The following is a 57,671-nucleotide window of genomic DNA, read 5'->3' as shown; positions in this document are numbered from 1 at the left end:
TGAGCCACGGCCATTGGCACAGTCTGATCGACGCTGTTCATGCCCACCAGCAAATCATGGGTAGATAGCGTTTCAAGGTCGTTGAATAGGGAGGCGCTTTCGGTGGAGTTCACGGCGAGGGAGGAATAGGTGGGTGGTGGTATGGGCCGCTTACGCTGGCGTCGTTGTGGGGTTGGCTTTGGAAACGTTGGGGGGCAATTTTAGCCTGCCAATAACTGTAAACTTATCAAAAACATACGCCGTATGCGGGGCATCTTTGTGTAGCTCAGCAGTCAGGTCTTGGCCAGCCCAGTGGCCGTAGTGGTTACCTCGGGTCCAGAGGCGAGAGCGCCCCACGTCGTAAATAAGCCCCTGGTAACTCACCCAGATTTCGTCTCGGTCTTGCCCGTTACGTAGCGCCAACTGCGACAAGGTATATTCAGGCAAGTTGGGCGTCGTTGATTGTTCGTTTTTCGGTTCTGCCGAGAACGGGTTATCCATTTAAAAAAAGAAGGTAAATCAGTTCAACGACAAGCGTAAAAGAGCGGCACCGCAGACTAGCCAAGTAGCGCCTGCGTCAGAATCCAGCGGTTGGGCAAGTCGCCCTGGGCGGCGTATACATAGTCTTCGTAGCTGCAAGGCACTACTCGCTTGATAGCGCTATCCGCCAGGCTTTCTACCTCCAGCCACCATTTCTCGGTGCGTTTGGCTTTGTAAAAAACCAGCTTAGCTGGGGTGCCGGGCAAGCCCACGGCGTAGCGCTTAAAGCGGGTGCTTTGGAAATCCGTTTCGCCGCGTCGATGGTAGAAGCCTTCTACAAAGTACCAAAGCATGGTAGCTAGCGTGGCGGCGGCCATGCCGTGCGGGTCGAAGTCGGGGCGGTAACCGTAGAGGCCAAAGCTGCTGAGCTGGTCGTTGTGGCCGGCGTACCAAGCCAGTTGCGCTGCTTCTTCGCTGGTCAAGCCAAAGGGGTTGGCGGGCGAATAAGCCGGTGCATCCTGCCAGCGCAGCGCCGCTACATCGAAGCTTACAAAGTCGGCCTGCCGCAGCAGCGGCTCCGCCTGGCGGACATCTGTGCGGACGGCCCCTAGGCGGAGCGTTTCGAAATGCAGCTTTTCCAAGGCCGCCAGTACTTCCGGCGTAGCCAAATATTGCTGATGCGCCAGTTGAGCGAAGTTGAACAGAAAGCTAGGCTCGTGCATAAGCATACGCCGCAAGTGCGAATCCTCAGCGGCGGCGGTATCGTGCTCGGCCATATCTACGCGGGCATCTACGGTAGCGAAGCTCACTGGCCGATCGAGGGTTTCATAGGCCAGAAACTGCCCATAATCGAGGTCGTGGCTGCCGCCTAGCAGAATAGGCACCGTGTTGTGCTCCAACAGCGTAGCCACTATCTCGCACAGGCGTCGGTAGGTATCCTCCAATGTGAGGCCCGGCCGTAAGTTGCCTAGGTCAGTCAGTCGGAGCGGGGCGGCGCCCTTTTGCAGCTGGTAGAAACGCCGACGCACGGCATCCGCGCCGTGCTGAGTTGGCGGACCGGCGGCACTTCCTCGCCACTCATTAAGACCGATAATGGCCATATCAGCCTCGCGCCAATCCGGGAATGTATCCAGAAAGCAGCTGAGATGAGCTCCTAGCGTAGTAGGAGCAAGAAGGGGAGGCAAAAGCTCCTCGGGGAGCGGATCAAAAAAGATAGCCAGATTCATCGGGCAAAAGCAGGGCAGACTGGCGAAATTACGCAAATCGTCCCAACGTGCCACTACAATCGCTTGTAGCTGCCTAATCTGCCCTTAAGAGTTGGCTTTCCGCGAAAAAATCCATTTATTTAACCAGTATTTCCCACCCTTCTGCCTTATTTCCATGGAAGTTCGCCGCGCGTTTGATATTCTGCCCCACCAACTTGCAAAGTATCCTAAATCTGATTGCCTGGCTGCCAAAGTAAATGGTGCTTGGCAAAAAATGAGTACCCAGCAAGTAAGCGAAAATGCCAATTTGGTAAGCTTAGGATTGCGCCAGTTAGGCATTCGAAAGGATGATAAAGTTGCCATTATCTCTATGAACCGCCCCGAGTGGATGCTGGCGGATTTTGGCATCTCCCAGCTCGGTGCCGTGAGCGTGCCCATGTACCCCAGCATTACGGTGGAAGACTATAAGTACATCTTCACCGATGCGGGTGTGAAGGCCGTATTCGTGTCTGATAAGGCCCTGTATGCCAAAGTGAAAGAGGCCACTGCCGCCTTACCCGAAGTACAGCACATCTTCACCTTCGACAAAGTAGAGGGCGCCCGCCACTTCGACGAGCTGCTGGCCCTAGGCAAACAAGGCAACCCCGCCGACCTTGAACCGCTGAAAGCTGCCGTGCAGCCCGATGATCTGATGACTATCATCTATACGTCGGGCACTACTGGCAACCCTAAAGGTGTGATGCTCAGCCACGACAACCTGCTCAGCAACTGCCGCAACTCTCAGCCTTCCGTGCCCGTCACGAAGGAGGATACAGCTCTCAGCTTCCTGCCGCTGTGCCACATTTTCGAGCGCATGGTGACGTACTTATACATGATCAACGGCGTGAGTATCTACTACGCCGAGAGCATGGAAGTAATTGCCGACAACCTGCGTGAAGTAAAGCCCCAGATTTTCACGACGGTGCCGCGCCTGCTCGAAAAGGTGTATGATAAGATTGTCGCTAAAGGACATGATTTAGAAGGCGTCAAAAAAAACCTGTTTTTCTGGGCTTTAGATCTGGGGTTAAAGTTTGACACCCAGAAAAACCAAGGCTTTGTCTACAATACTCAACTAGCGCTGGCCAATAAGCTTATCTTCAATAAGTGGCGTGAGGCGCTGGGGGGCAATTTGAAGTGTATTGTATCGGGTGGTGGCGCCTTGCAGCCGCGCCTTGCTCGTGTGTTCTGGGCGGCAGGCATTCCCGTGATGGAAGGTTACGGCCTCACCGAAACTTCGCCCGTAATTGCCGTGAGCGGCTATGAGCGGGAGAACAACTACATCGGCGCCGTGGGCCCTGTGATTGAAAACACGGAAGTGAAGATTGCCGCAGACGGAGAAATTCTGACCAAGTCGGCTTCCGTCATGAAAGGCTACTACAACAAACCCGAATTGACCAAAGAAGTCATCGACGAAGACGGCTGGTTCCACACCGGCGACATTGGCGAATTTGTCAACGGCCGCTTCCTCAAGATTACCGACCGCAAGAAGGAGATGTTTAAGACCTCTGGCGGCAAGTACATTGCCCCCCAAGTAATCGAAAACAAGCTCAAAGAGTCACCGCTGATTGAGCAGGCCATGGTGGTTGGAGCCGATCAAAAGTTTCCGTCGGCACTGGTTGTCCCGTCCTTCGATGAGCTCAAGAACTGGTGCAAGCGCCACGAGGTAGAATTCACTACCAATGAGCAGATAATCAAAGATCCCAAAATCGTGGATATGTACGATGACTTAGTAAAGGGCTACAACAAAGGCTTCGCCCAATGGGAACAGGTGAAGAAAGTATGTCTCATGCCTCAGCTCTGGACTGTAGAAACCGGTGAAATGACGCCCACCATGAAGGTGAAGCGCAAAGCCATTACCGAGAACAATCGGGACTTGATTGAGAGCTTGTATCATCAAAATGCGCTTCGCTAACTGAAACGGCCCCGCTAGTCAACTGGCGGGGCCGTTTTGCTTAAAAGCATGGATGAAAGCTGTAGTAGCGCAACTTTTTTATCGCAAAGTAGTATGCAAGCCTAACATATTCTTTGTATGTTTACCGGACATCCCTGCCCCGATGAAACCCGAAGAAACCGTCGATTACAATATAAAAGTCTGCTGGCATGCCATATCGCGCATGTATAATACGCAGGCTGCCAAGCACGATATCACCACTAGTATTGGCTTCGTGCTCCTGAACATTGATCAGGAAAATGGCACCCCGGCAACCAAAATTGCCCCCCTGCTCGGTTTGGAGACGCGCAGTCTCACGCGCATTCTGCGCAGCATGGAGGAGCGCGGGCTTATCTACAAGCAAGCCGACACCCAAGACAAGCGCTCGGTGCGCATTTTCCTGACGGAAGAGGGCTTGCGGGGGAAAGAAATATCGCGCCAGACGGTGCGGCACTTCAATCAGAAAGTGCGGGAGAAAATCCCCCAGGCGCAGCTCGAAACCCTATTTAAGGTGGTAGGCCAGATCAACGCCATGATTGAGAGCAAATCCTTGTTCGACGATTTTACTCCTAAGCCGCTTCGCCCCGAAACTACCTCCGCCTAGGGGGCTTTTTTGGGGCATTCTGCTTTCTACTCCTTTCTATTTTCGCTAACCAGATTACCGCTTCAGCTTATTATGAATCGAACTATCAAGAAAGTAGCCGTGCTCGGCTCCGGCGTAATGGGCTCGCGCATTGCCTGCCATTTCGCTAACATCGGTGCTCAAGTGCTGCTGCTCGACATTGTGCCCCGCGAGCTAACACCCGAGGAAGAAGCAAAAGGCCTGACCCTGGAAAGCCCCGCCGTGCGCAACCGCATCGTGAATGCGTCTTTGCAGGCCGCCGTGGCTTCCAATCCTTCGCCTTTGTATCGCAAGCAGGACGCCTCGCGCATCAAAACCGGCAACTTCGACGATAACCTCAAAGACATTGCTACTTGCGACTGGACTATTGAGGTAGTTGTCGAGCGGCTCGATATCAAGCAAAGCCTCTACGAAAAGGTAGAAAAGGTGCGCAAGCCCGGTACGCTCATCACCTCGAACACGTCTGGTATTCCGATTCATATGCTGGCCGAGGGTCGCTCCGAAGATTTTAAGAAGCACTTCTGCGGCACTCACTTCTTTAATCCGCCCCGCTACCTCAAGCTGCTCGAAATCATCCCGACGCCATCCACCGATCAGGCCGTGGTTAATTTCTTGATGCACTACGGCGACCTGTACTTGGGCAAAACCACGGTACTGGCCAAAGACACGCCCGCTTTTATTGCTAACCGCGTGGGTGTATTCGCCATCATGGACGTGCTGCAAATCATGCAGCAGCTGGGCCTAACAGTAGAAGAAGTAGATAAACTCACAGGCCCGGTTATCGGCCACGCCAAGTCGGCCACCTTCCGTACCTCCGATGTGGTAGGTTTGGATACGCTTATCAATGTGGCAAACGGCTTAGCTAAAGGCTTACCGAACGATGAGGCCAAAGCCGTATTCGAGCTGCCCGACTTCCTGAAGCAAATGGGCGAGAAGAAGTGGCTAGGCGACAAGACTGGCCAGGGCTTCTACAAGAAAGTAAAGGGCGCGGGGGGCAAATCTGAGATTCAGGCCCTCGACCTGAACACCATGGAATACCAGCCCAGCCAGAAGGTGAAATTCGCCACGCTGGAACTGACCAAAACCATCGAGCAGTTGGCTCCGCGCTTCAAAGTGCTGGCCAGCGGCAAAGACAAAGCCGGCGAGTTCTACCGCAAGATGTTCGCGGGTCTGTTTGCCTACGTCACCAACCGCATTCCCGAAATCACCGATTCGCTTTATAAGATAGACGATGCGCTGCGGGCCGGTTTCGGCTGGGACATGGGACCATTCGAAACCTGGGACGCACTGGGCGTGCAGCAAGGCCTGGAACTGATGCAGGCCGAAGGCAAGCAGCCCGCCACTTGGGTACAGGAGATGCTGGCCGCTGGCCACACTTCCTTCTACAAAGTATCCGAAACGGGCGCCAAACAGTTCTACGACCTCGAAAGCAAGAGCTATCAGCCAATTCCCGGCGTCGAGAACTTCGTGATTCTGGATAACCTACGGGCTACGGGCAAAGTGCTCTGGAAAAATGCCGGCGCCAGCGTCCACGACCTCGGCGATGGTGTGTTGGGTGTTGAGTTTCACTCGAAAATGAATACCCTCGGCTCCGATGTTATTCAGGGCCTGATGAAGGGCGTAGACATGGCCGAAGCCGGCTACCGCGCGCTAGTGGTAGGCAACGACGCGCCAAACTTCTCTGCCGGAGCTAATCTGGCATTGCTCTACATGTATGCCCTCGACCAAGAGTTCGACGAGGTGAATCTGATGATTAAGCAGTTCCAAAACGCCATGATGCGGATGCGCTATTCCAGCATTCCGGTCGTGACGGCACCGCACGGCTTGTCGTTGGGCGGCGGCTGCGAAGTCTGCCTGCACGCCGATAAGGTAGTAGCATCAGCTGAGACCTATATGGGGCTAGTGGAATTTGGTGTAGGCTTGATTCCGGCCGGTGGCGGTACCAAGGAAATGACTCTGCGTACGGCGGCCAAATACGAAGAAGGAGAGCCGGAATTTAATTTGCTGCGCAACACGTTTGTAACGGTAAGCACAGCCAAAGTTTCTACTTCCGCTGCCGAGGCCTTCGACTTAGGCTTCCTGCGCCGCGGCGACGAAATCGTGGTAAACAGCCAGCGTGTTATTGCTCAGGCGAAAGCCGAAGCACTTGATTTAGCTGATGCCGGTTATACCATGCCTGTTCAGAAGACCAATATCAAGGTGCACGGCAAGGGCGCGCTGGGCATGTTTATGAGTGGTGTATATGCCATGAAAGAAGGCAAATACATCTCCGAGCATGATCAGAAGATTGCTGAAAAGCTGGCTTACGTAATGTGCGGCGGCGACCTATCGCAGCCCACGGAAGTAAGCGAGCAATACCTGCTGGATCTGGAGTGTGAAGCATTCCTGTCGCTCACGGGCGAGCGGAAAACGCTGGAGCGTATTCAGAGCATTCTGACTACGGGCAAGCCGTTGCGAAACTAGGGCCACTGCCAGCCCGGCTTTTAAACTCATTACTTTCTTTAAGACTAAAATAATGAATGCATATATCGTAGCTGGTTATCGTACGGCCGTAGGAAAAGCCCCCCGGGGCGGCTTCCGTTTCACCCGTACCGATGACCTCGCCGCTGAGGTTATTAAGCACTTAATGGCCTCCGTACCCCAACTCGATCCTACCCGTGTAGACGACGTGATTGTGGGCAATGCAGTACCCGAGGCGGAGCAAGGTCTTCAAATCGGTCGCATGATTTCGCTGCTGGCTTTGCCTATGAACGTACCCGGCTTGGTAGTAAATCGCTATTGCGGCTCAGGTATAGAAACTATTGCCATGGCGGCCAGCAAAATCACCGCTGGCATGGCTGACTGTATCATCGCTGGTGGCGCTGAGAACATGTCGCAAGTGCCGACAGTAGGCTGGAAAACAGTACCGAACTACAATCTGGTTAAGAAAAACCCCGACTACTATCTGGGCATGGGCCTAACTGCCGAAGCGGTAGCCAAGGACTATGGCATCAGCCGCGAAGACCAGGATGTATTTGCCTTCAACTCTCACCAGAAGGCCATTAAAGCCATCAAGGAAGGCAAGTTTAAGAAGCAGATCGTGCCTATCACGGTCGAGGAAACTTACCTCGACCAAGCTTCCGGCAAGAAGAAAACCCGCTCTTACGTAGTAGACACCGACGAAGGCCCGCGCGCCGATACTTCGGTAGAAGCGCTGGCTCGTCTGCGTCCGGTATTCGCGGCCGGAGGCAGCGTGACGGCCGGTAATTCTTCCCAGACTTCCGACGGCGCAGCTTTCGTCATCGTAATGTCGGAGCGAATGGTGAAGGAGCTAAACCTGGAGCCAATTGCTCGCATGGTGACTTACGCCGCCGAAGGCGTAGATCCGCGCATCATGGGTATGGGCCCCATCAAAGCAGTGCCAAAAGCGCTAAAGCAAGCCGGTATGAAGCTCGACGATATTGATTTGATTGAGCTAAACGAGGCCTTCGCTTCGCAGTCTATTGCCGTAGTGCGCGAACTGGGCATTGATCAGGAGAAGCTAAACGTGAATGGCGGCGCTATTGCTCTGGGACACCCACTGGGCTGCTCGGGAGCCAAGCTTAGCATTCAGCTCTTTGATGAGCTGCGCGAGCGGGGCAAAAAGTATGGTATGGTCACCGCCTGCGTGGGTGGGGGGCAAGGTGTAGCTGGTATCTACGAGTTACTAAAGTAGCATTTGGTTGTAGCCAGTGCGAAGAGCTGAGGCCCAACTTATAACCTGACAGGACAAACGCCTGTTTGAATTAGCAGGAAGAAAGCCCCGAACTAAACGGGGTTTTCTTTTCGTTAAGTACTCGGCAAGCCTAACATATTTTTGTATATTTCGGTAGGTAAACCTAAGGCTTCGTTTGCGGTAATTACTCGGCAAGCCTAATAGTTTTCTGTCTGTTTAGCCACATCAAATCAATCATAACTCTCAACCTCACATAGTCATGGAAGTATCAAACAAACTCAGGAAGGGCGGCGAATTCATCATTAAGGAAACGGATGCCCAAGACGTATTCACGCCCGCGGAATTCACCGAGGAGCAAAATATGATGCACCAGACTTGTCTGGACTTCGTGACGAGTGAAGTATACCCGCTGCTGGATCGCCTCGACAACCACGAGGAAGGTTTGATGGCTGGCTTGATGAAGAAAGCGGGCGAATTAGGCCTTTTCGGTGTGTCGATGCCAGCGGAGTATGGCGGCTACGACATGGATTTCAACACGGCCCTGCGCGTGACGGAAGGCGTAGGTGGTGGCCATTCGTTCCCCGTAGCTTTTGCGGCCCACACGGGTATTGCTATGCTGCCCATTCTGTACTTCGGCAACGAAGAGCAGAAGACCAAGTATTTGCCTAGGCTGACCAGCGGTGAGTGGGCCGGTGCCTATTGCCTCACCGAGCCCGGCTCGGGCTCGGATGCGCTGGGGGCCAAAACCAAGGCCGTATCAACCGATGGTGGCGCAACCTACGTGCTGAATGGACAGAAAATGTGGATTACCAACGCTGGCTTTGCGGAGGTGTTCATAGTGTTTGCCCAAGTCGATGGCGACAAGTTCACCGGCTTCATTATAGAGCGCAACACTCCCGGCCTCACGTTTGGTCCCGAGGAGCACAAGATGGGTATCCGCGGCTCTTCGACTCGCCAAGTATTCTTGTCGGACGTAACGGTGCCGAAGGAGAACGTATTGGGTGAGATTGGCAAAGGCCACCTTATTGCTTTCAACATCCTAAACATCGGCCGTATCAAGCTGGCTGCTGCTTGCTTAGGTGCTAGCAAAATGGCGCTTAACCTAAGCATTAAGTACGCCAACGAGCGGGTACAGTTTAAGCTGCCCATCTCTAAGTTCGGGGCTATACGGCACAAGCTGGCCCAGCAGGCTATCCGCGTGTACGCGGCCGAGTCAGCTATTTACCGCGCTGGTATGGACATCTATCGCATGGAGCAGGAGTTGTTGAGCCAAGGCAAATCAACGAATGAAGCGCTGTTGGGTGCCGCTCGTGAGTTTGCCGTGGAATGCGCCATGCTCAAAGTAGAAGGCTCGGAAGTGCTTGACTTCGTGACGGACGAAGGCGTGCAGATCTTTGGTGGCTACGGCTTCTCGGCCGATTATCCCATGGACCGCGCCTACCGCGACTCCCGCATCAACCGCATCTTCGAGGGCACAAACGAAATCAATCGTATGCTGGCCGTGGATATGATCCTGAAAAAGGGTCTGAAAGGTGAGCTTGACTTAATGGGCCCAGCCCAAGCAGTACAGCAGGAGTTGCTGGCTATTCCAGACTTCGCTGAGGCTGATGATTCACTGTTCGGTGCTGAGAAAAAAGTCATTGCCAACCTCAAGAAAGCTATCCTGATGGTAGCTGGCACGGCCGTTCAGAAATACATGAACTCCTTAGCGAAAGAGCAGGAGGTACTGATGAATATCGCCGATATGTCTATTAAGGTGTACACCGCCGAGAGCACCTTGCTACGTGTCGAGAAGGAAATCAGCCTAAGCAACGAAGCTGCTCTGGCCAACCAGATCGATATTGCCCGCGTGTACTTGGCCGATACCATTGACTCTGTAACCAAAGCGGCTAAAGATGCCATTGCTGCCATGACCGAAGGCGACGAGCAGCGTCTGCTAGCTACTGGCCTCAAGCGCTTCACCAAAGCAGAACTCTTCAACACGAAAGAGGCTCGCCGTCGCATCGCTGCTGCGATGATTGAAGCCAACGAGTACGTGTATTAATTAACACAGTACCATTCATCACAAAAAAGCCCCCCGGAAATGTTCTGGGGGGCTTTTTTGTAGCTAAAGAGTTCGTTATCTATTTAACGGCAATCTTATTCAACTGTAGCGCGGCCGACTTCTTGCTTGGCCGGCTCACACCTATAATGGTTTTGGGGTCGAGCCAGGCAGTAAAGTCTTTTACATAAGCCAGTTGCTGATCATTGGCTACATTCAGCCCCAGTCCTTTAGCGGGCTGCACAACCCCAGTCTGGGCATTCACGCGGCGTAGATATAAGTCCGACTTACCGTTCAGCTTTTCCTGCGTCAGGATATGAATCTCGGGCCCTACTACAGTGGCCCGATAGCCAATTCCAGCGAAGGCCTCAGCGGGCGATGCTACCTGCTTTTTATCAATAATGGAATGCCAGGCTGGTAGCTGAAACTCATCGTAGCCAAACAGGTGTAGCTCGCGCGCATGAACCGGCGACTCGTCACCGCCTTCCTCGTATTTCTTTTCGGCGATAATGACTAGCTGCTTGTCCTCCGTGAAGAGCAGATCATTCAGATAGATGTCCTCTAGGCGTTGGGCCTTGCCTTGCGTTGCCTTATTCACTTCTGCTAGGTATTCGGGCTTGAAGCGAAATTCTGGAGCGAATTTCATAGTGCCATCACCGGCGAAGTCGAATTTGACCACTTTCAAACTGAAGTAAAGACCCGTTTGCCGCTCGGTGCAGATTGCGGCTGCATAAAGCGTATTGTCGGGCTGGAGGGCAAATTTGGCATCAAATACCATTACGGCTTTGCCCTCAAAGGAGCCCCCTAATGCCACCGACATTACTTTGATGTCAGGAGTATCATTGCGGTAGCGGCGCACAGTGAGCTTCTTCATATCATCGCTGAGGAGGGATACATATTGCGTGCCCTCATTGTCGATGTGAATAGTAGTGGAGAAAAAGCCTCCCAGATCATGAAAATCGTAAGTGCGATCTTTCAGCTTGGTTAATTTCTCATCGTACACATTGGCGGTAATAGCCCGGATTTGCTCGTCGCGGGTAGCATACTGCCAGGCTACTAGCTTCGTGCCATCGGTGGAGAAAGCGGCGCCCGGACGGCGGTTGCGGGCGGCAGTTTCAATGAGCTTTTTCTGGGGGGCAATTTTGCCGCTGCTCAGTTCAAAAGCTTGCGCGGCTAGGCTCTGGGATGCCCCATCTTTGCGGTAGATAAGCACCGTAATTTGCTGACTGCTCTGCCCGAAGCCATCAATGCTCTCCTCAGAAGTAAGTGGCAGCGGAGTTGACCATAAGGGCTTTAATTCTTTGTCGTAGCGCTCTACGGCATATTCTGTGGTAGTGCGGTGCGCCAGAATAATAAACCCTCCATCGCTCAACGGTAAGGTTTTGCGCGCTACTCGCTGGTTATATCGATCATCCGATTTTTCGGGCAGGTAGGTGAACGCTACCGATTTAACTCGCTGGCTCAGCGCCGGAAAAGTCAGGCAGAGTGCCAAGAGCACTACTAAGCTGTGTTTTTGAAGAAATGTAACCTGCACAAATAGGTCAATTAGGTTGAAAAAATGCTAATTTTTAGAAAAAAGTATAAACAAAGGTATCCATCTTCCAGTGTACTCCGTACATAGCGCCGCCTACCCTTTGGTAAGCGCCACAACAGTCACTGATTGTTGATGATCATTTAACATTCCGGTCGCATATTTTAAATATAGGAGCATTTACTTTGTGATGGATTTCAAAGGGAATATGATAATTCCGATGAAAGACATGTTTCATGTATTATAAATTAGCTGTATTCTATACATAAAAAACCCTTCATCTGCTGTAGAACTACACTTCTTGCTCAAGACAATGAATTAAGTTGTCTCTTCTCAAACTTTGGCTTTAACTTTGCGCGCCTTTTAGGCTGTCGTTGATCACATTACAATTGATATGAAATCATTACTCAAGTTTTTATTACTGTTTAGCTTAATCATTGTAGGCAAGTTGGTAAAAGATCCCGCTCCAACGAGCATTGCTGCCAAGAACACTTCTGGTAATGAGTTGCCAGTACACATGGCTTCATTCTTTGCCCGTCAATCGAACTTGCAGGCGACTACCCCAAGTGAAAACAACCGTTGGTGGGTACGAACAGAAACAGTATCAGCTAATAATTAATACAGATTCTGATAAGCAGCTATTTAGCTGCTTTTTTTGTGTTCGTTAATAAGCTGCTTTGCTACTGCTAGCTGATCCGGCTCCAATTCACAGCTGTAGCAGGCAGCGATTCAATGTGGCGGCGAATGTTAATGTTTTCGGGCTTGCTTAATCCCGCATCATCGCTAAGTAGTTGCTGAGCCGCCGCCCGCGACTCGCTCAAAATGCGGCCGTCTTTGGACAAGTCTGCAATCAGTAAGTCAAGGACGCCACTTTGTTGGGTGCCCATCAAGTCGCCGGGGCCGCGCAGCTTCAGGTCGATATCGGCAATCTCGAAGCCATTGTTAGTGCGCACCATCGTTTCGAGGCGGGTGCGGGAGTCTTTGCTCAGCTTGTAGCCCGACATTAGAATGCAGTAGCTCTGGTCGGCGCCCCGGCCTACGCGGCCCCGCAGCTGGTGCAGCTGCGACAACCCAAATCGCTCCGAACTCTCAATCACCATTACGGAGGCATTAGGCACGTTTACGCCTACCTCAATAACAGTGGTCGCTACCATAATTTGCGTTTCCTTTTTAATGAAACGCTGCATCTCGAAGTCTTTTTCCTCAGCCCGCATCCGTCCGTGCACGATGCTGATCTGAAACTCCGGGAAGGCCCGTGCTACGCTTTCGTAGCCGTCGGTAAGGTCTTTGTAATCCAGCGTCTCTGATTCCTCGATCAGCGGATATACGATGTATACTTGCCGACCCAAATTGATCTGGTCGCGCAGAAACTGAAATACCTTCAGCCTATTAGCGTCATAGCGGTGCACGGTCACAATGGGCTTGCGGCCGGCGGGTAGCTCATCAATCACCGATACATCGAGGTCGCCGTACAGGGTCATGGCCAGGGTGCGCGGAATGGGCGTAGCGGTCATCACCAGCACGTGCGGGATGACATGCGGATTCTTCTGCCAGAGCTTGGAGCGCTGGGCCACGCCAAAGCGGTGCTGCTCGTCCATTATGGTCAGACCCAGATTGCGGAACTGCACTACATCTTCGAGCAGCGCGTGCGTACCCACGAGCATGTGCATTTGGCCAGCCCGCAGCGCTTCATGCAGCACCCGGCGCTCGGCGGTGCGTGTGCTGCCCGTAAGCTTGCCAATCTGGATACCGAGCTGGTCGGCGTACGCTTTCAGGCCCACGTAGTGCTGATCGGCCAGAATTTCAGTGGGTGCCATCAGGCAGCTTTGGGCACCGTTGTCGGCGGCCATAAGCATGGCAATAAAGGCCACAATGGTTTTGCCCGAGCCCACGTCGCCCTGAAGCAGGCGGTTCATTTGTTTGCCGGCGCAAAAATCCTTGTAGATATCGTGAATAACCCGCTTCTGGGCCCCAGTGAGGTCAAAAGGCAAATGGTTTTTATAGAAATCGACTAAGGAAGGCACTTCCCGGAAAATCTGTCCGGCCAACTCTACTTTGCGTTGGTCGCGCTGGCGCAACAGCTTGAGTTGTACGTAGAAAAGCTCTTCAAACTTGAGTCGGAACCGCGCCGCTTGTAGTAGCTCGGGGCTCTGGGGGAAGTGAATCTGCTGAAGCGCGTCGGCCTTGCTCATTAGCCCATAATGCTGGATGAGAGCTGGCGACAAAGACTCGGGAATGTGCTGGGGGGCAATTTTAAGCAAGTCGGCCACGATGCGGGCCAGCGCCTTGCTGTCGATGCGGTGGTAGTTCTTGAGCTTTTCGGTTGTGTTGTACACGGGCTGCAAAAAGCTCTGGCCAGGCTTGGCTTCGGTTACTTCTTCCAGCTCCGGGTGAGCCATTTGCGGCTTGCCATTGAACATGGTCGGCTTACCGAAAACAATATACTCCTGGTGATTCTTGACGATGTTTTGCAGGTACTTCACGCCCTTGAACCACACCAACTCGAGCTCGCCACTCTCGTCGGCTACTTTAGCCACTAGGCGTTGCTTGGGGCCTTCGCCGAGCACTTCCCGATTGCGCAGCACGCCCTTCACCTGTACAAAAGGCAAGTCGTCGTGCAGGTCGACGATATTATAAAATTGGGTGCGGTCGAGGTAGCGGAATGGGTAACGCTGAATCAGGTCGCCGTAGGTGAACAGGTTCAGCTCCTTTTGCAGCAGCTGAGCCCGCTGAGTTCCCACCCCGCGTAAGTACTCGATCTTGGTATTGAAGAAGCTCATTTCATTTATCATTCAACAATTATCATTTAACAAGCCGACAGCCTGGCCGAGCAACTGCTAATTGATAAATGGTAAATGTTAATTGTATTTCAACGTGTTCAGCATCTGGACAATATCCTTCTTGACGTAGTCAATAATAGGAGCCAGAGAATCATTAGCCGTTGCGATGGGAAAGTATAGGGCGCCGCGGAAAAAGTGCTTAGTGCTGTCGGTCGTATAGAATTGAAACTGGCTGGGCACGTCGCCGGCTAGCTCAAACACGGCCACCTTCATGCCGCTGGGCGTTTGCAGAATGCTCTCATCAATGGCCGAAGCTTTGATCTGGTGCTTGCTGGTGAGCTTGCGGGCGTCTTCCAGCATCTTATTGTAGAGTTTGGCGTTCTGCTGCACGTTGGTATACGTAATCTGCACATTGGCCCCCAGTTTCGGATAATACACATTAATCCAGTTAGGCTGAGCCAAGTACGACGAATCGCGCAGGATGCGTGCGTGGCGGGAATACTCAAATGTGTAGGGCCGGCCGGGCGCTAGCTGCTGGTAGCTATGGGGAGGCAAATCGATGCGATTGTAGCCCTTAGGCTTGGGCGTGTAATCGGGCGCCGAGGTGCAGCCGGTAACAAGTGAGCCCACAAAAAGCAGCACCGCGCCCAAACCACGGTAAAGTTGGAAAACAGGCATTTGAAACAATGCGAAGATGATAACCAAAGGTAGGCGGAAATGCAGAGGTTGTGCTAATGCGCCTTATTCTTCGTGCAAACCCTTCCAACGCAAAAAGCCCCGGCTTCGTGCCAGGGCTTTTAAGGAAGCGTTGCCCGCTGGGGGGGCATTTTTAGAAAGGGAGCTGGTCTAGCTCGGGCTCCTGCCGAAACGTTTGGGCCTCAGGCACGGGTGCTGCCTGCGCAGCCGCTCCATCGCCCTGAGGTTTCCCGCCCAACATGGTCATCTCATCGGCCACAATCTCAGTAATGTAGCGCGTCTGATTGTCCTTGTCTTGGTACTGACGCGTCCGGATGCGGCCTTCGATATATACCTGATGCCCTTTGCGTAAATATTTCTCGGCTACCTCGGCCAAGCCACGCCAAGCGGCGATGTTATGCCATTCGGTGCGCTCGATGCGGGCGCCAGATTTGTCCTTGTAATAGTCGTTTGTGGCGAGTGTGAAATTGGCCACACTCACGCCGCCTTCTAGGTGGCGAACCTCTGGGTCTTTGCCCAGATTTCCAACTAAGATTACTTTGTTTACTCCTGCTGCCATCACTTGATTAATAAAGGGTTACGAAGCAAAAAACGCTGCTTCCTATTCCTTTAAAGATACAAAAATACCCCCTGTCATCCAAACAAAAAACCGCTTAAAACCCGATTCTTTCCAAGTAATTACTGATCAAAACGGCCTTTGGTAACTGCTCAATTTCGGCTCTCGTGAATGGCGCCAAACCGCTAGCCGCCAGCGCCGCCGCTGGCAGCGGAGCCTGCAACCGAACGGCGTGAAAACGAGCTTCTACCTTCTGATGACTCAGCACGTGGCGCGCTGCATACGCGGGCTCTTCGGCCGTATTTGTATCCAATTTGCCCCCCAGGTCTTCTACTTTATCGACTAGGTCGGTGGGGGGCAAATCGGGGCTGTCCGACTCGGTGAGGGCAAAGTCGTAGAGGCCCTGCCAAATGTCTTTATCGGTACGCTTACGCAGGTAAACGGTATCCTCGTAGCGCAGCACCATGTAGTGGAAGTAGCGCGTACGTGAGGCTTTGGCTTTGCTTTTCACTGGTAGCTCCTGCACCATACCATGTTGAAAGGCAAAGCATTCACCTTGTAGGGGGCAAAACAAGCAGTCCGGTTTTACGGGTGTGCACTGAATGGCCCCGAATTCCATGATGGCCTGGTTGAACTCGGCCGGCGAGGCTGCTGGAATAAGCGTATCGGCCAACTGCTGAAACACTTTGCGGCTGGCGGGCGCGGCAATATCGGCGCTGATGCCAAACACGCGGGCCAGCACGCGGTACACGTTGCCGTCAAGCACGGCTACTTGCTCGTCGTAGGCAAAGGAGGCAATGGCAGCGGCCGTGTATTGGCCCACGCCCTTTAGCTGCAATAAGCCAGCGTAGGAAGATGGAAATTGCCCCCCAAACTCACTAGTGACCTGCTTGGCGGTGTGGTGCATGTTGCGGGCCCGCGAGTAGTAGCCCAAGCCTTGCCAGTGGCGCATTACCTCATCTTCGGGCGCGGCGGCCAGGTCCTGGACGGTGGGGTAAGATGTAACAAAGTCAAGGTAATAGGGGAGGCCTTGCTTGACGCGGGTTTGCTGTAGAATGACCTCGGAGAGCCAGATAGCGTACGGGTCGCGGGTGTGGCGCCAAGGCAGGTCGCGGCGGTGGCGGGGGTACCAATCGAGGAGGGCCGAAGCGAAGAAAGGGTGGGCGAGAGTAGAATTAGAAGAAGGCAATATATTGAGAGCAAATAATTTAGGAAAGAAAGAGAGTGGAGCGCGGAATCAGGGAATAATGTTGCAAAACCAAAAAAGGAAACTACCTTTGTGGCCCGAATTCATAAGCGAACAGCCTACCGGGCAAAGGCTTACGTCTTGAATCGGGAACCTTTTGCCCTGTCTATTTTTTTCTCTCCATAGTACATTTCATTTACCAGCGTGACTAAAGCAGAAGTAATCGCCGAGATTGCCGATAAGACCGGCATCGAAAAAGGAGACGTGTCAGCTACCGTTGAAGCCTTCTTCAAAGTAGTAAAGGATTCGATGGCCGACGGCAACAACATCTACGTACGCGGCTTTGGCAGCTTCGTGAACAAGAAGCGGGCAAAGAAAGTGGCTCGTAACATTTCGAAAAATACGTCGATCATCATTGACGAGCATTTCATTCCTAGCTTCAAGCCGTCGAAAACATTCATCGGTAAAATCAAAAACAGCAAGAAAATCAAGGAAACTGCTCAGGCTTAATCCTTCTTTCTCTTCTACTTATTTCTTTGCAGGCTAGCCGTCGGGCGCTTCATAACCGGAAGCCCGGCGGCCTGCTTTTTCTTCATGGCTTCACGTCCTTTATCGCATCAATTACTGGTACTAGCTGTCGCCTTAGCGCTGATAGCTGGCTTGTTTGTGCTGCCTAAGGTGATGGTAAAGCCTAAAGAAGGCAAAGGTGAGCTTAACCAGGACGCGGCGCGCACCGCTAACCGCGACGGCGGCGGACCGGCTACCAGTGGCTCCAAGGCCCTGGCCTCCTCCGGCGAGCAGGAACAAACCGCCGACCCTATGGCTGGCACGCCCGAGCAGCCTCATCAGCAGGCTACGCCCGAGCAAAGCCGTGAGATCAAGCAATTGGCCGCACGCTACAGCAAGGAGCGCGACCCGCAGGCTCGTCTGCGCGTAGCCTCCGATCTGGCCGCCAAGTACAAAGCCATCGCTAAGTTTGACAGCGCTGGCTATTACTACGAGCAGGTAGCAGTAGCCCGCCCCGGTGAGCAAGCTTGGAAGCGGGCCGCTGACGAGTACTTCGAGGCCTTTGGCTTCGCGGCTACGGAAGAGCGGGCCAAAACGCTCAGCGCGAAAACCCGGGAATTGTACGAGAAGGTGTTGAAAAACAACCCTGATAACCTCGACGCCAAAACCAACTTGGGCATGGCTTATATGGCCAGCGACAACCCTGTGCAGGGCGTTACGTTACTGCGCGAGGTATTGGCCACCAACCCCCGCAACGAGAAGGCGCTCTACAATCTGGGCATCCTCTCTATTCAAAGTAACCAGTACGATAAAGCCGTAGAGCGTTTTCGGGAGCTTGTAAAAGTGAATCCGAACAACATCAACGGTCAGTTTTATTTGGGTGTGTCTTTGGCCCAAACGGGCGCCAAAGAGGAAGCCCGAGCGGCTTTTATTAAAGCCAAAAGTTTAAGCAGCGACCCAAGTCTGGCGGCCTCCGTCGATGAGGAGCTGAGCAAGTTGGAATAAAGTAGCAGATTTGTGCTTCTAATGCTTACTGCTTACAAAGCAGAAGCGGCGGATGAAAAATCAGCTAGCTAAGAATAAAGTCATTCAACCATTTAACCTACAACCACATGCCCTGCGGTAAAAAGAGAAAGCGTCATAAGATTGCCACCCACAAGCGCAAGAAGCGTCTGCGCAAGAACCGTCACAAGAAGAAGTAAGCCCCGCGGGGTTAGCTGGCGGACGGTTGAGGCTTCAACCAAGGTCCGTTTATCTCTCATTTAGTATCCTTGAGAGTGGCTGGTTTGATGCTTTCCCCGTGGCTCGAAAGGGAAGCTGGTGCCTTGGCGCACTGGCTTCCCTTTGTGGGTTTCGGGGGGCAAACTCAGGCGCTTTTGGGGAGATTAGTTAAGCTACCGAGACATTGAGTAACGAATTAATCATTAATTCTGCTCAGGATGGCGAACGAATTGCCCTGCTCCAGGACAAGCGGCTCATCGAATACCATTTCGACCGCAACGACACCAACTACTCCGTTGGTGACATCTTCCTGGGTACGGTCAAGAAAGTGATGCCCGGTCTGAACGCTGCGTTCATAGACATTGGGTATCAAAAAGACGCTTTTCTGCACTACGGCGATTTGGGTGAGAATTTCCTGTCGCTGAATAAGTGGGTGAAAGGCGTACAATCGCAGAAAATTACCGTCGGGCCACTGAAAACTTTTCAGTTTGAGGAGCCGCTCGACAAAGTCGGTAAGATCGATAATGTGCTCAAAAAGGGTCAGCAACTGCTGGTTCAGATTGTAAAAGAGCCCATTTCGACCAAAGGTCCGCGCCTGTCCACTGACATTTCGATGGCTGGTCGTTACTTGGTATTGGTACCGTTCTCTAATACCATCAGCGTTTCCAAGAAGATCGTCAGCCGTACGGAGCGCGATAGACTTAAGCGCCTGATTGCTTCCATCAAGCCCGACAACTTTGGCGTCATTATCCGCACGGTAGCGGAGGGCCGCGAGGTGGCCGAGCTGGATAAGGACATGCAGAGCATGACGGCTAACTGGGAACAGCTCTTCCAGACTCTGCGCACCGCTAAGGAGCGCGATAAGATTCTGGGTGAGCTGGGCCGCACTAGTTCCATGCTCCGCGACATGCTCAACGAGTCTTTCGACGCCATCACCGTCGACTCGGCGCCGATGTACGAGGAGATGCGGGCTTATTTAGAGAAGATTGCTCCTGATAAGCTGGGCTTGCTCAAGCACTACACCGGTAAGGTGAAGATGTTTGAGCAGTTCAACATCGAGAAGCAGCTCAAAACCCTGTTTGGCAAAACCGTAACGGTGCCTGGCGGCGGCTACCTCGTTATCGAGCACACCGAGGCGTTGCATGTTATCGACGTCAACTCCGGTAATAAGAGCAACCAGGAAAGCGACCAGGAGGCTAATGCCTTGCACGTAAACTTGTCGGCGGCCCGCGAAGTGGCCCGCCAGCTGCGTTTGCGCGATATGGGGGGCATTATTGTTGTCGATTTCATTGATATGAAGTCGGCCGAAAGCCGCAAGAAGGTAGAGGATGCGGTGAAGGACATTATGAAGCACGATAAAGCGCGCTTCACGATTCTGCCCATCACCAAGTTTGGCTTGTTGCAAATCACGCGGCAGCGCGTGCGGCCCGCCGAGAATATCATCACCGGCGAGCTATGCCCCACTTGCGGCGGTACGGGTAAGATTTCGGCTTCTATCCTCGTCACCGACGAGATTGAAAATAGCATCGAAGACTTGCTCGTGACCCAAAACCAGTCGGGTATTACCCTGCACGTGCACCCTTTCCTGTATGCGTACTACACTAAGGGCTTGGTTTCCAAGCAAATGAAGTGGTATTTAAAGTATTATAAGTGGGTAAAAGTGACCAAGGATACCAGCCTTGGCCTCACTGACTACCGCATCGAGGACGAGCGGGGCGAAGACATCGAACTGCACTCACCGGCAGCAGCTATGGCTCGCCTCCAAGACCGCGAAATTGAGATTATAGATTAAGGACAAACGGTTTTTTCTGCGAAAAGCCCCCTGACCAAGAAGAAAGCCCGCCTCGCTCTGGATGAGCAAGGCGGGCTTTATGATGAAAATACATGGTGAGTGTAAGGCTCTAGTTGCTATCGACCTCATGTGGTCGGTGACCTGAGAACGTCTAACTCGCTATTTCACCTTCTCACTATTTACCACTTAAAATTTGATGCCTAAGTCAAGTGCGACTTCGCCATTTTTAAGGGTTACATCATTGTTAAGCGTCCTTTTGAAGTACCGATCCACGTTGGCAAGGCCATGGTGGTAGGAAAGCCCGGCGAAAACCTTAGTGCTTTGCCCCACCTGATATTCGGCCCCAAAGCCGCCTAGCAAGGCAGCATCAGGAATAATGAAGTGCTTGCGAGATCTCTCTGTCCCCTGGTAAAACTTGTTGCCATCTATGCGAGCGGCTACCAAGCCACCAATTTTGCCCCCCAACTGAAAATAAAGCTTGGTATCTGTGGTAATATCGTTGGTGAATAGCTTTACCGTCAGCGGTACTTCCAGGTATTGAAGACTGATCTTTTGCTCACTGTCGCCAGTGGTAGTATTAGCTAGGTAGGAAACTGTGCCTCCTTTGCTAGTTAGCTGTAAGCCAGTGCCAAAAGCGTAATTTTGACCAAAGAAATAGTCGACGACCAAACCGCCCCCAATACCCAGCTTGCTCTTCTCGGATTTGAAGGTGTATTGACTAGGTCCATCAGCCCGCAGATAAGCAATAGAAGGCGAAAGCTTGATGCCAATTTCAACTTGAGCGGAGGCAGTGCCAGCGGTAGCGCCGAGCAGGAGCAGGGCTAGAAGTATTTTTTTCATAATAAACGGATAAAACGAGTTGCTAAAGACGAAAGCTGACCGGCTGACGTTTCGTTTTGGCTATTTTCGCCCCAAAGATAGAACCGTGAATTACAAATTTGCCCCCCAGCGCTCCTGGGCCGCCCTCTTTACCTGCTTATGTGCCTTGCTGCTACTGATCGGTTGCAAACGCGATACTACCTGTGAGATAAATTCGGAAGTGGCCGCCATTGAGGCTCCGGTGAAGGTGGAGCGCTTGGAGCAGTCCTTCTTTACTATCAAGAACGAAGCCGACGCCCAACAGTTTCTAGCCCGCAACCCTCTGCTAGCCAACCAGTTTTTGCAGCGCCGGCAGTACCCGTCCGATGCTGCTCTGGCCGCTACGCTTACTCGCTTGGCTACCAACCAGGGTTTACAAAAGCTAGGCAAGGAAACCCTGGCGGAGTTCTCCAGCACCGATACCCTGCAAATGGAGCTCAAACAGCTCCTGCAGCACGTGCGCTACTATTTCCCTGATTTTCGGGTGCCGCCCGTCAAAACGTTTGTGAGCGGGCTAAGCCAAGATTTGTTTGTGAACGATAGTCTGATGGTGCTTAGCCTTGACTTTTTTGTGGGCCCCAAAGCCAGCTACCGGCCTAATGTGCCCGCTTACATCCTGCGGCGCTACACTCCGGCTCACCTCATGCCGACAGTCGCTCAGGCTATTTCCAGCAAGTACAACCAAGCGCCACCCGTTAAACAGCAAAATATGCTCGGTGAGATGGTACAGTTGGGCAAGTCGCTTTACTTCACGGAAAAAGTGCTGCCTTGCTCCCCCGATTCGGTGCTGATTGGCTACACGGCCACTGAGCTGGCAAACTTGCAATTCAATGAAGGCAAAGTGTGGGCTCACTTCATTGAGAAAAACCTGCTTTATAATACCAGTCCTTTCACCATTCAGAAATACGTGAGCGAGCGGCCCAACGTACCCGAAATCGATAAAACGGCTCCCGGACGCATCGGTGCCTGGGTAGGCTGGCAAATAGTGCGCAAGTACATGGATACGCACCCCGAAGTGACGCTCGCGCAGCTCATGGCTAATAAGGATCCGCAGGCTATTCTGAACGAGTCACGCTACCGGCCGAAGCGCAAATAGGCCAGCGGTATCAGTGATTTTGCAGGGGTAAGAAGGCCCCGCTAGTGTTTACTTTTCAACTGCCAGGTGCACATCGCGGTTTTTAGTCAGTACCATACCAACCCCGATTGTCCGGCTACTAGTCGGCACTACACGCTGCTCGCTCACCTGGCCCGCACGCACCGCGTAACGCTCATTACCACGCGCACCTGGGAGGCGCAGGCGCTTACCAAGCAATTCCCGTGGCTGCCCGAAGGCGTGGAAATGCGGGCCGCTGCCGTGCCGTATAACAATAAGATGGGAGCGGGCCGGCGGGCACTGGCTTTTGGGCAATACGCGGCCTACGCGGTGCGCGAAGGTTTGCGCCTCGACAAGCCCGACGTAATCTGGGGAATTTCGACGCCGCTTACGGCTGCCTGGGCCGCCGCCCAGGTGGCGCGCTTACGGCGGGTGCCCTGGGTATTCGAGGTACAGGACCTGTGGCCTGCCTTTCCCATAGCCATGGGCGCTGTGCCTAGCAAATTGGCGCAAAAGCAGCTGTTTGCGCTGGAAAAGCGCCTGTACAAAAGTGCCGCTCATATCGTGCCCCTCTCACCTGATATGGCAGCTTACATGGAGCAGTTGGGCGTGAGTACTAGCAAAATAACGACTGTCCTTAACGGCACCGACTTTCACTTAGCCGCCACTGCTACCGATGAGGCTGTAGCTACTCTGCGGCAGGAACAGGTCTTTACTAACCGCCGTATCATTCTCTACGCGGGTACTTTCGGCCGGGCCAATGACATTCCGACATTAGTTGAAGCGGCTGAGAAAATGGCCCCCACACTCCCAGATGTACTGTGGGTATTCATGGGACACGGCTTTAATGAGCCCCTGATACAAGCAGCGGCGGCGCGTTGCACCAGTATTCGATTAATTGCCCCCCAGCCACGCCACGTGGTCTTTACTTGGTTTCGGTTGGCCGAAATTTCGATAGTTTCTTTCTTGGATTTGCCAGTACTGGACGCTAACTCGCCGGCTAAATTTTATGACAGCCTCGCCGTGGGCACACCGGTGGTAGTAACTAATAATGGTTGGACTCGCCAATGGGTGGAAAAGCACAGCTGTGGTTGGTACTCACCCGCCGGCAATGCTGATGCCTTAGCTTCCTGTGTTAGCGCCCTGCTAGCCAACCCTGCTAAACTTAAGCAAGCTGGCCTCAATGGACAATCAACTGCTCACGCGCACTTCGACCGACAAGAGTTAGCAGCTACTATGCAGGCAATTTTAGAGTCAGCTGCGAAACAGTAATACTCTCATACTATCTAAGACTACATTTGTACTAAGTTGTACTGACTGCCCGCTTTTCTAGGTCGTGGGGGGCAATTCTTCATTTATTTCTGTAGTTGGAGCGCCAAAATGCTGAGCGTAATACTTGCAGAAATCGGTCAAGGGGCAAATAGCACACTTGGGCTGACGAGCTACGCAGATGTAGCGTCCATGCAGAATCAGCCAGTGGTGCGCCTTCGGAACCAAGCTTTCCGGAATATAGCGCACCAAGTCCTTTTCTACCGCCAGCGGCGTGGTAGAAGAGCGATTGACCAGGCCAAGCCGATGCGACACCCGAAACACGTGCGTATCCACGGCCATGGCTGGCTGGTTATAGATAACCGAGACAACAACGTTAGCCGTTTTGCGCCCGACGCCAGGCAGGCGCTGTAGCTCCTCAATAGTGCTGGGCACTTCGCCGCCGAACTCTTCCGTCAGCATGCGGCCCAAGCCCGCTAAGTGCTTTGCCTTATTATTCGGGTAAGAAACGCTGCGGATAAATGGGTATACCTCCTCAGCCGTGGCAGCACCCAGGTGGGCCGGCGTCGGGAACTGGCGCAGCAGCTCGGGCATCACCATGTTTACGCGCTTGTCGGTGCACTGGGCGCTAAGCACCACGGCCACGATAAGCTCGTAAGGATTGGCGTAGTGCAGCTCCGTTTGGGGCTCCGGAAAGTGCGTGGTGAAGTAGTCTAAAAAGCGACGAAACCGCTCAGCCTTGCGCATAAAAAAGAGAGAAGGAGTAACAAAGCAGCAAAATACGCTACTATCGTTACTCCTTCCCTCTGCTTTTTTGCTACGATGGAGTTAGGAAGGTGCGCGAGTACTGCAGGATAGCCTGCGTCGTCGCTGGGCGGGGGCCACGCTGCAACCCGTTGAGGCAGCGTTGGGCTAGTAGCAAGTCGGCACAGCGGGCAGCCAATTCCGCATCATGTACCAAGGCTTGCTCTACTTCCTGGTGTTCCTCATCCGGCAACTCGTTGTACACGTACCGGATCAGCTTCTCGTGGGTAAATGTTTTGATCATAGAAAACAGGTTGCGCGGCCATTTTTTTCCGCAGGTTGATGAGCGCGTAGCGCATCCTTCCCAGAGCGGTATTAATGCTGACCCCTGTCGCATCGGCGATTTCCTGAAAGCTCATATCGCCATAATGACGCATAATGAGCACTTCCTTCTGCGCCGCGGGCAGGTCCTGAATTAATTCGCGCAACCGGGCATGGGTCTCTTCGCGGGTGATGGCCGCTTCCGCGCCCTCCTCCGCTAAAGCCAACGAATTAAAGGCGTGGCTTGTTGTATCAAGACTCAATAAAGGTTTGCGTTTTTCGCGGCGGAAGCAGTCAATAGCCAAATTATGGGCAATGCGGCAGATCCAGGAAGAAAATTTGCCTTCCTCATTATAGCGTCCACCCTTCATGGTGTGGATGGCTTTGATAAAGGTGTCTTGCAATAGGTCTTCGGCCACCGCTTCATCGCGCACGATGAGCATAATGGTGGTAAAAACGCGGGCTTTGTGCCGCTCCAGCAAAAGCGCGAAGGCATCTTCTTTGCCGGCAATGTAGAGCGAAATCAACGCGGAATCGCTCGGCTGCATAGTTTCCATAAAGGCTACGGGTTAAGAGAACGTAGAGCTTCAGGTCAAATAGTGCAGTTTACCGGTGAAAGAGATAATTCTTGTAAAAAGATAACTGGGAAAGTCAAATGTAGAAAACTACGAGGGCATTCACAACGTCAACAGAGGTCAAGCGAAACTTTTTTTTCTGTTGAGCTAAAACAATTTATTAAATATTATAAATCAATTATTTGCTATTTCACATGCACCAAACTTTTTAACTGTGCATTAGAAAAATAGTGAATAATTATAGATACAGCAAAAATAACACCGCAGTGAAGCGCAAAACTCAGTGGGCACTTAGCGAGTCGATTCAATTTTCCGGAACCTCTTGAATGCTACACTTCTACAATACGAGAGCGTCATGTCATCCGGATTTAGCAAGACCAGCAGCACATTGCTCTAAAGAGGCCCCCAAGACCATACGGTAAGCGCCATTGGCGTGAAGTAAGTCAGAGCGCTCCAGCATGCTGGGTTCAAACGGGTTGCGCTACCTTTGTCCCCGTTTTTGACTTGTGTCCTCTTATGTCCGCTATTTTTTCTGCTGGCTCCCACGATCCCTACGCGGCCCTGCGGCTGCCTGAGTTTCGTCGCTTATTATCGGCCCGCGTGTGCATGACCGTAGCCACCCAGATTCAGGGCGTGGTAGTAAGCTGGCAGATGTTTCGGCTGACTAATGACCCGCTGGCTCTGGGCCTGATTGGATTAGCCGAAGCTATTCCAAGTATCGTCGTGTCGCTCTACGCTGGGCACGTGGCCGACTCGGTGCGGCGTAAGAATATTATTGTGGCAGCCGTTACGGTGTTGCTGCTTTGCTCGGTCACGCTATTTCTGCTCACTCGGCCTGTTGGGTCTTGGCTGCTGGCGAAAGATCAATTTTATACGCTTCCGCTTTATGCGGTCATTTTTGTGAGTGGCATTGCGCGTGGTTTCTTGGGGCCGGCGCTATTCTCCTTTATGCCCCAACTCATGCCTGACCGCGAGCGGCTGGCCAACGCTATTACTTGGAATAGCACCACCTATCAGGCGGCTGCGGTAATGGGGCCGGCTATTGGGGGGCTTTTATTCGCGAAAGCCGGTATCAATACCGCCTACGGCGTCGATGCGGCACTCATGGCGGTGGCTTTATTGCTGTATAGCAGCATTGCCAATCGTGCTTTGCCCGAGATTATAGGGGAACGGCTGAACTTGCGAGAAAGCGTGCTGTCGGGCGTTCAGTTTATTTTCAGCAACCAGCTTGTACTAGCGGCTCTGTCGCTTGATTTGTTTGCCGTGCTTTTTGGCGGGGCGGTGGCCTTGCTTCCTATTTTCGCCGATACCATTTTGCGCACGGGTCCGGAAGGACTGGGCTATTTGCGAGCGGCACCGGCCGTGGGCTCGGTGCTCATGGCGGTACTGATGACCTATTATCCGCTTCGGCGGCGGGCGGGCAGTAAGCTGCTGTGGGCGGTAGCGGGCTTTGGTGTGGCTACGATCTGCTTTGCACTGTCGCGGAATTTCTGGTTGTCGTTGGTGCTGCTGTTTCTAACCGGCGCCTTCGATTCTGTGTCGGTTATCGTGCGCTCTACTTTGCTGCACACGTTCACGCCGGAGCACATGAAGGGGCGCGTATCGGCCGTGAATAATATTTTTATTGGCTCCTCTAACGAAATCGGCTCCTTCGAATCGGGGGCGGCGGCGCGGCTTATGGGTGTAGTGCCATCGGTCATATTTGGCGGGGCAATGACCTTGCTAGTTGTGGGTATTACAGCTTTTAAAGCCGACAAGCTGCGTCGCCTAGATTTGACACCTGAGCCCCAACCGGTGGCAGCAACCTAGGCTGGTTTTCTTAGTCCTTGGCGTGTCTCTTTATTGGGTAGATCTGCTGAGTACAGAATTTATCAAATAAAATATAGAAATGTATTGCGATGCATCAGGTTGTAAAGCTGTATTTTTGCACCTAATTAGCCAGCAACGTATTTAGCGCTATTACCAGTTACGATTACAACTGATTTTAAGTGATCAAAACGCTACTTCCTGCATAAGAAGGATAGATGATAGCAAAGCGCGCAGTTTCCCACTCTATTTGTATCACGGAATCGCGCTGGCTACTGAGTGTATAAACAGTAGTTCATTCTTCCACCGCTGTTATGACCACCGCCACCGAAACCACTGCCTTGGACCAGCGCTTAGCGGGGCTGCAGCACACGGATGGGGAAGCGTTTATGGAGGCGCTGTATCGAGCCTACTATCGGTCCTTAGCTACGGCCGCATATCGAGTGGTGCAGGATAAGGCCGTAGCCGAAGACTTGGTGCAGGAAGTGTTGCTTAATGTGTGGAAGAACCGCGACACGCTGGCCATTACCTCTACCTACCAGACCTACCTTACGCGGGCAGTGATGAACGCGGCTCTGCGCCACACAACGCGCCAGAAGCGCCAAGTGGCCTGGGATGAGGCGAGCCTGCCCGAATCCGGCCGCAACACCACCGACGAGCATGTGCACGGGCAGGAGGCGGAAGCAGCCGTGGCGGTGGCCCTGGCCGCGCTGCCGCCCCAGTGCCGGGCCGTATTTCTACTCAGCCGCCAAGACGGACTGAGCTACCAGCAGATTGCTGAGGCCCTGGAAGTGGCCCCCAAGACGGTGGAAAACCAGATGGGCAAAGCCTTGCGCCTGCTCCGCCAGGGCTTAAAGGGGCTTTTGCACAGCTTTCTCTTATAGTAGAAGGAAGGATGGGGTGTAAAAAAATATTTTGGAGCCGCGTAGGGGTAAAGCGGGAGATGTGACTCTTAGTATTGAAAGCATTCTCAATTCCACTCTCTTGTACGCTATGAAAAAGCTACTGCTCCTACTGGCTCTACCCGCCACCCTACTCACCACTGCCTGCAACCACGAAGGCGACATTACTGGACCCAGCGTGCGCGGCACTGGTCCTACCCAAACGGAAACCCGTACCCTCAACAACTTCAGCCGTCTGGAACTCAAAATTGACGCCGACGTCATTATAACCCAAGGTAGCCCTCAGCAAGTGCGCCTGGAAGCCCAGCGTAATATCCTGGACATCCTCGAGACCGAAATGTCCGGCGACAAGCTCGAGATAGAGTACGGGCGCTATCGGGTGCGCGGCCACGACCCCATTCGCATCTACGTTACGGTGCCTAACCTGACGGAAGTAGAGGTGTCGGGCTCGGGCAAAGTAAGTAGCACGTCGCCCTGGACGGCGTCCAGCTTCCGGGTCGGCGTATCGGGGTCGGGTGAGGCCAATCTGACTTTTGCTCAAGTGGAGGCCCTGCGTTCCAACGTGTCGGGGTCGGGTGAGGTGAAGTTGAGCGGCGCTGCTCCGAGCCACAACGTGAATATCAGCGGATCGGGGCGGGTAAACGCTTACGATTTGGCAACCCAGGACAGCTATGTAGCCATCAGTGGCTCGGGCAGAAGCTATGTGCGAGCCGCACGTACTCTTAATGCTGATATTGCGGGCAGTGGCTCCGTGTATTACCGCGGCAACCCTACCGTAAGCAGCCGAATTTCGGGCTCGGGCAAGGTGTTGGCTGATAATTAAAGCAACCTGTTTTGCTTCGAATTAATTGTTAAACATCTTTCCAAGTCTCCGCCCGATTTCCAGAAAATACCGACTTTAGCAAGCTCACTTAATGCTCTAATTCATGCCCGACCTGTATTCCGACGCGGAAGCCCCATGGGACCTCCTGGCCAAACATTTGGCCGGTGAAGCCTCTGCGTCGGAACAGCAGGAACTGCACGCCTGGGTTACGGCCACTCCCGACCGCTTGCCCCTGCTCACCGATGCTACCCGAGCCTGGGAGCGGGGCGGCTCCGGCGCGGAGGAATTTTCGGAAGCAGATGTAGAAGTGGCCTGGCAACGGTTTCGCGTAGCCGCCGAGTTAGCTCCGGCTCCAACTCCAGTCGCCGTGCCAGCGCCGGATAAGCTGGAAGGTAAGGTGGTACCACTTTGGCCGGCCGCGCAACCTTGGCTACGTGTGGCGGCGGCTGTATTGCTGCTAGTGGGCGTATGGAGTTTGTTGCGAGTTTTTTTGCCCCCCAGTCAGCAGGAAATGATAACCGTGGCGGCTGGCGTCCAACGTCAGAAAGCTACCTTACCCGACGGTAGCCAGGTGTGGGTAAACCGCCACTCAACCCTAAGCTACGCCGCCGACTTCAACAAAACGGCGCGGGTAGTGCAACTGCAAGGCGAAGCTTTTTTTGAAGTAAAGAAAGACCAGGGCCGAACCTTCACTGTGTTAGCCAACGAAACCCGAACGCAAGTACTAGGCACGTCATTCAACGTGCGCGCTTACGGGGCCGAAGACTCGGTGGAAGTGGCTGTAGTGACGGGGCGCGTAGCTTTCAGCCCCGTACGCCGCCTCGAAACGGGCTCCGACTCCGTGCTGCTCACGCCGGGCCAGCGGGGCGTAATTCATCGGGTTACGCCCTCGGCAGCCGTGCAAAAAGCTATTGTAGATCCCAACTTCCGCGCCTGGCAGCAGCAGGAACTGGTATTCGACAACCAATCGCTGGACCAACTAACCCAAACGCTGACCCGCTACTACGATACGCCCGTGACGCTCGCTAATCCGGCCCTCGGCAGCTGTCGTTTCACCGGCACTTTTGCCCGCGCCAGCCTGCCTCAGGTGCTGCGTGTGGTGAGCTTATCGGCCAACCTCACGGTAACCCAATCGGCTACTGGCTATACACTTGACGGACCGGGCTGCCGCTAGCGTCCCGGCTTTTTCTCTCGCCTTCTATTTCCCTATTAGCTATGCGAAACCGCATATGCCTGGCCCTTGCCTTGTGTTGTGCACTGGCCGGCTCGCCGCTACCTGCTCAGTCCCAAACGCGTCCGAGCTCCGTGCTGGACCGCCGCGTGACGGTCACCTTTAGCCAAGCCCCGCTCGAATCGGTGCTCCGGACCTTGCGGCGCGAGTACGGGGTACGCATCTCCTATAGCAATACGGCGCTAAACCTAAGCCAGCCCGTAACGCTGAGCGTGCAAAACCAACCCCTGCGCGCAGTGCTGAATACGGTGCTCTCCGACAAGAACATTGGCTACGAGTTAGTAGGCGACCAAATTGTGCTGCACTCCGTGAAGCCAGTCAAGCCTACTCCATCTAGTGATTCATCGGCCAACGCCGGAGGTAAAAGCTCGGCCACTAAACCTGCTTCTCCGGCAGCACTAAGCAAAGCAACGGCATCAGTTAAATCGCCAGCTACTAAGCCTGCACAAAGCAAACAGCCGACTTCCTCCGTCAAAGATGACAGTTCAACAACCAATTCTAAATCGGGTGCTCAATCAGTGGTGACTGAAGCGCCGACAACTGCTAGCAATACCGCCGTTGTGCCAGCTTTAACGGCCGCCGATTCAGTAGCCCAGCCGGCCGCTGCTGAGCCAGAGCTTGAAGAGCCAGCGCGGGCTACCCGCACTAAAACCGCCCAAGTGTCATTCCTCGGTCCGTTAGGCTTCAATGGAATGCGCAGCGGGCAAACAGTTAATAAAGTGTCGTTGAACGTGCTGGGTGGATACGCGGCGGGAGTCGATGGGTTTGAAGCCGCGGGCCTGTTTAACGTGGACCGCGACTCGGTGCGGGGCGTGCAGGTAGCTGGTCTGGCCAATGTGGTAGGCCGCCACCTCGACGGCTTTCAAGGCGCGGGCCTGCTGAATGTGCTGGGTGGTACGGGCAAGGGTTGGCAAGCCGCGGGCTTGCTCAACGTAGCCACGCGCCCCGTAAGCGGGGTGCAGACCGCCGGCTTATTCAACTACGCTGGTCCGAATAAAAATGCCCCCCAGGCAGCTGATCCAGCAGAAGCCGACGCAAAAATGCCCCCCAGCCGGGCTAATGTGCAGGCAGCGGGCTTATTCAACGTAGCCCTGAGCGAAGTGCGGGGCGTGCAAGCGGCTGGCTTATTCAATGCGGCAGGAACTGTGCGCGGGGTGCAGCTTGCAGGCTTGCTCAATATCGCTGACACAGTGGCTGGCGTCAGCATTGCGCCGCTCAATTTTGTGCGCCGCGGCTACCATCGCTTTGAAGTAATAAATACTGAATCCTGGCCCGTGAGTGCCAGCCTGAAGCTAGGCGGCTCCGCTAGTTTCTACACCTTTTTCACCGGCGCTTACGACGGCTTCGGCAGCCGCGACCGTCGCTGGGCCCTGGGCTACGGTGCCGGCACCGAATTGCTGGCCCGTCGTCGCATCAGCCTAAGCCTCGACGCGGTAACCATGCACGTAAACGAGGAAAGCCGCGGCTGGACCGATGAGCTCAATCTGCACAACCAGCTACGCTTCCTGGTAGGTTTCGCGCCGATGAAGGCCGGCGGCCACTTCCGCTTCGTGGCCGGGCCTACGGTAAGTGTGCTCGTTACCCAGCGCTACGAGGCCGATAGAGCGCAAGTATACTCCAGCCTCCTGCAAAACCGCAGCCTCTGGCTCGACGAAGGCAACACGAATACCCGCGTGCTGGGCTGGTTTGGCTACAGCGTCGGGATACGTTTGTAGGGCCGCTTCAATTAATCATGGAACACAGTAGAGGCACATACTTGTGTCTAGTCATTGAACGACAATCGTCTGTGTTTGACCTCTTGTCATCCTGACGAAGGAAGGACCTTATTAGGTGAGAACAAGCTATGCAATTGGCAGAAGGTCCTTCCCGCGTCAGGATGACAGGATAAAATGGTAAACACCCTCAGCACTCTCAGGTCGGCGGAGCTAACGACGAGACACAAGTATGTGCCTCTACATCGTGCTGGGGGGCAAAGTCCCCATTGATTATTCAACTCAAAAAATATTTTTGGGCAAGGCGTAGGGGCTAAGCCCGGTCTATGTCTCTTATAAGCGGAACGTTCCTCTGAGCCGCCTCGCGGCACCGCTTTCTCCCACCTAGGCTTCGCGGCCACTCCTGTCTTTTCTGCTTTTCACCGACAGCTGCTTTCAGCTGCCCAGGCTGTGCTATGCCTACAAAAACCGACGACCATGCGCTACATCTCACTCATTATCATATTGCTAGCTCTGGGATTAAGCCCCAATGCTCACTCCCAAGGTTTCAGCCAAACCATCCGCGGCCGTATCTTGGACCGCGAATCGCAACAGCCGCTGATTGGGGCTACCGTGGTGGTGCTCAGTACCACGCCCGTTCTGGCTGCCACCGCCGATGCCAATGGTAGCTTTAAGATTGAGCAGGTGCCCGTGGGGCGCCACACGCTCAAAATCAGCTTCATTGGCTACGAAGAGCAGGTTATTCCGGAACTGTTGCTGGGCTCTGGTAAAGAGTTGGTGCTCAACATCGGCCTGGGCGAGTCCTTCACTAACCTCAATGAAGTAACCGTGACCGGAGAGCGGGAAAAGGGCACCGCCCGCAACGAAATGGCCACGGTTTCGGCCCGCTCCATCTCGGTAGAGGAAAGCAAGCGCTACGCCGCCAGCCTCTCCGACCCGGCCCGCACAGCTCAAACCCTGGCTGGCGTTTCAGGCACCTCGGGGGGCGATTTGAGCAACGAAATAGTGGTGCGAGGTAACTCGCCAAGGGGGCTGCTCTGGCGCATCGAGGGCGTAGAAGCTCCCAATCCTAACCACTTCTCCGACGCCGGGGCCAGCGGTGGAGCCGTGAGTGTACTCAGTACCAACGTGCTGGCCAACTCCGACTTTTTCACCGCCGCCTTCCCCGCCGAGTACGGCAACGCCTTATCGGGCGTGTTTGATGTAAGGCTGCGGGCCGGCAACAACGAAAAGCGCGAGTATGCTTTTCAAGCAGGCGTTCTGGGCGTCGAGTTTGCGGTGGAAGGCCCGTTTAGTGCCCGCTCCAAAGCTTCGTATCTGGTTAATTACCGCTACTCGTCTTTGGCTTTGCTGAATAACGTGGGCCTGGACGTGACCGGCAACGGCGGCGTGCCCAAGTACCAGGATTTGTCCTTCAAACTCAACGTCCCCGTAGGCCGGCACAACCTCGTGCTCTGGGGCATCGGTGGTCTGAGCAGCAACAGCTCCCGCGCCACCCGCGACTCCACCAAATGGGAGCGCTACTACGAGCGCTTCGACGACGTAGGCTCCTCAGATGTGGCCACTGGCGGCCTCACCTACACCCACGTCCTCAACGACCGCGCCTATCTCGAAACCGCCCTTACCGCCTCCGGCGACCGCCATGGCTATAAGGCTTATGTAATTGGCGAGGGTTACAACCGCGAGCTTAACAATGACGAGGAGTTTGTAAATACCGCCGTGCGGGCCTCGGTGCTTTATAACTACAAGATCAACGCCCGCCATACCGTGCGTACTGGCGCCATCGTAAGCCGGTTAGGCTTCGATGCCAGCAGTGGCTTCCGCGACGATGAGTATGGGGGGCAATTTATTCAGTTCTTGCAGCGCACCGGCTCCACTACCACCACCCAAGCTTACGGGCAGTGGAAGTATCGCGCCGCCGAGCAGCTCACCTTTACCAGCGGCGTACACTTTCTGCGCTTTGGCCTGAACGGCAACACAGCTCTGGAGCCACGCATGGGGGCCCGTTGGGCATTTTCGCCCAAGCAGTCGGTGTCGGCGGGGGTGGGACTGCATAGCCGTCTGGAGGCGCCTTTCGTGTATTACACCCGCATTCCGCAGGCCGATGGCAGCTACGCTGAGCCCAACCGCAACCTGGGCCTGGCTCGTGCCGTGCACTACGTGCTCAGCTACGACAATCTGCTGCGCGAAGACCTGCGCCTGCGTGTGGAGCCTTACTACCAGCACCTCTATAACATGGCCATCAGCCCCGACCGTGATAATACTTTCGCGGCGCTGAACTACAGCGGCGGCACGCCTACCGAGGCTCTGGTAGCCCGCGGCCGCGGCCAAAACTACGGCGTGGATGTCACGCTGGAGAAGTTCTTTACCAGCCAATACTACTTCCAGCTAACCGGCTCGCTCTACGATTCCCGCTACCAGGCCGCCGACGGCAAATGGCGCGATACCCGCTACAACGGCAACTTCGTAGCAAATGCCTTAGGTGGGCGCGAATTCAAAGTAGGCCGCGACAAAAACAACCTCATTGGCTTGAATCTGCGCCTGCTCTGGGCCGGCGGCAACCGATACACGCCCGTCGATCTGGAAGCCTCGCGCGAAGCCGGCTACGGCGTAGTTATCGAAGACCGGGCCTGGGCCGAGCAAGGGCCGGCGTACTTCCGCCTGGATCTGCGGGCCAGCTACCGCAAAAATGCCCCCCACGCCTCCCACATTATCTCCCTCGACATTCAAAACGCCAGCAACAACCAGAATATCTTCGGCCGCTTCTACGACCGGTCGTCTCAGCAGATAGAAACTGCCTTCCAAACCTCCTTGGTGCCGTTTCTCAACTACCGAGTAGAGTTTTAGCCTAAAACGCCACTCGCTCCCCTCTTTGCTAGGGCCGTTGATGCGCCAGCGAAAAGGGGAGCGAGTAGTGTTAGTGAAACAGCTAGAGCTACCGGCTAGCCTGGCTCTTTGGCTGCTTGGAAAAACTAGGTTTCAGTCGTTTAAAGAAAGTGGAAGATGCTGCCAAAGCAGCTGTTCCCGATTTTTTCTTGGCATTGGGCTGACCGCTGCGCACTGCTACCCATTCGCGAATGGTGTCCATAGCTTTGGGGGAGAAAGTAGGCTGCTGCTGACCATTCACGATAGGCCAATCTCTGTCGTCAGGCTGAAAGGAATGGTTGACGCCCGGCAGCTTTTGCACCGTAACGTCGCGGTTGGAGCTAAGCCCTTTTGACAGAATAGTGAGGTTGGCGCGCGCTCCTACTTGTAAGTCATCCAGACCGTTGAGGGCCAGTACGGGGCACTTTACCTCCGGTAATTTGGTACTCGGATCAAAGTCCATGAAGTAGCGCGACCAGGGCGTAGTGAGTTGAATGGCTCTAGCCTTGGCCATCAGCGGGTCGATGTTCGTGTTATTGAGACGTAGAATGCCGGCCAGCTTAGCGCGGGCCTGGGCATCATCGGGCGTTTGGCGAATCACTTCCACCATGCGATTGTAAAGCTCCACTGCGGCTTTTACTTGCGGCGCATCGGCCCCAATCAGCCGCATCACTTCCACTTGCTGACGCAACAGCACCTCGCGCCCGGATAAACCGTAGCCGGCTAATGAGACCACAAAGTCGGGTGTCTTGTTATGCTGGTCGGCGGCGGCAAGAAACGCTACGTTGGCTCCTTCGCCGTGGCCCAGCAACCCTACGTGCTGCTGATCGATGAGGTCGCGCGAGCGCAGAAAATTCAAAGCAGCCTGCGCATCGCCCACTAAGTCAACGGTGGTGGCGGTACGGTAGTCGCCACCTGACTTGCCCACGCCCCGGTCGTCGAAGCGGAGCACGGCGATGCCGCGCCGCGTCAGGTAGTCAGCCAATTGCCCAAACATGCGGTATTCCTGCTGGCCGGCGTCGCGGTCTTGGGGGCCGGTATCGGAGAGCAGCACTACGGCCGGGAAAGGGCCAGGACCGGCTGGCACTGTGAGCGTGCCGGCTAACTTTATCTTAGCGGCAGCATTTGCAAAAATCACGTCATCCTCCCGGTAAGGTGGCGTCAGCCGAGGGTTTTTAGCGACGGGCGGGGTCGTTACCAGAATCCGCTTCAGCACAAGAGGAGCCGTAAGGCCTGGCTGCTTCCAGGTGCCAGTGAGGGTCGCGGCGTTCTGGCCCACTTTGCCCGTAAAGCTGCTGCCCGCCTGTTCCATGCGAAGCACGATGTCATTGCCCTTCAGTTCCACTTCCACTGGCATCCGATTCACGCGCTGCTGCGGTACATCCAAAGCGGCGTAGTAGGAGCCGTTGGTCAGTGGCATGATCGTAATGATCAATTCCAAACTGCCCCCTGGTACCTTCAACTGCCCTTTCCACTGGCCCTTCAAAGGCACAGGGTCAGCTGCATTACTTACTAGAGGCAGCCATAGCAGGAGTAAAGTCAACAAGGAAAGAGGTAAAGATTTCTTCATAAAGTTTAATAACGGGTGGGGCGGATAACGTAGTAGGAGAGATGCTAACGAAGTGTAAACTTAGCTTTCTGCCCTTTTTTTAGGCCTATCAACTAAGTTTTGCCATAATTTAAGAAAAATATTTTCCCTACACGTAGAACGTATTTATAAAGTTGCAAAGAGACCTTTATAAGAAAAGGACAATTTCTGCGCCGGAGCCGCTGCCCCTTTGCAATAGTTCAGCTTTGGGAATATAGAGGGCCATTATTTAGCCCGCGCCAGCACCCAGTCACCGATAGCCCGCAGAGCGGTGGGGGAAAAGGTTTCTTCAATCTGGTCGTACTCGGTTACGGCGCCGGTCGCGGCGGTTTGGAAGAGATGATTCAGACCTGGCAGCTCGCGAACAGTCACGTCGCGGTTGCCGCCGGTTTTCAGCGCTTTCTCGATTGATTTGAGATTGGGGTCAGCGGCTACCAGCAGGTCTTTGGAGCCATTAAGCGCCAGCACCGGGCATTTGATAGTGCGCAGATTTTTGGGCGGATTATCCTCTAGCATAAACCGGTAAGCCGGCGTGGTCATCATGGCGGCTTTGTTCTCGGCCAGCTTCTGCATCTGGGCAGCCTGCTCGGGAGGCAGCGGAATCGGGGGAATCATGGCCGGAATGAGGCGGGCCCGGGCGTGCTTATCGTCGCTGATTTGCTGTACGATGTTGAGCAGAGCCCGCTGCCGCTGTTCTACACCGGCTAGGATTTTGGAGTCGTTGGTTTTCAAGCGCGAAATGTCCAGCGTCTGGCGTACTATTACCTCGGGGCCTAGTACGCCGGGCGTGGCCAGTAGCACCAGGAAGTCGGGGCTTTGTGCTTTATTGGTAGCTATAATAGCGGCCGTGCCACCTTCGCTGTGACCCACCAGGCCTAGGTGCTTACCGTTAATCTCGCGGCGGGTGCGCAGAAAGTCAAGGGCCGCCTGGGCATCGGTGGCGTAGTCGGCAGCTGTCGCCGTGGCCGAATTGCCCCCCGACTGACCCACGCCTCGGTCGTCGAAGCGGAGGACGGCGATGCCGCGCCGGGTCAGGTAATCAGCAATAACCCAGAAAGGACGGTGGCCAAACACGGCTTGGTCGCGGTTTTGAGCGCCAGAGCCAGTAAGCAGCACTACAGCCGGAAACGGACCCGCGCCCTGAGGTAGCGTCAGGGTACCGGCGAACTGAATACCAGCAACTTTATTGGCAAATCGAACTTCTTCATCCCGATAAGGAAACGGCGCTTCGGGCTCCTGTGGGCGCTTTGCGTTCTTGCGACCTACCGCTGATTTGGTGGATACCGTCGTCGGGGCCGCGGCTGCCGCGGCAGCTACAACGGCGGTGGAGGTGCGCTGCAATAGAAGGGGCAGCCGGGCGCCATTCTGCCGCCATCGGCCGGTGATCAGACCGCCATTGGGCGCTATACGGCCCGCAAACGACGCCCGAATAGCACTGGCTTGTAAGTGCAAACTGTCGCCGCGCACTTCCACGCGCTCCACGGCAATGTCGTGGGCGTTTTGAGTGGGAATATCTAAGGTAGCGGTGCGCTTGCCGTTGTTATCGGTGATATGCAGTTGGAGCTGGAGCAGCTTGCCGCTGGGTATTTTCAGGGTACCGCTCCATTTGCCCCCCAGCATCGGAAGAGGCGCAGCGCTGAGCAAAGTGGCCCCGAAGGCAAGCGCCAACTGAAAGAAAAGCAAGAGCGGAGTGACGGGACGCATAGGCGGCAGGGTAAGAATAACTAGCTTGACAGGTGCAAAACGCCGGCCAGGGATGAGAATAGTATAGTGTTCCGCAAATTTTGCTACTGCTAAAACCTATATTTCACCGCCGCCAAGCCCGGTCTCTAACTCAAAGCGGAACTTGGGTCCAATACTAAGCGAAGGAAGCATACCTGACGATCCAGCACCTGCGTATCGGCTATTCAGTTACTTGTTTCGTTAGTATCTTATCGAGTGGTACCACTTTTCTGCCCTTCAGTATGCTAAAGCCCAGTTATTGGCGGTACATCCTTGCTTTTGTGTTCTTGCTGTGGCTGACACTGGCTGGATACGCCCAAACAGTAGCACCCCCTGCCTCTGCTCAATGGACAACGGAGCTGCGTGAGTTTGCCCGCCAGGATAGCCTCAAAAAGCCCCCCATAGCCTCCATTCTGTTCTACGGCAGTTCCTCCATTCGCATGTGGGAAACGCTGGCTACTGACTTTTCCGACCAGCCTGTGCTCAACCGTGGCTTCGGCGGCTCGCGCTTTCCCGATGCCATACAGCTGTTCGATAAGCTGGTGGTGCGCTACCGGCCGCGGCAAGTGGTGCTCTACGAAGGCGACAACGACATTGCATCCGGCGCTACATCCCAGGAAGTGTACGCGTCGTTTAGGACATTTGAGAAGCTAATGCGTCAAAAGCTACCCAAGTCACAGCTGGTTTTTCTGTCTATAAAGCCCAGCCTGGCGCGGTGGGAACTGTATCCGAAGATGCAGGAGGCCAACAACCTCATCCGCCAATACATAGAAAAGCACCCTAAGCGGCTGCGCTTCATTGATGTAGGCACGCCCATGCTAGGCGCCGATGGCAAGCCCCGCCCAGAGCTATTCTTGGAAGATGGCCTGCACATGACCCGCGCCGGCTATGAAATCTGGACGGAAGCAGTACGGCCGGTTTTAGCGAAGTGAGGAAACTCCGAGAAGGGTTATCCCAATAATTTCGAACGTCATGCAGAGCGCAGCGAAGCATCTCGCGTGCTGACGACTGAGTTACCATTGCAACGACCGCGAGCGAGATGCTTCGCTGCGCTCTGCATGACGTTCTAGTAATAATATTTTCCGAGGCAGCGTCGAGAAATAAAATCACTTGCCAAAACTGCTGGGGGCTTTTTTACGTCGGGGGCAGGCAGCTTTTCGTGTTGGGGGGCAAATATGCCAGCCGCGTGCAGGCTGCTTCAGCGCGAACTACTTTTTGCTCATCGGTGGAAGCTGCCGCTACCCACGCCACCCAGGCTTGTTGGTGCTCGGCACTCAGGCGCTCGTAGGCTTCCAGCGCGCCAGGCACCTCCGCCAGGCACTCCCGGAAGTCATCGGCGGATACGGTGAGCGGCGCCTCCGCATCGGGGCAGAAGAGCACCAGCCGCACCACGTCGCCGGCCTGCTTGCCAAGCTGCTTGCGAATAGCGGCCTTCACCGGCAGAAACAGCCGACCCTGACCCATGGACATCAAGTGAGCGTCGGTTAACTCAAACGCATCGATGTGCCCGCTTACCGGCAGCGTGCTGAAGTAGCCCTTGGAACCCGCAAACGGCGCCGGCACGGGCGCATACGTCCAGCCCCCTTTGCCGGAAAATTTCTCCAGCGTCACGTCCGCATTTATGACTTCGATGGGCATGGGTTAGGTGATCATTCTGAATTTCTAATAGCTTTCATATGATGGTTGCTGATCACATCTTAAGGGGGGGAGCAGGACTTTAGCCGAGGTTTACGAGTAGCACATGATGCTGGGAGCATCGGTGAATTTAGAACTAATTCCTTTTTGCGCTCTCAAAATTTGAACTGCGACAACAGCCTTTATTTTATGTCTCCTTAGCTATTGCTTCAAATTTATGTGTCTGCTTATAATTCTTTTCTTTCTGTATTGCATCGTCAATTATCCTATTTATTTGATGTTGTTTCTCATCTATTATTTTATCAATTATCTTTTGTTCGTTTAGTTGTGATTTTATAATTTCTACAATTGCCTCTTGAACCTTAATGGTTGGAAGTGGAAACCGGAAGTTTAATAATTCTGATGATGATATCTTAACCATTGTTTGGTTTTTTCCCTTAGCTACATATTTAAAATATAAACGCCCAAAGAAAGAGTTAAATATATAGGCAAGGTATTCTTTGTTTACTCTCTCTTCATCAAGTTCAATTTTTATGTATAAGTCTGGGAATAAGATATCCTCATCAATTTCATCATTAACAATACAGGCAAGTGCAACTAAATCGACAGTGTTGCCTCTGCTTACAAAAAAATCACCCTTCCTCACAAAAAAATCCTCGATATTATTTCTCGATTCTTCCGTATTTTTAGAAGGGTTAATTTTTAAAATTCCATCAAATGAGAAGTGCTCTTGTCCAAGAATTGGAGTCCCTTCACCCCCTTCTATAGAAAGAGGGCTCCATCCATTTTTTGTTGACTTTATGTATTCACCAAGTACCTTGATGCAATCTATGTTTGCATAAATCGAATTTTGAATAAATTGCATTTTATTCCATCTTGTTCCATTTCGAAAATTGCTGTTATAAAAAACAACATCACTCAATTTAGTTGATATCTTATTTGTTTTGTCTAATTTCGATATTAAGTTCATTTCGATATCGAAATACTCGCTAAAAACTTTATTAGTAATATCTAATGGTTTCAATACGGAGTTTTGAAGGTCACTTATCTCTTTGTTGATCTTTTCTATTTTGAGCGAAGCGATATTTTGAATATGAAGCGAAATTTTAGGAATTTTAATCTTTAATAAGTTTTCTGAGCTCACACGTTTATGAGTCTTACCACTTTCAAGAAATGATAAAATTGTTAAAAGCTTTTCAGAGGTTAATATATAATAAATGAAGTAGGGATTAAATTCACGTTTATTGATTTTATATTCTACCAACTCTGTTGACCCTAAATATTCATTATGGTCTAGATTTAGGAAGAACTGTCCTTTCTTAGGTTCTATTTTAGGAATTACAATATCACCTTCTTTTATAAAATTTTTATCGGAACCGATTTCAGAAACTGTAACTAAACCTTTGAGTGAGTTTTTTTTTCTTTCAATATTAGCTAAATCAACCAAAAACAGTTCTTCTTCTAATTCACCTTTTTTTATTGTTGGCGAGCTTATAGCTTTTAGAACACTTCTTAATTCACAGAAGGTATCAAAGTCCCAAATCTCTTCAGGTTTTAATTCAACAAAATTTCCATATTTTGGGTCACATCTAAAATTATTATCTGTAGTGATTTTAGATAATTTTGTCTTGAAAAATATTATTCCCATATTACTTCGTTTCTTATGTTGTCTAGTATAGTTATGAATTTTGTTGAGCGCAGAGCAATGTCATCGCTTTTGTATCTAGAAAGGATTCCATTCTTGAAAAGATTAATTAGTTCAATATCATCTCTTTCTAAATATTCATCTTTTAATCTTTTGTTATTATAATATTTTTCTAATACATCTATTGCTTCTTTCTTCTCAATTTGTAATGAATAAATTTTTTGGTTCATTGCTTCTATTTCCTCATTAATTTTATCTATTTTCTTTTTTAGATTTTCGGTCTCTTTTTCTGCGAGCTTCTTTTCAAGCCATATAAGTTCATTCCTGCTTTCTATTTGAACCTCAGTAAACATCTTTATTTGTTTATCATAAGAATCAATTATCTCTTCTGTATCTAACTTGGAAGGTGCATATTCTAAATCGAAGAGGTCATTTTGCATGATATTTTCGCCTCTCTTAGTGCGTTTATATCCAACATTTTCAGCCTCTGCCATAAAAATGTCGTAGTTTACTTCTTTGGCAACTTCTCCAAAAACCCACCAAGCGTTATAAAAACCAAATACTTGTGTTTCTTTCTCAAAACTCGAAATACGCTCTATCTCCTCATTGTATTTTGAAATTAGTTCATTATGGCTTAAGGCAATATCTTCAGTAGTCAAATAATCTTTAAAAAACGGATGATATTGACCTTAATATTATCGAAGTTATCATTTTCGATGTCTTCCACAACATCTTTAGCCCATTTCTTATTTAACTTTTCTCCTTTGAGAAAATACTTTACATAGTCTATTACTCTTGTTTTTAATAATTGCCATTCATTTCCATACTTATCCCAAAGCTCATTCCACTTTTCTACTTGTTCTTTAGTTTTCTTTTGAGCAAATAAAAGGCTTGTTTTAGTTTAAGTGTAAGGTTCAAAAGTTATTTGAGGTAAACTTACAACAGCCTTGATATTAAAATACTTGAATAGGAACAAGCGAATATATTTATTTTCCGTAGTATCAAAAACACTTTCTGGAAGAACAACACCTAAACGCCCACCTTCTTTTAATAGCTGATAGTACCGCTCGATAAATAAATTTTCAGAGTTTTTCTTATCCCCAAATATAAAAGCGTTTTTTACTTCTCTTTGAGTCTGTGTATCTAACTCAACATTAAAAGGTGGATTGCTTATGGCAACATCGAATTTTGCATTTACTTCTTTTCCATTGTACAAACTATCTGTATTTGAAGTTTCTAAATAATTAGGGGATGTTTCTTTAACGTAAAAACGGAATGGAAGCAAGCCATCTTTTACGAAGATATTCGTTGAGCCATCTCCGTGTAATATCATATTGACTTTAGAAGCAGTTCCTAGGTCGAAATTTATTTCCGAGCCATATAAATATTCCCTAGCCCACTTATTCTCTGCATAATCAGGCATAAATAACTCTTCAAATCTTTGTTTAATTTGCCGACTTGACTTTACTTTGTCCTTTTGTTTATATTTAACTTCTTTAGTAATCATTTTCATTGCTTCAACCAAATACGTTCCGCTTCCTGCCGAAGGGTCAATAATTAAAGGCAATTCACGATCATTATTTAATCGATTAATTGACAGTTTGTCCAATTGTAAAGCGTAAAGTAGAAAATTTACAATAGGAGTAGGAGTGAAAAATTGCCCTTTGCTTTGCTTAAAACCGTCTCTTGTAATGCTTTCAAAAAAATCACCTAAAATATCCTTGCCGTCTAATGAGCTACGTCCTTCTAAAAACGAGAAGATTTCTAACGTCTGAACTGTATAAATTAATTTGTTTAAAGGAAACTTGTTTCTATTTATTATATTATCATCATCAATTTTTAATTGATCGGAAACATTAAGTTGTTGCTTTAAAGCTCTTTTATAAAGATTGTTTATTCGATCATAAACTTTATTTCCTCCCTCAACATTGTTTCCATATTGGTGTATTTGAAAATCATATTCTTGCCCATCTTCTTTTTCGTACTCATCTTGAACTTTGGCAAGAATAATGTTTACCAATGAATAGAAAATCTCGCTATCATTAATTCCTCCGCCACCCCATAGAACATTGTGTAGGTTTCTGCCTAAGCCTTCGATTTCCTCTCTATTAATTTTAGTTCTTAAATCGTGTTTGTCATCCCCCTTAATTAAAGGTTGTTTTTTAGGCTTTCCATATCCTGCGGTTAATTCTGTTCCTATAGAAATGAATCCGTCACCTTCCCAATCTGTATAGTTACGGTATTTCTCAAAATCAATGATAATGGCTTTGTCTAGAATGCCTTCATTCTGCAAGTCGGTAGTATAATATACTAAGTATTTTACTTTGTTTTTGAAGTCTTTTTCTTCAGCGTGAGCTAATGAAAATAATTGGCCTTCAATCTCTGATTTATCCTTTTCAAACTTGTTCGGAGATTTTGTTTCGATAAAAAAGAAAGGATTGCCGTTATCATCTTTTACTAAGACATCAATTCTCGGGGTGAGTTTGCCGTGCCCCGCTTTTACGGAATATTCCTTTTCTATTTCAATATTCTCAGGTTTATAGTCAAGCTCATTAACTAACTTGTCAATAAGAAAAGCTCTTGCAATTTCTTCGTCCCCAGTCAGTGATCTTAAAATTCTGTTTTGCTTTATTTTCTCTGAATACTGAACAGTCGATTTGTCAATATTGATTTTGGCAACACTGTTTTTCTGATTATTTAAGCTCTGCTCAATTATTTCTTTCCAATCTCTCATTATGTCTATCTAGCTGTCTTTAAATGTTATTTTTTGTTTTTGCTGCACTTGCGTAAACATTGTGTTGTTGCTACTCCTTGTGCCAGCAATACATGCTTTAGCACGCAAGATAATAGCGTAAAGTATACCAGCGGCAGCTTATTTTCCTTACTTGGCCTTCTACCAGCAGAAGCGCAAAACCACTAGGCATCTACCAACCCAACCACCCCCGCCGTACCTTTGCGAATTCAAAACGCTGTGGGCGAAACCTTCCACCCGCTGCCGGCTGTTACGTTACCTATGCCCAAAACTGCTTCCCTCCAGGTGTCGGCCCCCGCGGACGACCCGATTGACGCGCTTGATCCGCGCGAGTTTATTTTGATTAAAAATGCCCGGGTTCATAATCTCAAAAACCTCAGCGTAGCGCTGCCGCGCAACAAGTTCATTGTCGTGACGGGGCTGTCGGGGTCGGGTAAGTCGAGCCTGGCGTTTGACACGTTGTACGCTGAAGGTCAGCGCATGTACGTGGAGAGCTTGAGCAGCTACGCCCGCCAGTTTCTGGGCCGCATGGACAAGCCCGACGTCGATTATATACGGGGCGTTTCGCCGGCTATTGCCATCGAGCAGAAGGTGTCTATTAAGAACAACCGCTCCACCGTCGGCACCAGCACCGAGATTTACGATTACCTCAAACTGCTGTTTGCCCGCGTAGGTCGCACGTTTTCGCCCGTCAGCGGCGAGCAGGTGCGCAAGGATAATGTGGCCGACGTGGTCGATTTTCTGTTCACGCTGCCCGATGGTACCCGCGTGATGCTGCTGGCTCCGCTGACTCCTTCCGAGGAAGGCCGGAAGATGAGCAAGGAGCTGGATTTGCTGCTGCAAAAAGGCTACTCGCGGGTAGTGACCGAGGACGGTGAAGTGTCGTTCATCGAAGACCTGATTGGGGAAGGCAAGCCGGAAGTGAAGGGCGCCGTGCACATCATGATTGACCGCGCCGTGATTCGGCCCGGCGACGAGGATTTGCAGTTCCGCCTCTCCGACTCGGTGCAAACGGCTTTTTTCGAGGGTCACGGCACCTGCCTTGTGCGCCTCGACGACGAAACCCGCACCTTTTCCGACCGCTTCGAGCTGGACGGCATGAGCTTCGAGGAGCCGAGCGTCAATTTCTTCAGCTTCAACAACCCTTACGGCGCCTGCCAGACCTGCGAAGGCTTCGGCTCGGTGCTGGGCATTGATGAAGACCTCGTTATTCCCGACCAGAACCTGACCGTGTTTGAGGGCGCAATTGCCCCCTGGCGCACCGACAAGCAGAGTGAGTGGCTCAAGCCTTTGCTGAAAAACGGCATCCGCTTCGATTTCCCCATTCACCGGCCCTACAATGAGCTGACCGAAGCCGAGCGTCGCTTGCTCTGGGATGGCAACAAGTACTTCGAGGGCCTCGACGCGTACTTCCGTTGGGTGAGCACCCAAACCCACAAAATCCAGTACCGCGTGCTGCAAAGCCGCTACCGGGGCCGCACCACCTGCCCCGATTGCAGAGGAACCCGCCTGCGCAAAGACGCACAGTACGTCAAGATCGACGGCCAAAGCATCACCGACGTGGTGCTGCTGCCGGTGAGCAAGGCCTTGGAGTTTTTCAACAACCTAACCCTAACCGAGCACGACGCCAAAGTGGCCGAGCGCCTCGTAACGGAGGTAACCAACCGCCTGGGCTACCTGCACCGCGTGGGTCTGGGCTACCTCACGCTCAACCGCCTGAGCAGCACGCTCTCAGGGGGCGAATCGCAGCGGATTTCGCTGGCTACCTCGCTGGGTTCGGCGCTGGTGGGCTCCATGTATATTCTGGATGAGCCTAGCATCGGCCTGCACCCCAAGGACGCGGAGCAGCTTATTGGTGTGCTGCGCTCCTTGCAGCAGCTCGGCAACACCGTGATTGTGGTGGAGCACGAGGAAATGATGATGGAGCAGGCCGACCAGATTATTGACATCGGTCCCGAAGCCGGTTCGGGTGGCGGCAACCTCATGTTCCAGGGCACTTACCCCGAGATTCTCAAAAACACCAGCACCTACACCGGGCAGTATCTGGGGGGCAAAATGGAGGTGAAAGTACCCACCTCGCGCCGCCCTTGGCGTAATGCTCTGGAAATAACCGGCGCCCGCGAAAACAACCTCAAGAACGTGAACGTGAAGTTTCCGCTGGATGTGATGACGGTGGTAACAGGCGTGTCGGGCTCGGGCAAATCGACGCTGGTAAAGCGCATTTTGGCCCCCGCGCTCATGAAGCAGCTCGGCGGCGGCGCTGGCGAAGCTACCGGCCGCTTCGACCGCCTGACAGGCGTAAACGGGCAGGTAACGCACGTGGAGTTTGTCGATCAGAACCCGATCGGCAAGTCGTCGCGCTCCAACCCGGTGACATATGTGAAGGCCTACGACGCCATCCGAACCTTGTTTTCGGAGCAACCGCTGGCCAAAGCGCGGGGCTTAAAGCCTTCGCACTTTAGCTTCAATATCGAAGGCGGCCGCTGCGAAGTGTGTCAGGGCGAAGGCCAGGTGAAGATTGAGATGCAGTTTATGGCTGATATCTACCTGACTTGCGAAAGCTGCAATGGTCACAAATTCAAGCAGGATATTCTGGACGTGAAGTTCCAGGACAAAGGCATCGACGACGTGCTTGACATGACGGTAGCCGATGCCGTGGAGTTCTTCAAGGGCCAGCCCAAAGTAGCCGAGCGCCTCAAGCCGCTGGACGACGTAGGGCTAGGCTATATCCGCCTGGGGCAGTCGGCTAACACGCTTTCGGGCGGCGAGGCGCAGCGCGTGAAGCTAGCTTCCTTCCTGACCAAAGGCGCCACCTTGCAGCAGGATAAGATTCTGTTCATCTTCGACGAACCCAGCACCGGTCTGCACTTCCACGATATCAACAAGCTGCTCAAAGCCCTGAACGCCCTGATTGAACAAGGCAACTCGGTCCTCATCATCGAGCACAACGTTGACATCATCAAGTGCGCCGACTGGATTATCGACCTCGGCCCGGAAGGTGGCCTCAATGGGGGGCATTTATTGTTCGAAGGCACGCCCGAAGACATGGTGAAGCTCAAAGACACCAACCACACGGCCCGTTTCCTGACCGACAAAGTGTAGCGTCACCACGCAGTTGAGTTTATCGTAAAACGAAGGAGCCGCTAGATAGCGGCTCCTTTTTTATTGCTGCTATGATCTTAAGCGTCGAAGAAAAATTCCGGGTAGGTGAACCAGAGCCGGGCGAGAAAAACCGCTTGATAAGCAGCGCGGCGGCCAATAACGAGTTTCAGGTTCTGTTCGAAGATGATGGTACTACTGGCTACCTCTACGCTTTGCAGAATGGCAATGAATTGGAACTGCTGGATGCGCTTCACGTCTATAACGTCGCTGATATCGAAGATCGGGAAGTGCCCATAACTGCTCAAATCTTCTGGGATGAAGCGCAGAATACGGCTGTGCTGCTCATCAACGGCGCCAGTCACGCGCTGTATGACTTCCAGCGCCAGGCTGGGTTCTGCCGCAACGCTTTTCCACCCGCCCAAAATGGGCAGCTAGGCTCGCGGGAGCTAACGGATGAGTTGGTCGATAAATACTTCGCCGCTTGAGTAGCCGGGGACAACTATTGCCATTAACACAACAATGGTCAGTCATCCTGACAAAGGAAAGACCTTCTCACACCTGAACGACCATTATTCTAAAGGCTCGTGCTCATGTGGAAAGGTCCTTCGGGCCTCAGGATGACAGGAAATAAACCACCGCCCCGACTAGATGCAAATAATTAGCAATAAGTATATTGAACAAGAATCCAGTGTCTTAGTCATAGCAAAGATGAAGTAACTGGTGCCGTCTCAATACCCTCGCCAACACCTTCATAAGAAAAACTGTATAGCCTGCACATCTCCTCTTTCACGCACATGACAAGTACTGCTTCATTCGTCTCGCCGACGGCTCCCGTTACGGCCGCGCGAGTTTGGCGCTGGCTCGCGGCCCTGAGTATCCTGGGCAACATCGGGCTCAATTATTACAGCCAAGCGTATCCGTTCAATGGACAAACCATGGGTGCGGTGTCGGCCCAATACCCCACCATAATCACCCCGGCGGGCTACGCTTTCAGCATCTGGGGGGTAATTTTTCTGGCGCTCACCATTTATGCCGTCTGGCAATTGCTACCCGCGCAACGCTACAATCTGCTGCCCGATACCGTAGCCGTTCCGCTCACAGTGGCTAGTTTGGCTACGGCCGCTTGGGTGGTGCTCTTTGCCTACGAGCTGATTGGCCTTAGCGTGCTCACCATGCTTATCATTCTAGGCGCGCTGATTATTATTTATGGTCGGGCTCGTAAGCAGGTGCTAGCCGATGACGCGCCCCGTTGGGTGAGTGTGCCTTTTGCCTTGTATCTAGGCTGGATTTCGGTGGCTTCGGCCATCAATATCACCCTCGGATTGGGCGAAGCGGGCTGGCAACCGGCGCTCAACATGAGTGTGCTGCTCGCCTTTGGCCTGCTGGCAGTGGTGGTAGCGCTGGGCCTGCTCATCAGCTCAGCTTTTCGCGAAAGTGTGTACCCGCTGGTGCTGGCCTGGGCGCTGGTAGCTATCTGGGTATCGCAGCGCACTACGTACCCCGAGCTGGGCTGGGCGGCTCTGATTGGGGCGGTAATAGTGGGGCTGGGGGGCATTTTTCTGTCACGTAGCCGCACTTAGTAACTCACACTGGTAGCCATTGCCGATACTCCGCCTAACTTGCGGCTCCATCCATTCTCCCATCCACTTACCTTTCGCTTATGCGCCAAAACCTCGTTGCCGGCAACTGGAAAATGAACATGACTTATCAGGACGGACTGTCCCTGGTATCGGAAATCACAAACATGGTAGCCGACGAGGTGACCGACACGGCAGTTCAAGTCGTGATTTGTCCCCCAGCGCCCTTTCTATCGGCTATCGGCCGCCAGTTGCCACCCGCTAGCAACTTTCACCTCGGCGCCCAAAACTGCCATCAGAAAGAAAGCGGCGCTTATACTGGCGAGGTATCGGCCAAAATGCTCGCTTCTGTGGGTTGCGAATACGTGATTCTGGGTCACTCCGAGCGGCGTCAGTATTTCCGGGAAGACGACGAGCTGCTGAGCCAGAAGCTGAAAGCTGCGCTGGCCGCAGGCCTGAAGCCTATTTTCTGCGTGGGCGAAAGTCTGGAAACGCGGGAGATGAACGAAACCAACGACTTTATTGGCAAGCAGCTTAAAAACGGCTTGTTTCACCTCTCCAATGAAGAGTTTGAGCAGGTAGTGATTGCCTACGAGCCCATTTGGGCCATTGGCACAGGCAAAACCGCTACCAGCCAGCAGGCCCAGGAGGTGCACGCCTTTATCCGCGAGCAGATTGCCCGCGCCTACGACGCCAAAGCCGCTCTCGATACCACCATTCTCTATGGTGGCTCGGCCAATGCTCAGAACGCCCGCGAGCTATTCTCCCAGCCCGACGTAGACGGCGGCCTCATTGGTGGCGCCTCGCTCAAGTCCCGCGACTTTACGGAGATTATCAAGTCATTCTAGCTGAACCAAAGTTGGCTATAAGTTTGTCAAGCAAACAGATGTATTCTAACTAAGCAATAATGGTGTTTTCTCTGCTGCTTTTTAGTTGGCTGACGCTGGGTTGGGGGGCAAATTTTGCCCCCCAGCCTGCGCCGGCTCCTGCGTCAAGCCCCCGCGTAATTCATTCCGTCGAGGCCTGCCGCATCTACGGCAGCATCTATCTCGAAACCGACCCGCGCCGGCGCAGTAACTGCTTTGCTACTATTTACTTAGAGCCCGAAGAAGGCTACGCCGACTTGCTGGTATTCAAAGAGTCAAACAAGCTTTTTGCCGACAAAGCCGGCTTCTGGTACTTCACTATGGCCCGCGACTTTGCCGATTACTCTCTCTTCGTAACCGACAACCGCAACTTGGCCGACTTTAGCATTCACTACACCGACGTACGCTCGTACGCCGGCTGCCGCAAGCAGTAAGCTCGGCTTGGGGTGGCGTAACATCCATTTTTTCCGCTGAACTTTGCCGCCCCGCCTTGAGGCGGCTTTTTCGTCTTTGATTCTTTGACCCGTATGGATTTTGTGGAAGTGCGCGTAGTGGCCCCGCGCGAGTTGGCCGATATTCTGGTAGCCGAGTTGGCTGAAGTAGGCTACGATACCTTTGAGGACAATGATGAAGGCTTTTGCGCTTACATCGGCGAAGGCGACTTCAACCAAGACGCCGTAGCTGAAGTAATGGCGCGCTACTCCGGTATCGGTACGCTCGACTATAGTCACCGCATCATTACGCGCCAGAACTGGAATGAGGAGTGGGAGAAGAACTTCCAGCCCCTCATCATTGCCGAAAAAGTATCGGTGCGGGCGCCATTTCACCCCAAGCCTGAGCCCATTGAGTACGACATCGTAATCATGCCGCGTATGTCCTTTGGCACCGGCCACCACGAAACCACGGCTCTAATGATTCAGAATCAGCTCGGCGTAGACCACGTTGGTAAGCGTGTGCTGGACATGGGCTGCGGCACGGGCATCTTGGCCATTATGGCCGCTCAGCTAGGCGCCCGTGAGGTGCTGGCCGTCGATGTAGAGCCCTGGACCGTAGAAAATGCCGCCGACAACGCCGCCGAAAACCACTGCACCAACATCGAATGCCGCCTGGGTGGCGTGGAAGTTCTGCAAGGTGAAGCGCCTTTCGACCTGATTCTAGCCAACATCAACCGCAACGTGCTACTGGAAGATATGTACGCCTACGCAGCCCTGTTGCCCACCGGCGGCCCCATTCTTTTCAGTGGTTTTTATGAGGAAGATCTGGCCCTAATTGAGGAAGAAGCCAAGAAGCACAAGCTGGTTTTCCAATCTCACATCACCAAAAATAATTGGGTGTCTGCCGTATTCACCAAAACCGTGTAGATATCAACTAATCGAGTATTTCAACCAAAAAGAGCCCCCCAGAACTACTCTGGGGGGCTCTTTTTGGTTGAAATGTTATGGCTAACTTACACATTGACTTTCTCCCTGATCGAGGAATCCCGAATAATTAGGTCGGGCTGGAGTACGATGCGGCGCGGGGAGAACTTGCTGCTTTTCTCTTCCAGCATCTCCAGAAACAAGCGCACCGCCGACTGGCCCATCTGCTCGCACCGCTGATCGACGGAGGTGAGCATGGGCTCCGTCAGGAAGGTGAACGATTCATTGCTGAAGCCCACCAACGCCATATCCTGAGGCACGCGCAAATGGTGCGCTTTGAGTACTTGCATTGCGCCCACAATGGAAAAGTCACTAGCGGAAAAAACAGCGTCGGGTAGCTCAGGCAGCTGCAAGAGTTGCTCCATGCCGGCAATGCCATCTTCAATAGTCATGTCGCAGTAAAAGATCAGGTTCTCATCAATGGGCAAATCGTGCTCACGCAAGGCATCAAAGTAGCCCTGGCGCCGGTGTTTGTAGATGTTCAAGTGTTGCGGGCCAGCAAAGTGGGCGATACGTCGGCAGCCCTGCTCAATAAGATGCTTGGTGGTGAGGTAGCCGCCTTCCCGGTCGTCGAGCACTACGGCATTCACGTCCTGCCCCTCTAAAACCCGATCGAAAAACACCAGCGGAATCTCCCGCTTACGCACCTTCTCGAAGTGCTTGAAGTCGCGGGTGGTGCGCGCCAGGGACACCAGAATGCCTTCAACCTGCGCATTTATCAGCGTGTCGATGTTTTTACGTTCGTGGGCCACATCCTCGTTTGATTGGCAAATAAGCACGTTGAAGCCCGCCTTGCTGGCCACCGTCTCAATGCCGTGCATGACCGAGGAGAAAAAGTGACCATCGATGTGGGGTACCATCACGCCCAGCAGGTTGCTGCGCCCCTTGCGCAAAGCTGCGGCCAGGTGGTTGGGCTGGTAATTTAGCTCCTGCGCCAGCTTCCAAACCCGTTTCTTGGTAGGCTCACTGATGCTGGAATGATTACTTAACGCCCGCGAAATGGTCGAGACTGAGACATTCAGCTCTTTTGCCATGTCCGAGATGGAAGCGCGCTTGCTGGCCAAGGCAGTAGTTTTTAAACGTGATAAATCAACGCAAATAATCGCGCAAAACCTGCGCAAAATATCATGCAATCTACGCAAACTCAACCTTACTTCTTGCCTTCGATAATGTCCGGTCAAGTATCAGCGTTGAAAGAGGGAGCAAGAGTGTTTTCCTTGTTGTGAAGGCTGACAAATAGATGTTTCTCGAAGTCTGTGCTATATCATGTTCGATTGACCTGACGCCAGGTCCACATCACCCCAGACCGTCATGCAGAGCGGAGCGAAGCATCTCGCGTGCTGATGCTGGAACACTAACTCAACGACCATGAGCGAGATGCTTCGCTCCGCTCTGCATGACGGTCTTTTCAAGCCCTGAGGGACTTTTTAGGACACTTCTAAGTCAGGCGGGGCTGGGGGGTATAGGTAGGTCCTTGGCAGCGAGGACCTTCGGGTGTCCAGGCAAGTGGGTCGATGCAGAGCTGCCGCTCTTTCATGGCTTCATCCCAGGCGTGATACACCAGCACTTCGGTCTTGCCATCGGGGCTCATGGCGTGGGAGTGGTGACCGGGGCCGCGTACCTTGCCCGGCACTGAGTGCAGCACGCGGGCACCTTTCTCGGCGCCAGCATCGGAGTAGGGACCAAAGATGGAATCGGCCACCACAAAATCGACGCCGTAGCGGTCGGTTAGGAAGTTGGCGCCGCTGTAGAAGCAGTAGTATTTGCCTTCGTGCTTGCGCATAAACGGCCCTTCCAAGGTGTGCCATTGGGCAAACACCTGGTTGTTATAAATGGGCATGCGGCGGTTGGCCTCAAACAACGTCCAGGGATGGCGGGCCCGCATTACGGTGCGGCTCTGGTTGCCCAGCTTGGTCATATCGATGAGCTTATCTACCACGAGGCCTGTGCCGGGGTAGTAGCCGTCGTTCGAGTCGATGAAGTCCCGGGCGTAGAACAGGTACCACTGCCCGTCGGTGTCCTGAAAAGGATGAGCGTCGATAGTAAACTTGCTTTCGGGCACATCTAGCAGAGCTACTTCCTGGTAAGGACCGGCTGGTTTATCGCTGGTAGCTACATGCAGGCGGTGGCCCACATTAGCATTGATAGCGCCCCCACCTCTGGAGTAATACATGTAAAATTTGCCATTCACGAATACCACTTCCGGGGCCCAAAAATCGGCTCCTTCGCTGCCGCTAGGAGGTGTAAGGGCGCCGCCTACTTCCTCCCAGTCGTAAAGGTTTTTAGACGTTAAAATCGAGAAGATGCGTCCATCTTTTTTCTGGCTCTGACCAGTGGTGGCGAAGGCGTAGTAAGTGCCCTCGTGCCGCAGTACAAACGGATCAGGAAACTGGCCGGCATACACTGGGTTGGTGTAGGTGGCAGCGTCGCCCGTAGCAGCCGTATCAGTTTTGGAATCGGTGGTTTCGTTGTTGCGCGAAGTACAGTAAGGCAAGAAGGCCAGCGCACCTACGCCAAGCGTAGCTCGTTGGAGAAAGTCGCGGCGGGAAGAGTGGGGGAGGGACATGCTGGGGGCAAAAATGATGGGTGAACGAATGGAGGAGGGAGCGAGACGGTGCTCAGCTGAGCGTTATTTGGTTTCTAAGTCGTCCTTGCTGGGCAGCTTGGGGAAAGGCGCGTGCGGCTCGGTCTGGTACCAAAAAGCCGTCGAGGCCACGTCATCCTGCAAAGGCAGGTACCGGCCATTGTAGCGCCAGCCTAAAGCCTGAATAGTAATGCGTAAGTCCTGTTGAAAGCGGATTGGGTCCGGGATGTGCCAGCGGTACATGCCAAACCGCTGATTGGCCTGGTAGAGCCCATCGGGCCTGATTACTTGGTGCAGCCCTACATAAGGCGTAGTGTACTCCTGGTACTGCTTGGTTTTCTTGTTCTCAAAGTTGTAGGAGCCTAAAAAGTAGTCCTCCGTGCCCGTGCCGACGATAGTTGCGAAGTCCTTGTCGCCATCCATATAGAACTTAATTTCGCCTTCGCCCCACCAGTCGTTGCTGTTTACGCCCCAAGCCATGTAGGTGCCCACGTAGTGCCCGCGGCCCTTTATTCCATCCAGAATGGTGTAAGGTACTTTATACTGCGTCGGATTTTGGCGCCTGAACTGGGCGTGAAAGTAGGCGGCATCGTTGGGTACGTCGGTGAGCGTATAGTCTATCTGGTAGTATAGCACCATTTCTTTCTCGTCGATATTCTCCATCGTGATGCGACACTTTTTGCGGAACGGCATCAGCCAGTAGGAATTGAAGGCACTGCCCGGATTCACAACCACCGGAATGGAGTTGAGCATGGCCGCCTGTCCCCAGCCCTGCCCGAAAAAGTCGCCCACGGGCACTTCCACCGACGGCTCTTTCTCGTCGTCCCAATACATGCGCAGAATGGCAAAGCGCCACAGCCCGGTCGGCGTCATCCAAATGTGCTGAATGGCACCCGAGCCATTGATTTCTGCCACGGTGATGGTCTGGCCAGCTTTGATGATGACGCTGGGACTTACTTTCCAGCCTTGGCCCAGGTCACGGGAGGCATTTTTGCCGGTGCCTTCGGTAGCCATGCCACCTTTACCCTTGGCGCCGTTGAAGTTTTCGGGACTAATGGAGCGGGTTTGGGCGTCGGATAAGCGGTACAGATTGCCCAGCTCAGAGCCCAGGCCGTTAAAGGTCGCTTTCTGCGCGAAAGCCGGCCAAGAACTTCCCAAAAGAAGGAGAAGGAGTAGAGCGTTTCTTAGCATAAGTACCAAGGGGTTATGATAGAAAAAACGGTCCGCAGCATCGTGGGCGAAGCAGAGCGTTAGAACGCAAACGTTTGCACAATATAATAATCTGCCTTAGATTGACCCTACTACTGGTCCAAACTTATCTGGGCAACTTACTACTCGCTGTTGCCTATAGTTCATGAAATTGGGTAATGCTAGAACTAGCCAGCTTGGAAGTTTACCAGTTACGAGTGCTGCCTCGTGGCCCACTCAATGAAGCGTCCATTTTGAGTCGCTGGAGGTGCTGAGGGCTTTTTATGCTGTACAATAATGCGTTGAGAATGAAAAGATTACTTCTGTTTTTGCTATTAGGGTTGAGCTTAACTCCAGCCGCTTGGGCGCAGCCGGCTACCTCCGCTGCTACCTTTACCAACCCGCTTTTACCAGCCGGCGCCGACCCCTGGAGCATCTACAAAGACGGCTATTATTACTACACCAACACGACTGGCCGCAACATCACCCTCTGGAAAACCAAGTCGCTCAGCCAGCTGAAAAATGCCCCCCAGAAGGTGGTTTGGACGCCCCCCGCCACCGGGCCCAACTCCAAGGATATCTGGGCGCCGGAGCTACATTTTCTGGGGGGCAAATGGTACCTCTACTACGCCGCCGATGCCGGTACCAACCAAACCCACCGCCTCTGGGTGCTGGAAAATTCTTCGCCCGACCCCATGCAGGGCACTTGGGTAGATAAAGGCAAAATCACGGACCCCACCGACAAATGGGCCATCGACGGGTCCGTTTTCGACCACGAAGGGCAGCTGTACTTTGTGTGGTCGGGGTGGGAGGGGGACGTAAACGGCCGCCAGGAAATTTACATCGCCAAGATGAAAAACCCTTGGACCATCGAGGGCGAGCGGCACAAGCTCTCCACGCCAGTGTTTGCCTGGGAGCGCAACGGCGCTATCAATAACCCCGACGATCCGCCCCACATCGACGTGAACGAAGGCCCCCAGATCTTGCGCCACGGCGACAAGCTGCACCTCATTTACTCTGCCAGCGGCTGCTGGACCGACAATTACGCCTTAGGCATGCTTAGCGCCTCGGCCACCAGCGACTTGCTCAAGCCTGGCTCTTGGACCAAAACCACCGTGCCTGTCTTTCAACAGGCACCCGCCGCCGGCGTGTACGCACCCGGCCACAACAGTTTCTTCAAGTCGCCGGACGGCACCGAAGACTGGATTCTTTACCACGCCAACGACCAGCCGGGCCAGGGCTGCGGCCGTTTTCGCACGCCCCGCGCTCAGAAGTTTACTTGGAACGCCGATGGCACGCCTAATTTCGGCCAGCCTGTTTCGACCGGCACGCCTTTGCCGCGGCCTTCGGGCGAATGAGCTTTAAGCTATTGCCTTTCACGCCACAACGCCTACCTAATCAGACTTTCCCACTACTTCCTGCATGAAAAATTTACTCGTACTTCTCCTGTCATTGCTGCTCGCCGGGCCGGGCGTGCACGCGCAAAACCGCAAAGCCAAAGCCTCCAAAACCACGGCCGCAGTAGGGCAGCGTTGGTCAGTTGAGAAAGCCAATGCTTGGTACAAAGCGCACGACTGGATGTCGGGGGCCAATTTTACGCCCAGCACGGCTATCAATCAGCTCGAAATGTGGCAGGCCGCCACTTTTGACCCCGCTACCATTGATAAAGAATTGGGCTACGCCGAAGGAATTGGCTTCAATACCATGCGCGTGTTCTTGCACCACTTAGCCTGGGAGCAGGACCCACAGGGCTTCAAGCAGCGCATGAGCCAGTACCTCGATATTGCCGACAAGCACAAGATCCAGACAATGTTTGTGTTCTTCGACGACTGCTGGAACAAGGATTACAAAGCCGGCCCTCAGCCCGCGCCCAAGCCCGGCGTTCACAACTCCGGTTGGGTGCAAGACCCCGGCGACCCCGCCTCCAAAGACTCCACACAATTTCCGGCTCTCCAGAAGTACGTGACCGACGTAATGACGCACTTCAAAAACGACAAACGCATCTTGCTCTGGGACTTATACAATGAGCCCGGCAACAGTGGCAAGCGCGAAACTTCTCTGCCGCTGGTGCGCAACGTATTTAGCTGGGCCCGCGCCGTCAATCCCACGCAGCCGCTCAGCGTGGGCATCTGGGCCTGGGATTTCGAAGATTTGAACACGTTTCAAGCCCTCAACTCCGACATCATCACCTACCACTCCTACGACGACCCGGCCGCCCACCAGCGGATTATTGAGGTGCTCGAAACTCACGGCCGCCCTCTTATCTGCACCGAGTACATGGCTCGTATTCGGAACAGCCGGTTCGCCAACATTATGCCCCTGCTGCGAAAGCAAAATGTAGGGGCCATCAACTGGGGCCTCGTCGAGGGCAAAACCAATACTAAGTACCAGTGGGAAACGCCTCTAGCCGACGGCAGCGAGCCTATCGAGTGGTTCCACGAAGTGTTCCGCAAGGACGGCACGCCCTACCGCCAGGATGAAACGGACCTCATCAAACGACTAAACAACGACGCCCCGGACGCAGCTATCAAAGCGGTGCTGAAGTAAGTTAGGTCGCAAAAAAGCCCACCTGGAAACCTCTGGGGGGCTTTTTCATACGATAAAGAAGATGGCTAGTTAAACCAGACCACCAACTCACCCAGCGCACGTAGGCCGTCCCCGAATGCGACCGACTGACTGCCGCGGACTGTCAGCGGCCCCATCGTACGTAATCACCGAGTTGTAAGTGATGGTAGGCGTCTTGGTGAAGTCGTAGTTATAGCGCAGATTCAGATCCACCCCATCGAAGAGGCGCAGGCCAAACCCCGCTTCCGCCCCACAAAGCCAGGCCGGGCGCTGTTGGGCGGAGTAATCAAAATCGACGGCAATGTTGCTGACGGCGTTGTCATAGAACGTAAACTCGGTACGATCGAGCTGCAACCGCTGCGTTTCCAAGCCGGCCAGGAACCCGGCAAATACCCGTACTTTTTTGTTGCCGCGCTTCCACACGGCACGCGACAAGCCGGTGGACAACGCATAGGTGTGTCTGACCGCTCGCCAGGTATGAATAGTCTCAAAAGAGGCCGGTGTCCGATTAAACACGGGGGCTAGTAGTGCAACATCGTAGTAAGTAGAGGTGCGCAGGAACCGCAGACCT

The 57,671-nt window shown here is 52.9% G+C and carries 48 protein-coding genes (2 of these 48 cut by a window edge); 26 read left to right on the top strand and 22 right to left on the bottom strand.

Annotation, left to right across the window (positions count from 1 at the left end; all coding sequences use genetic code 11):
- The 3 genes in view from murQ to ACW9KT_RS16165 are tightly spaced (at most 56 nt apart) and all read right to left on the bottom strand, a layout consistent with a single transcriptional unit that may run on beyond the window.
- Positions 1-113, bottom strand: partial view of an N-acetylmuramic acid 6-phosphate etherase gene (gene murQ, locus ACW9KT_RS16175; protein WP_457082230.1) — the beginning only. The gene continues 694 nt to the left of window position 1, outside the view; the window shows 113 of its 807 coding nt (coding positions 1-113); its start codon is at positions 111-113; its stop codon lies off the left edge, out of view.
- A 37-nt stretch (positions 114-150) separates the two neighbouring features.
- Positions 151-480, bottom strand: a complete 330-nt coding sequence (locus ACW9KT_RS16170; protein WP_457082229.1) for a cytochrome b5 domain-containing protein — start codon at positions 478-480, stop codon at positions 151-153.
- A gap of 56 nt (positions 481-536) precedes the next feature.
- Entirely contained in the window at positions 537-1,685 is a 1,149-nt protein-coding gene (locus tag ACW9KT_RS16165; RefSeq protein ID WP_457082227.1) for a formimidoylglutamase, read from the bottom strand.
- 154 nt (positions 1,686-1,839) lie between these two features.
- Between ACW9KT_RS16165 and ACW9KT_RS16160 the strand changes: the two genes are divergently transcribed.
- The 5 genes from ACW9KT_RS16160 (at position 1,840) to ACW9KT_RS16140 (ending at position 9,993) form a co-directional block, all read left to right on the top strand.
- A complete protein-coding gene (locus tag ACW9KT_RS16160) occupies positions 1,840-3,615 on the top strand; it encodes an AMP-dependent synthetase/ligase (RefSeq protein WP_457082225.1) in 1,776 nt (591 codons plus the stop codon).
- Between the two features lie 142 nt (positions 3,616-3,757).
- Positions 3,758-4,237, top strand: coding sequence for a MarR family winged helix-turn-helix transcriptional regulator (locus ACW9KT_RS16155; protein ID WP_457082223.1), 480 nt, complete (start codon positions 3,758-3,760; stop codon positions 4,235-4,237).
- A 72-nt stretch (positions 4,238-4,309) separates the two neighbouring features.
- Positions 4,310-6,718 (top strand): 3-hydroxyacyl-CoA dehydrogenase NAD-binding domain-containing protein, encoded by a 2,409-nt coding sequence (locus tag ACW9KT_RS16150; RefSeq protein ID WP_457082221.1) that lies wholly within the window; start codon positions 4,310-4,312, stop codon positions 6,716-6,718.
- Positions 6,719-6,770: 52 nt separating this feature from the next.
- Positions 6,771-7,949, top strand: coding sequence for a thiolase family protein (locus ACW9KT_RS16145; protein ID WP_457082219.1), 1,179 nt, complete (start codon positions 6,771-6,773; stop codon positions 7,947-7,949).
- A gap of 259 nt (positions 7,950-8,208) precedes the next feature.
- A complete protein-coding gene (locus tag ACW9KT_RS16140; RefSeq protein WP_457082217.1) occupies positions 8,209-9,993 on the top strand; it encodes an acyl-CoA dehydrogenase family protein in 1,785 nt (594 codons plus the stop codon).
- Positions 9,994-10,072: 79 nt separating this feature from the next.
- Here ACW9KT_RS16140 and ACW9KT_RS16135 read toward each other — a convergent pair whose 3' ends face one another.
- Positions 10,073-11,524: a hypothetical protein gene (locus ACW9KT_RS16135; protein WP_457082215.1), complete on the bottom strand. Its 1,452-nt coding sequence runs from the start codon at positions 11,522-11,524 to the stop codon at positions 10,073-10,075.
- A gap of 391 nt (positions 11,525-11,915) precedes the next feature.
- Between ACW9KT_RS16135 and ACW9KT_RS16130 the strand changes: the two genes are divergently transcribed.
- Positions 11,916-12,140, top strand: a complete 225-nt coding sequence (locus tag ACW9KT_RS16130; protein WP_457082213.1) for a hypothetical protein — start codon at positions 11,916-11,918, stop codon at positions 12,138-12,140.
- A 67-nt stretch (positions 12,141-12,207) separates the two neighbouring features.
- On the opposite strand, the gene recG is transcribed toward ACW9KT_RS16130, so the two are convergent.
- The 4 genes from recG to mutY all read right to left on the bottom strand — a co-directional run bounded on the left by recG (position 12,208) and on the right by mutY (position 16,742).
- Entirely contained in the window at positions 12,208-14,313 is a 2,106-nt protein-coding gene (gene recG / locus ACW9KT_RS16125; protein WP_457082211.1) for an ATP-dependent DNA helicase RecG, read from the bottom strand.
- Positions 14,314-14,379: 66 nt separating this feature from the next.
- Positions 14,380-14,979, bottom strand: a complete 600-nt coding sequence (gene gldD, locus ACW9KT_RS16120) for a gliding motility lipoprotein GldD (RefSeq protein ID WP_457082209.1) — start codon at positions 14,977-14,979, stop codon at positions 14,380-14,382.
- Between the two features lie 151 nt (positions 14,980-15,130).
- Positions 15,131-15,556, bottom strand: coding sequence for a single-stranded DNA-binding protein (locus ACW9KT_RS16115; protein WP_457082207.1), 426 nt, complete (start codon positions 15,554-15,556; stop codon positions 15,131-15,133).
- A gap of 94 nt (positions 15,557-15,650) precedes the next feature.
- Complete coding sequence (gene mutY, locus ACW9KT_RS16110; RefSeq protein ID WP_457082205.1) at positions 15,651-16,742, bottom strand: A/G-specific adenine glycosylase; 1,092 nt, start codon at positions 16,740-16,742, stop codon at positions 15,651-15,653.
- Positions 16,743-16,943: 201 nt separating this feature from the next.
- Between mutY and ACW9KT_RS16105 the strand changes: the two genes are divergently transcribed.
- The 3 genes from ACW9KT_RS16105 to ACW9KT_RS16095 all read left to right on the top strand — a co-directional run bounded on the left by ACW9KT_RS16105 (position 16,944) and on the right by ACW9KT_RS16095 (position 20,259).
- Positions 16,944-17,249 (top strand): HU family DNA-binding protein, encoded by a 306-nt coding sequence (locus tag ACW9KT_RS16105; protein WP_084443967.1) that lies wholly within the window; start codon positions 16,944-16,946, stop codon positions 17,247-17,249.
- Between the two features lie 84 nt (positions 17,250-17,333).
- Positions 17,334-18,251: a tetratricopeptide repeat protein gene (locus tag ACW9KT_RS16100; protein ID WP_457082203.1), complete on the top strand. Its 918-nt coding sequence runs from the start codon at positions 17,334-17,336 to the stop codon at positions 18,249-18,251.
- A 400-nt stretch (positions 18,252-18,651) separates the two neighbouring features.
- Positions 18,652-20,259: an Rne/Rng family ribonuclease gene (locus ACW9KT_RS16095; RefSeq protein ID WP_457082201.1), complete on the top strand. Its 1,608-nt coding sequence runs from the start codon at positions 18,652-18,654 to the stop codon at positions 20,257-20,259.
- 186 nt (positions 20,260-20,445) lie between these two features.
- Here the strand turns inward: ACW9KT_RS16095 and ACW9KT_RS16090 are convergent, their stop codons facing one another.
- Positions 20,446-21,099, bottom strand: a complete 654-nt coding sequence (locus ACW9KT_RS16090) for a porin family protein (RefSeq protein WP_457082199.1) — start codon at positions 21,097-21,099, stop codon at positions 20,446-20,448.
- An 85-nt stretch (positions 21,100-21,184) separates the two neighbouring features.
- On the opposite strand from ACW9KT_RS16090, the gene gldB reads away from it, so the two are divergent.
- Complete coding sequence (gene gldB, locus ACW9KT_RS16085; protein WP_457082197.1) at positions 21,185-22,213, top strand: gliding motility lipoprotein GldB; 1,029 nt, start codon at positions 21,185-21,187, stop codon at positions 22,211-22,213.
- A gap of 66 nt (positions 22,214-22,279) precedes the next feature.
- Positions 22,280-23,482 carry a glycosyltransferase family 4 protein gene (locus ACW9KT_RS16080; RefSeq protein ID WP_457082195.1) on the top strand — a complete coding sequence of 401 codons (1,203 nt, stop codon included), beginning with the start codon at positions 22,280-22,282 and terminating at the stop codon, positions 23,480-23,482.
- A gap of 57 nt (positions 23,483-23,539) precedes the next feature.
- On the opposite strand, the gene nth is transcribed toward ACW9KT_RS16080, so the two are convergent.
- The 3 genes from nth to ACW9KT_RS16065 form a co-directional block, all read right to left on the bottom strand.
- Entirely contained in the window at positions 23,540-24,226 is a 687-nt protein-coding gene (nth, locus tag ACW9KT_RS16075; RefSeq protein ID WP_457082193.1) for an endonuclease III, read from the bottom strand.
- A 70-nt stretch (positions 24,227-24,296) separates the two neighbouring features.
- On the bottom strand, positions 24,297-24,527 hold the full coding sequence (locus ACW9KT_RS16070; protein WP_457082191.1) for a hypothetical protein: 231 nt from the start codon (positions 24,525-24,527) through the stop codon (positions 24,297-24,299).
- Positions 24,466-25,101 (bottom strand): RNA polymerase sigma factor, encoded by a 636-nt coding sequence (locus tag ACW9KT_RS16065; RefSeq protein WP_457082189.1) that lies wholly within the window; start codon positions 25,099-25,101, stop codon positions 24,466-24,468. Before ACW9KT_RS16065 ends, ACW9KT_RS16070 begins: the two co-directional genes overlap by 62 nt.
- A gap of 534 nt (positions 25,102-25,635) precedes the next feature.
- Between ACW9KT_RS16065 and ACW9KT_RS16060 the strand changes: the two genes are divergently transcribed.
- The 6 genes from ACW9KT_RS16060 (at position 25,636) to ACW9KT_RS16035 (ending at position 34,440) form a co-directional block, all read left to right on the top strand.
- Positions 25,636-26,928, top strand: coding sequence for an MFS transporter (locus ACW9KT_RS16060; RefSeq protein ID WP_457082187.1), 1,293 nt, complete (start codon positions 25,636-25,638; stop codon positions 26,926-26,928).
- A gap of 311 nt (positions 26,929-27,239) precedes the next feature.
- Entirely contained in the window at positions 27,240-27,809 is a 570-nt protein-coding gene (locus tag ACW9KT_RS16055) for an RNA polymerase sigma-70 factor (RefSeq protein ID WP_457082185.1), read from the top strand.
- 109 nt (positions 27,810-27,918) lie between these two features.
- On the top strand, positions 27,919-28,650 hold the full coding sequence (locus ACW9KT_RS16050) for a head GIN domain-containing protein (RefSeq protein ID WP_457082183.1): 732 nt from the start codon (positions 27,919-27,921) through the stop codon (positions 28,648-28,650).
- Between the two features lie 103 nt (positions 28,651-28,753).
- On the top strand, positions 28,754-29,824 hold the full coding sequence (locus ACW9KT_RS16045; RefSeq protein ID WP_457082181.1) for a FecR family protein: 1,071 nt from the start codon (positions 28,754-28,756) through the stop codon (positions 29,822-29,824).
- 41 nt (positions 29,825-29,865) lie between these two features.
- Positions 29,866-31,596: a secretin and TonB N-terminal domain-containing protein gene (locus ACW9KT_RS16040; protein ID WP_457082179.1), complete on the top strand. Its 1,731-nt coding sequence runs from the start codon at positions 29,866-29,868 to the stop codon at positions 31,594-31,596.
- Between the two features lie 474 nt (positions 31,597-32,070).
- Complete coding sequence (locus ACW9KT_RS16035; protein ID WP_457082178.1) at positions 32,071-34,440, top strand: TonB-dependent receptor; 2,370 nt, start codon at positions 32,071-32,073, stop codon at positions 34,438-34,440.
- Between the two features lie 88 nt (positions 34,441-34,528).
- On the opposite strand, the gene ACW9KT_RS16030 is transcribed toward ACW9KT_RS16035, so the two are convergent.
- Both ACW9KT_RS16030 and ACW9KT_RS16025 read right to left on the bottom strand, forming a co-directional pair.
- Positions 34,529-36,028, bottom strand: a complete 1,500-nt coding sequence (locus tag ACW9KT_RS16030) for an alpha/beta hydrolase family protein (RefSeq protein ID WP_457082176.1) — start codon at positions 36,026-36,028, stop codon at positions 34,529-34,531.
- A 243-nt stretch (positions 36,029-36,271) separates the two neighbouring features.
- Positions 36,272-37,750 (bottom strand): alpha/beta hydrolase family protein, encoded by a 1,479-nt coding sequence (locus ACW9KT_RS16025; protein WP_457082174.1) that lies wholly within the window; start codon positions 37,748-37,750, stop codon positions 36,272-36,274.
- Between the two features lie 260 nt (positions 37,751-38,010).
- Here ACW9KT_RS16025 and ACW9KT_RS16020 point away from each other — a divergent pair, with 260 nt between their 5' ends.
- Positions 38,011-38,700 (top strand): SGNH/GDSL hydrolase family protein, encoded by a 690-nt coding sequence (locus ACW9KT_RS16020; protein WP_457082172.1) that lies wholly within the window; start codon positions 38,011-38,013, stop codon positions 38,698-38,700.
- Positions 38,701-38,902: 202 nt separating this feature from the next.
- Here the strand turns inward: ACW9KT_RS16020 and ACW9KT_RS16015 are convergent, their stop codons facing one another.
- The 4 genes from ACW9KT_RS16015 to ACW9KT_RS16000 all read right to left on the bottom strand — a co-directional run bounded on the left by ACW9KT_RS16015 (position 38,903) and on the right by ACW9KT_RS16000 (position 43,782).
- Positions 38,903-39,406 (bottom strand): DUF1905 domain-containing protein, encoded by a 504-nt coding sequence (locus ACW9KT_RS16015; RefSeq protein WP_457082170.1) that lies wholly within the window; start codon positions 39,404-39,406, stop codon positions 38,903-38,905.
- 184 nt (positions 39,407-39,590) lie between these two features.
- The gene (locus ACW9KT_RS16010; RefSeq protein ID WP_457082168.1) at positions 39,591-41,051 is read right to left on the bottom strand and encodes a hypothetical protein; all 1,461 of its coding nucleotides are present in this window, start codon (positions 41,049-41,051) and stop codon (positions 39,591-39,593) included.
- Entirely contained in the window at positions 41,042-41,707 is a 666-nt protein-coding gene (locus ACW9KT_RS16005; protein ID WP_457082166.1) for a hypothetical protein, read from the bottom strand. The genes ACW9KT_RS16010 and ACW9KT_RS16005 overlap by 10 nt, the downstream gene beginning before the upstream one ends.
- 242 nt (positions 41,708-41,949) lie before the next feature.
- Positions 41,950-43,782 carry an N-6 DNA methylase gene (locus tag ACW9KT_RS16000; protein WP_457082164.1) on the bottom strand — a complete coding sequence of 611 codons (1,833 nt, stop codon included), beginning with the start codon at positions 43,780-43,782 and terminating at the stop codon, positions 41,950-41,952.
- 279 nt (positions 43,783-44,061) lie between these two features.
- Here ACW9KT_RS16000 and uvrA point away from each other — a divergent pair, with 279 nt between their 5' ends.
- The 6 genes from uvrA (at position 44,062) to prmA (ending at position 50,706) form a co-directional block, all read left to right on the top strand.
- Positions 44,062-46,902, top strand: a complete 2,841-nt coding sequence (gene uvrA, locus ACW9KT_RS15995) for an excinuclease ABC subunit UvrA (protein ID WP_457082480.1) — start codon at positions 44,062-44,064, stop codon at positions 46,900-46,902.
- Between the two features lie 71 nt (positions 46,903-46,973).
- A complete protein-coding gene (locus ACW9KT_RS15990; protein ID WP_457082162.1) occupies positions 46,974-47,387 on the top strand; it encodes a DUF2251 domain-containing protein in 414 nt (137 codons plus the stop codon).
- A 309-nt stretch (positions 47,388-47,696) separates the two neighbouring features.
- Positions 47,697-48,482: a hypothetical protein gene (locus tag ACW9KT_RS15985; protein WP_457082160.1), complete on the top strand. Its 786-nt coding sequence runs from the start codon at positions 47,697-47,699 to the stop codon at positions 48,480-48,482.
- An 80-nt stretch (positions 48,483-48,562) separates the two neighbouring features.
- A complete protein-coding gene (gene tpiA, locus ACW9KT_RS15980) occupies positions 48,563-49,327 on the top strand; it encodes a triose-phosphate isomerase (RefSeq protein ID WP_457082158.1) in 765 nt (254 codons plus the stop codon).
- Between the two features lie 59 nt (positions 49,328-49,386).
- Entirely contained in the window at positions 49,387-49,779 is a 393-nt protein-coding gene (locus ACW9KT_RS15975; protein WP_457082156.1) for a DUF6150 family protein, read from the top strand.
- 93 nt (positions 49,780-49,872) lie between these two features.
- The gene (gene prmA / locus ACW9KT_RS15970; protein WP_457082478.1) at positions 49,873-50,706 is read left to right on the top strand and encodes a 50S ribosomal protein L11 methyltransferase; all 834 of its coding nucleotides are present in this window, start codon (positions 49,873-49,875) and stop codon (positions 50,704-50,706) included.
- Between the two features lie 86 nt (positions 50,707-50,792).
- Here prmA and ACW9KT_RS15965 read toward each other — a convergent pair whose 3' ends face one another.
- The 3 genes from ACW9KT_RS15965 to ACW9KT_RS15955 form a co-directional block, all read right to left on the bottom strand.
- Positions 50,793-51,797, bottom strand: a complete 1,005-nt coding sequence (locus ACW9KT_RS15965) for a LacI family DNA-binding transcriptional regulator (RefSeq protein ID WP_457082154.1) — start codon at positions 51,795-51,797, stop codon at positions 50,793-50,795.
- Positions 51,798-52,201: 404 nt separating this feature from the next.
- Complete coding sequence (locus ACW9KT_RS15960; protein WP_457082152.1) at positions 52,202-53,329, bottom strand: glycoside hydrolase family 43 protein; 1,128 nt, start codon at positions 53,327-53,329, stop codon at positions 52,202-52,204.
- A 63-nt stretch (positions 53,330-53,392) separates the two neighbouring features.
- Positions 53,393-54,505 (bottom strand): glycoside hydrolase family 172 protein, encoded by a 1,113-nt coding sequence (locus ACW9KT_RS15955; protein ID WP_457082150.1) that lies wholly within the window; start codon positions 54,503-54,505, stop codon positions 53,393-53,395.
- Between the two features lie 338 nt (positions 54,506-54,843).
- On the opposite strand from ACW9KT_RS15955, the gene ACW9KT_RS15950 reads away from it, so the two are divergent.
- Both ACW9KT_RS15950 and ACW9KT_RS15945 read left to right on the top strand, forming a co-directional pair.
- Positions 54,844-55,893, top strand: a complete 1,050-nt coding sequence (locus tag ACW9KT_RS15950) for a glycoside hydrolase family 43 protein (protein WP_457082148.1) — start codon at positions 54,844-54,846, stop codon at positions 55,891-55,893.
- A 64-nt stretch (positions 55,894-55,957) separates the two neighbouring features.
- Positions 55,958-57,082: a cellulase family glycosylhydrolase gene (locus ACW9KT_RS15945; protein ID WP_457082146.1), complete on the top strand. Its 1,125-nt coding sequence runs from the start codon at positions 55,958-55,960 to the stop codon at positions 57,080-57,082.
- Between the two features lie 87 nt (positions 57,083-57,169).
- Here the strand turns inward: ACW9KT_RS15945 and ACW9KT_RS15940 are convergent, their stop codons facing one another.
- Positions 57,170-57,671: the 3' portion of a hypothetical protein gene (locus tag ACW9KT_RS15940; RefSeq protein WP_457082144.1), read on the bottom strand. 227 nt of this gene lie beyond the right edge of the window; the window shows 502 of its 729 coding nt (coding positions 228-729); its start codon lies beyond the right edge, outside the window; its stop codon occupies positions 57,170-57,172.

Source organism: Hymenobacter sp. HD11105 (assembly GCF_054051685.1).
This window is presented reverse-complemented; position numbering and strand designations above follow the sequence as displayed.

Coding starts and splice junctions, on each gene's coding strand:
- ACW9KT_RS15975 (WP_457082156.1), top strand. CDS start 49,387: ATGGTGTTTTCTCTGCTGCTTTTTAGTTGGCTGACGCTGGGTTGGGGG.
- ACW9KT_RS16060 (WP_457082187.1), top strand. CDS start 25,636: ATGTCCGCTATTTTTTCTGCTGGCTCCCACGATCCCTACGCGGCCCTG.
- ACW9KT_RS16165 (WP_457082227.1), bottom strand. CDS start 1,685: ATGAATCTGGCTATCTTTTTTGATCCGCTCCCCGAGGAGCTTTTGCCT.
- ACW9KT_RS16000 (WP_457082164.1), bottom strand. CDS start 43,782: ATGAGAGATTGGAAAGAAATAATTGAGCAGAGCTTAAATAATCAGAAA.
- ACW9KT_RS15965 (WP_457082154.1), bottom strand. CDS start 51,797: ATGGCAAAAGAGCTGAATGTCTCAGTCTCGACCATTTCGCGGGCGTTA.
- ACW9KT_RS16140 (WP_457082217.1), top strand. CDS start 8,209: ATGGAAGTATCAAACAAACTCAGGAAGGGCGGCGAATTCATCATTAAG.
- ACW9KT_RS16015 (WP_457082170.1), bottom strand. CDS start 39,406: ATGCCCATCGAAGTCATAAATGCGGACGTGACGCTGGAGAAATTTTCC.
- ACW9KT_RS16050 (WP_457082183.1), top strand. CDS start 27,919: ATGAAAAAGCTACTGCTCCTACTGGCTCTACCCGCCACCCTACTCACC.
- gldD (WP_457082209.1), bottom strand. CDS start 14,979: ATGCCTGTTTTCCAACTTTACCGTGGTTTGGGCGCGGTGCTGCTTTTT.
- ACW9KT_RS16020 (WP_457082172.1), top strand. CDS start 38,011: ATGCTAAAGCCCAGTTATTGGCGGTACATCCTTGCTTTTGTGTTCTTG.
- ACW9KT_RS16115 (WP_457082207.1), bottom strand. CDS start 15,556: ATGGCAGCAGGAGTAAACAAAGTAATCTTAGTTGGAAATCTGGGCAAA.
- ACW9KT_RS16155 (WP_457082223.1), top strand. CDS start 3,758: ATGAAACCCGAAGAAACCGTCGATTACAATATAAAAGTCTGCTGGCAT.
- ACW9KT_RS16045 (WP_457082181.1), top strand. CDS start 28,754: ATGCCCGACCTGTATTCCGACGCGGAAGCCCCATGGGACCTCCTGGCC.
- nth (WP_457082193.1), bottom strand. CDS start 24,226: ATGCGCAAGGCTGAGCGGTTTCGTCGCTTTTTAGACTACTTCACCACG.
- ACW9KT_RS16065 (WP_457082189.1), bottom strand. CDS start 25,101: ATGGAAACTATGCAGCCGAGCGATTCCGCGTTGATTTCGCTCTACATT.
- ACW9KT_RS15950 (WP_457082148.1), top strand. CDS start 54,844: ATGAAAAGATTACTTCTGTTTTTGCTATTAGGGTTGAGCTTAACTCCA.
- ACW9KT_RS16040 (WP_457082179.1), top strand. CDS start 29,866: ATGCGAAACCGCATATGCCTGGCCCTTGCCTTGTGTTGTGCACTGGCC.
- ACW9KT_RS15985 (WP_457082160.1), top strand. CDS start 47,697: ATGACAAGTACTGCTTCATTCGTCTCGCCGACGGCTCCCGTTACGGCC.
- ACW9KT_RS16025 (WP_457082174.1), bottom strand. CDS start 37,750: ATGCGTCCCGTCACTCCGCTCTTGCTTTTCTTTCAGTTGGCGCTTGCC.
- ACW9KT_RS16090 (WP_457082199.1), bottom strand. CDS start 21,099: ATGAAAAAAATACTTCTAGCCCTGCTCCTGCTCGGCGCTACCGCTGGC.
- ACW9KT_RS16070 (WP_457082191.1), bottom strand. CDS start 24,527: ATGATCAAAACATTTACCCACGAGAAGCTGATCCGGTACGTGTACAAC.
- ACW9KT_RS16035 (WP_457082178.1), top strand. CDS start 32,071: ATGCGCTACATCTCACTCATTATCATATTGCTAGCTCTGGGATTAAGC.
- ACW9KT_RS16055 (WP_457082185.1), top strand. CDS start 27,240: ATGACCACCGCCACCGAAACCACTGCCTTGGACCAGCGCTTAGCGGGG.
- ACW9KT_RS16170 (WP_457082229.1), bottom strand. CDS start 480: ATGGATAACCCGTTCTCGGCAGAACCGAAAAACGAACAATCAACGACG.
- ACW9KT_RS15960 (WP_457082152.1), bottom strand. CDS start 53,329: ATGTCCCTCCCCCACTCTTCCCGCCGCGACTTTCTCCAACGAGCTACG.
- ACW9KT_RS15945 (WP_457082146.1), top strand. CDS start 55,958: ATGAAAAATTTACTCGTACTTCTCCTGTCATTGCTGCTCGCCGGGCCG.
- uvrA (WP_457082480.1), top strand. CDS start 44,062: ATGCCCAAAACTGCTTCCCTCCAGGTGTCGGCCCCCGCGGACGACCCG.
- ACW9KT_RS16145 (WP_457082219.1), top strand. CDS start 6,771: ATGAATGCATATATCGTAGCTGGTTATCGTACGGCCGTAGGAAAAGCC.
- ACW9KT_RS15990 (WP_457082162.1), top strand. CDS start 46,974: ATGATCTTAAGCGTCGAAGAAAAATTCCGGGTAGGTGAACCAGAGCCG.
- ACW9KT_RS16130 (WP_457082213.1), top strand. CDS start 11,916: ATGAAATCATTACTCAAGTTTTTATTACTGTTTAGCTTAATCATTGTA.
- ACW9KT_RS16160 (WP_457082225.1), top strand. CDS start 1,840: ATGGAAGTTCGCCGCGCGTTTGATATTCTGCCCCACCAACTTGCAAAG.
- recG (WP_457082211.1), bottom strand. CDS start 14,313: ATGATAAATGAAATGAGCTTCTTCAATACCAAGATCGAGTACTTACGC.
- ACW9KT_RS16150 (WP_457082221.1), top strand. CDS start 4,310: ATGAATCGAACTATCAAGAAAGTAGCCGTGCTCGGCTCCGGCGTAATG.
- ACW9KT_RS16010 (WP_457082168.1), bottom strand. CDS start 41,051: ATGGGAATAATATTTTTCAAGACAAAATTATCTAAAATCACTACAGAT.
- tpiA (WP_457082158.1), top strand. CDS start 48,563: ATGCGCCAAAACCTCGTTGCCGGCAACTGGAAAATGAACATGACTTAT.
- ACW9KT_RS16100 (WP_457082203.1), top strand. CDS start 17,334: ATGGCTTCACGTCCTTTATCGCATCAATTACTGGTACTAGCTGTCGCC.
- ACW9KT_RS16030 (WP_457082176.1), bottom strand. CDS start 36,028: ATGAAGAAATCTTTACCTCTTTCCTTGTTGACTTTACTCCTGCTATGG.
- prmA (WP_457082478.1), top strand. CDS start 49,873: ATGGATTTTGTGGAAGTGCGCGTAGTGGCCCCGCGCGAGTTGGCCGAT.